Source organism: Pseudomonas sp. G5(2012) (genome assembly GCF_000408945.1).
Taxonomy (GTDB): Bacteria; Pseudomonadota; Gammaproteobacteria; order Pseudomonadales; family Pseudomonadaceae; genus Aquipseudomonas; species Aquipseudomonas umsongensis.
The window spans coordinates 1-47,244 of the sequence record NZ_APIO01000066.1 but is presented as its reverse complement, the minus strand read 5'-3'; the positions used below and the strand labels follow the sequence as shown (position 1 = coordinate 47,244).

33 protein-coding genes and 1 pseudogene are annotated in these 47,244 nt (G+C 61.9%); 27 read left to right on the top strand and 7 right to left on the bottom strand.

Translation table 11 applies throughout. The annotated features are described in order from the left end of the window. Positions 1–191 precede the first annotated feature (191 nt). From PG5_RS21095 to PG5_RS21070, 6 genes are all read left to right on the top strand, one after another. On the top strand, positions 192–1,772 hold the full coding sequence (locus PG5_RS21095) for an aldehyde dehydrogenase (NADP(+)) (protein WP_020799143.1): 1,581 nt from the start codon (positions 192–194) through the stop codon (positions 1,770–1,772). Positions 1,773–1,862: 90 nt separating this feature from the next. Next, complete coding sequence (locus PG5_RS21090) at positions 1,863–3,245, top strand: MFS transporter (RefSeq protein WP_020799142.1); 1,383 nt, start codon at positions 1,863–1,865, stop codon at positions 3,243–3,245. Further along, entirely contained in the window at positions 3,242–3,982 is a 741-nt protein-coding gene (locus tag PG5_RS21085; protein WP_020799141.1) for an SDR family oxidoreductase, read from the top strand. Before PG5_RS21090 ends, PG5_RS21085 begins: the two co-directional genes overlap by 4 nt. Positions 3,983–4,021: 39 nt before the next feature. Next, on the top strand, positions 4,022–4,870 hold the full coding sequence (locus tag PG5_RS21080; RefSeq protein ID WP_020799140.1) for an ureidoglycolate lyase: 849 nt from the start codon (positions 4,022–4,024) through the stop codon (positions 4,868–4,870). A gap of 126 nt (positions 4,871–4,996) precedes the next feature. Continuing rightward, a complete protein-coding gene (locus PG5_RS21075) occupies positions 4,997–5,746 on the top strand; it encodes an electron transfer flavoprotein subunit beta/FixA family protein (RefSeq protein WP_020799139.1) in 750 nt (249 codons plus the stop codon). Next, positions 5,746–6,687, top strand: coding sequence for an electron transfer flavoprotein subunit alpha/FixB family protein (locus PG5_RS21070; protein WP_020799138.1), 942 nt, complete (start codon positions 5,746–5,748; stop codon positions 6,685–6,687). The genes PG5_RS21075 and PG5_RS21070 overlap by 1 nt, the downstream gene beginning before the upstream one ends. 34 nt (positions 6,688–6,721) lie before the next feature. Here the strand turns inward: PG5_RS21070 and PG5_RS21065 are convergent. Further along, a pseudogene (locus PG5_RS21065) lies at positions 6,722–6,904 on the bottom strand (LysR family transcriptional regulator); the annotation flags it as partial. A gap of 131 nt (positions 6,905–7,035) precedes the next feature. On the opposite strand from PG5_RS21065, the gene PG5_RS21060 reads away from it, so the two are divergent. Continuing rightward, complete coding sequence (locus tag PG5_RS21060; RefSeq protein WP_020799136.1) at positions 7,036–8,817, top strand: acyl-CoA dehydrogenase C-terminal domain-containing protein; 1,782 nt, start codon at positions 7,036–7,038, stop codon at positions 8,815–8,817. A 196-nt stretch (positions 8,818–9,013) separates the two neighbouring features. Beyond that, entirely contained in the window at positions 9,014–10,198 is a 1,185-nt protein-coding gene (locus PG5_RS21055; protein ID WP_020799135.1) for an acetyl-CoA C-acyltransferase, read from the top strand. A 48-nt stretch (positions 10,199–10,246) separates the two neighbouring features. On the opposite strand, the gene PG5_RS21050 is transcribed toward PG5_RS21055, so the two are convergent. Further along, positions 10,247–12,943, bottom strand: coding sequence for a LuxR C-terminal-related transcriptional regulator (locus tag PG5_RS21050; RefSeq protein WP_020799133.1), 2,697 nt, complete (start codon positions 12,941–12,943; stop codon positions 10,247–10,249). 222 nt (positions 12,944–13,165) lie between these two features. Here PG5_RS21050 and PG5_RS21045 point away from each other — a divergent pair, with 222 nt between their 5' ends. After that, positions 13,166–13,918, top strand: a complete 753-nt coding sequence (locus tag PG5_RS21045) for an SDR family NAD(P)-dependent oxidoreductase (protein ID WP_020799132.1) — start codon at positions 13,166–13,168, stop codon at positions 13,916–13,918. 329 nt (positions 13,919–14,247) lie between these two features. Here the strand turns inward: PG5_RS21045 and PG5_RS21040 are convergent, their stop codons facing one another. Further along, positions 14,248–15,309: an MBL fold metallo-hydrolase gene (locus tag PG5_RS21040; protein WP_020799131.1), complete on the bottom strand. Its 1,062-nt coding sequence runs from the start codon at positions 15,307–15,309 to the stop codon at positions 14,248–14,250. Between the two features lie 221 nt (positions 15,310–15,530). Here PG5_RS21040 and PG5_RS21035 point away from each other — a divergent pair, with 221 nt between their 5' ends. The 10 genes from PG5_RS21035 to PG5_RS20990 all read left to right on the top strand — a co-directional run bounded on the left by PG5_RS21035 (position 15,531) and on the right by PG5_RS20990 (position 31,192). Further along, entirely contained in the window at positions 15,531–17,225 is a 1,695-nt protein-coding gene (locus PG5_RS21035; protein WP_020799130.1) for a DUF1302 domain-containing protein, read from the top strand. A 99-nt stretch (positions 17,226–17,324) separates the two neighbouring features. Further along, positions 17,325–18,410 (top strand): YCF48-related protein, encoded by a 1,086-nt coding sequence (locus PG5_RS21030; RefSeq protein WP_020799129.1) that lies wholly within the window; start codon positions 17,325–17,327, stop codon positions 18,408–18,410. After that, complete coding sequence (locus PG5_RS21025) at positions 18,410–20,902, top strand: RND family transporter (protein WP_020799128.1); 2,493 nt, start codon at positions 18,410–18,412, stop codon at positions 20,900–20,902. The genes PG5_RS21030 and PG5_RS21025 overlap by 1 nt, the downstream gene beginning before the upstream one ends. A gap of 25 nt (positions 20,903–20,927) precedes the next feature. Then, on the top strand, positions 20,928–22,076 hold the full coding sequence (locus PG5_RS21020; RefSeq protein WP_020799127.1) for an acyl-CoA dehydrogenase family protein: 1,149 nt from the start codon (positions 20,928–20,930) through the stop codon (positions 22,074–22,076). 120 nt (positions 22,077–22,196) lie between these two features. Beyond that, positions 22,197–23,342: an acyl-CoA dehydrogenase family protein gene (locus PG5_RS21015; RefSeq protein ID WP_020799126.1), complete on the top strand. Its 1,146-nt coding sequence runs from the start codon at positions 22,197–22,199 to the stop codon at positions 23,340–23,342. A gap of 67 nt (positions 23,343–23,409) precedes the next feature. After that, positions 23,410–25,380 (top strand): alkyl/aryl-sulfatase, encoded by a 1,971-nt coding sequence (locus PG5_RS21010; protein ID WP_020799125.1) that lies wholly within the window; start codon positions 23,410–23,412, stop codon positions 25,378–25,380. Between the two features lie 252 nt (positions 25,381–25,632). Continuing rightward, the gene (locus PG5_RS21005) at positions 25,633–27,063 is read left to right on the top strand and encodes a hypothetical protein (RefSeq protein WP_020799124.1); all 1,431 of its coding nucleotides are present in this window, start codon (positions 25,633–25,635) and stop codon (positions 27,061–27,063) included. 3 nt (positions 27,064–27,066) lie between these two features. Then, entirely contained in the window at positions 27,067–28,524 is a 1,458-nt protein-coding gene (locus tag PG5_RS21000) for an acyl-CoA reductase (protein ID WP_020799123.1), read from the top strand. Between the two features lie 144 nt (positions 28,525–28,668). Further along, the gene (locus PG5_RS20995; protein ID WP_020799122.1) at positions 28,669–29,730 is read left to right on the top strand and encodes an NAD(P)-dependent alcohol dehydrogenase; all 1,062 of its coding nucleotides are present in this window, start codon (positions 28,669–28,671) and stop codon (positions 29,728–29,730) included. 109 nt (positions 29,731–29,839) lie between these two features. Continuing rightward, positions 29,840–31,192, top strand: a complete 1,353-nt coding sequence (locus PG5_RS20990) for a DUF1214 domain-containing protein (protein ID WP_155943734.1) — start codon at positions 29,840–29,842, stop codon at positions 31,190–31,192. A 279-nt stretch (positions 31,193–31,471) separates the two neighbouring features. Here the strand turns inward: PG5_RS20990 and PG5_RS20985 are convergent, their stop codons facing one another. The 4 genes from PG5_RS20985 to PG5_RS20970 form a co-directional block, all read right to left on the bottom strand. After that, complete coding sequence (locus PG5_RS20985) at positions 31,472–33,043, bottom strand: AMP-binding protein (RefSeq protein WP_141195478.1); 1,572 nt, start codon at positions 33,041–33,043, stop codon at positions 31,472–31,474. Positions 33,044–33,128: 85 nt separating this feature from the next. After that, on the bottom strand, positions 33,129–34,049 hold the full coding sequence (locus PG5_RS20980) for an SDR family NAD(P)-dependent oxidoreductase (RefSeq protein WP_042955605.1): 921 nt from the start codon (positions 34,047–34,049) through the stop codon (positions 33,129–33,131). A gap of 87 nt (positions 34,050–34,136) precedes the next feature. Continuing rightward, complete coding sequence (locus PG5_RS20975) at positions 34,137–35,381, bottom strand: thiolase family protein (protein WP_020799117.1); 1,245 nt, start codon at positions 35,379–35,381, stop codon at positions 34,137–34,139. Between the two features lie 151 nt (positions 35,382–35,532). Then, entirely contained in the window at positions 35,533–36,306 is a 774-nt protein-coding gene (locus PG5_RS20970; RefSeq protein ID WP_020799116.1) for an enoyl-CoA hydratase/isomerase family protein, read from the bottom strand. A 164-nt stretch (positions 36,307–36,470) separates the two neighbouring features. Between PG5_RS20970 and PG5_RS20965 the strand changes: the two genes are divergently transcribed. From PG5_RS20965 to PG5_RS20930, 8 genes are all read left to right on the top strand, one after another. Continuing rightward, positions 36,471–39,182 carry a LuxR C-terminal-related transcriptional regulator gene (locus tag PG5_RS20965; RefSeq protein WP_020799115.1) on the top strand — a complete coding sequence of 904 codons (2,712 nt, stop codon included), beginning with the start codon at positions 36,471–36,473 and terminating at the stop codon, positions 39,180–39,182. A 114-nt stretch (positions 39,183–39,296) separates the two neighbouring features. Continuing rightward, positions 39,297–40,442 carry an acyl-CoA dehydrogenase family protein gene (locus PG5_RS20960; RefSeq protein WP_042955607.1) on the top strand — a complete coding sequence of 382 codons (1,146 nt, stop codon included), beginning with the start codon at positions 39,297–39,299 and terminating at the stop codon, positions 40,440–40,442. A gap of 83 nt (positions 40,443–40,525) precedes the next feature. Beyond that, on the top strand, positions 40,526–41,326 hold the full coding sequence (locus tag PG5_RS20955; RefSeq protein WP_020799113.1) for an enoyl-CoA hydratase/isomerase family protein: 801 nt from the start codon (positions 40,526–40,528) through the stop codon (positions 41,324–41,326). Positions 41,327–41,456: 130 nt separating this feature from the next. Further along, the gene (locus PG5_RS20950; RefSeq protein WP_020799112.1) at positions 41,457–42,644 is read left to right on the top strand and encodes a lipid-transfer protein; all 1,188 of its coding nucleotides are present in this window, start codon (positions 41,457–41,459) and stop codon (positions 42,642–42,644) included. A gap of 13 nt (positions 42,645–42,657) precedes the next feature. Beyond that, on the top strand, positions 42,658–43,854 hold the full coding sequence (locus tag PG5_RS20945; protein ID WP_020799111.1) for an acyl-CoA dehydrogenase family protein: 1,197 nt from the start codon (positions 42,658–42,660) through the stop codon (positions 43,852–43,854). Positions 43,855–43,869: 15 nt separating this feature from the next. Beyond that, positions 43,870–45,009 (top strand): acyl-CoA dehydrogenase family protein, encoded by a 1,140-nt coding sequence (locus PG5_RS20940; protein WP_020799110.1) that lies wholly within the window; start codon positions 43,870–43,872, stop codon positions 45,007–45,009. Positions 45,010–45,045: 36 nt separating this feature from the next. After that, the gene (locus PG5_RS20935) at positions 45,046–45,501 is read left to right on the top strand and encodes a MaoC family dehydratase (RefSeq protein WP_020799109.1); all 456 of its coding nucleotides are present in this window, start codon (positions 45,046–45,048) and stop codon (positions 45,499–45,501) included. Between the two features lie 245 nt (positions 45,502–45,746). Further along, positions 45,747–47,096: a DUF1329 domain-containing protein gene (locus tag PG5_RS20930; RefSeq protein ID WP_371106616.1), complete on the top strand. Its 1,350-nt coding sequence runs from the start codon at positions 45,747–45,749 to the stop codon at positions 47,094–47,096. Positions 47,097–47,244: the final 148 nt, after the last annotated feature.

Sequence of the window (47,244 nt, the reverse complement as noted above, 5' to 3'; positions counted from 1 at the left end):
CGTTACCGCAGCAACGGATACAAACCCGAATAAGGGACCCGCAGCCCCCTACCTAAAGTGAACAGCATCATGGAATTGATGGTTTTTTCGATAACAGATCGTTATCGGTTAATCCGAAAATGCCATTGGGAATGAATCGATTCGCGACAGTAAAGTAGCGCCTGGCTTCCAATCAGGGTTAGGAGACTGTCATGCCCGAACTGTCCGGACACAATTTCATCGCCGGTGGCCGCAGTGCCGCCGGATCGGTCGTGTTGCACAGCGTTGACGCGACGACCGGGCAAGCGCTGCCCACGGCCTTCTTCCAGGCCACGGCCGAGGAAGTGGACGCCGCTGCCAGGGCCGCAGCTTCGGCAGATCCGATCTACCGTAACTTGCCAGCCGCGCGCCGGGCCGAATTTCTTGAAGCGATTGCCAACGAGCTGGATGCACTGGGTGATGATTTTGTAGCCCTGGTCTGCCAGGAGACGGCCCTGCCGTCGGCACGCATCCAAGGTGAACGCTCGCGTACCAGCGGCCAGATGCGGTTGTTTGCCCAGACCCTGCGTCGCGGCGACTTCTACGGGGCGCGCATCGATCTGCCACTGCCTGAACGTCAACCCTTGCCGCGTGTCGATATACGCCAGTGTCGCCTGGGTGTCGGCCCGGTTGCGGTGTTCGGCGCGAGTAACTTTCCGTTGGCATTCTCGACCGCCGGTGGTGATACCGCCGCTGCGCTTGCCGCGGGCTGCCCGGTGGTGTTCAAGGCCCACAGCGGGCACATGGCGACCGCCGAACGGGTGGCCGAAGCCATCATTCGAGCCGCCGAGCAGACCGACATGCCCAAGGGCGTGTTCAACATGATCTTCGGTGCTGGCGTCGGCGAGGCGCTGGTCAAGCATCCGCTGATACAGGCCGTCGGGTTCACCGGTTCACTCAAGGGCGGCAGGGCGCTGTGCGACATGGCGGCTGCACGTGCGCAGCCGATCCCGGTGTTCGCCGAGATGAGCAGCATCAACCCGGTATTGGTGTTGCCTCAAGCGTTGCAGGTTCGCGGCGAGCGTATCGCCAGCGAACTGGCGGCGTCGGTGGTCATGGGGGCGGGGCAGTTTTGCACCAATCCCGGCCTGGTCATCGGCATCCGCTCTGCGGCGTTCAGCGGGTTCGTGCAGACCCTCGCGGCTTTGTTGGCCGATCAATCGCCGCAAACCCTGCTCAATGCCGGTGGCCTGCGCAGTTATGTGCAGGGTTGCGAAGCGTTGCTGGCGCACCCGCAAATCACCCGGCTGGCCGGCCAGGCGCAGCAGGGCAACCAGGCTTGTGCCCAGTTGTTCCAGGCCGATGTCAGCCTGCTGCTGACAGGTAATGAACTGTTGCAGGAAGAAATCTTCGGCCCGGCCACCGTGGTGGTTGAAGTCGCTGATCGAGCTGAGCTGTTGGCGGCCTTGCAAGGGTTGCGCGGTCAGTTGACAGCGACATTGGTGGGTGAGCTCGAGGAGCTTGAAGCATCTACCGACCTGGTCGCGCTGCTTGAGCATAAAGTCGGCCGTGTACTGATCAATGGCTATCCAACGGGTGTGGAAGTCTGCGAGGCCATGGTCCACGGCGGCCCTTGGCCGGCGACGTCGGATGCCCGTGGCACGTCGGTAGGGACTTTGGCCATCGATCGCTTCCTGCGTCCGGTGTGCTATCAGAACTTCCCTGATGCCTTGCTCCCGCAAGCCCTGCAGAACCGCAACCCATTGGGGCTTGCGCGCCTGGTCAATGGAGAAAAAACCACAGCGGCACTCTAGTCATCGTTCCATCGCCGAGTGAACGGTTCGCTCGGCCTGACCCATTCGATAAAAACAATCAGGCATGTCCACATGCCCAGGGGTTACCTCATGCAAACGATATCCGAGCAAATACCTGCGCAGGCGAGCGCTGGCGAGCTCGACTTTGAAGACCGGACCTACCGCAAGGTCATCTGGCGCATCCTGCCCGTCCTGCTCCTGTGCTATATGGCGGCCTACCTGGACCGGGTCAACATCGGCTTTGCCAAGCTCGACATGCTCAACGAGCTGCAATTCAGCAATACCGTCTATGCCTTGGGCGCCAGTATGTTCTTCTGGGGCTACTTCCTCTTTGAAGTGCCGAGCAACCTGTTGCTGCATCGCTACGGTGCACGCTTCTGGATTGCGCGGATCATGTTGACCTGGGCCGTGATCTCCATGGCCGTAGCCTTCACCGTACCGCTGGCGGGTTTTTTCCATATCGAATCGAGCACCATGTTCTACGTGCTGCGTTTCCTGTTGGGGATCTGTGAAGCCGGCTTCTTCCCCGGGGTGATTCTCTACCTCAACTACTGGTTTCCGACCCATCGGCAAAGCCGGGTGATGTCCGGATTCCTGATGGCCATGCCGATCAGCCTGACCTTGGGCGGTATCCTTTCCGGTTGGTTGATGAACAGCATGCAAGGTGTGCATGGTATGTCCGGCTGGCAGTGGATGCTGATCATCGAAGGCATTCCTTCGGTAATCATGGCGTTCGTCGTGATCGTCTGCCTGGCCAATAACATCGACTCCGCCAAATGGCTGTCGGCTGCGGAAAAAGCCTTGCTCAAGGCTAATCTGCAAACCGACAACCAGGGCAAGGCCTCGCGCTTGAGCGAAGTGTTCTTCAACCCGCGGGTGTGGCTGCTGGTGCTGATCCTGCTGACCTTCAACACCGGATTCTACGGCCTGGCGTTCTGGATGCCCTCGATCATCAAGAGCACGGGTATCACCAACAGCCTGCACATTGGCTTGCTGACCGCCATTCCCTATGCCGTGGCAGTCGTGGCAATGCTGCTCAACGCCCGCCACTCCAACCGCACCGGTGAGCGACGCATGCACGCGGCGATTCCGGCATTCATCGGTGGCGTCGGCCTGATCCTCAGCGCTTACTTTGCGAACAACCTGGTGCTGTCGGTGTTCTTCCTCAGTATCGCCGCTTCCGGGATTCTCAGCCTGATGCCGATTTTCTGGACCCTCCCGGGAACCGTGCTGTCGGGTGTCGCTGCGGCAGCCGGCATCGGCATGATCAACGCCTTCGGCAATCTGTCTGGCTTCACCGGTTCGATGATCACTGCCGTGGCGGAGAACCTCACCGGCAATATCAACAACGGTACCTATGTATTGGCGCTGTGCCTGTTCGTCAGCGGCGGGCTGATCCTGGCCATTCCCGCATCGATGCTCGGCAAGACTGCCAAAACCGCAATCACTCCCGCGAAGCTGGAGACGGCATGAACCTGCAGGACAAACGCGTGCTGATCACGGCAGCAGGCCAAGGCATCGGCATGGCCAGCGCCCTGGCCTTTGCCAGGGCCGGTGCCGAGGTGTTTGCCACGGACATCGATATCCAGGGGTTGGCGGGCGTCGAGGGCATCACTGCCCTCAGCCTGGACGTGACGTCAGCCCGTGCCATCGGCGAAACCAGTGAACGTATCGGTGGACTGGACGTACTTTTCAACTGCGCGGGTTATGTGGCCAGTGGCAACATTCTCGAATGTGACGAAGCGTCCTGGGCGCGTTCGATGGACATCAACGTCACCGCCATGTACCGGATGATCCGCACGTTCTTGCCTGGCATGCTGGAGCGTGGTGGCGGTTCGATCATCAACATGTCTTCGGTGGTATCGAGCGTCAAAGGCGTGCCCAACCGATTCGCCTATGCTGCCAGCAAGGCCGCCGTGGTGGGATTGACCAAAGCCGTTGCCGCTGACTTCATTGGCCAGGGCATTCGCTGCAATGCGATTTGCCCGGGCACCGTGGAGTCGCCGTCGCTGCGCCAGCGCATCGCTGTCCAGGCCGAGCAGCAAGGCGTTGACGAAGCGCAAGTCTACCGGCAATTCCTCGACCGCCAGCCCATGGGACGAATCGGCAGCGCCGAAGAGATCGCCCAGTTGGCCTTGTACCTGGGCAGCGATGCGTCTGCCTATACCACGGGCGGTGTGCATGTCATCGATGGCGGCATGAGCATCTGACACCCGCTTTGCACTATTGCGTTCAAGCAGGAGAACCACATGAAACTGTTGCGTTATGGCGAAAAGGGGTCGGAGAAGCCGGGCCTGCTGGATGCCGACAATCAAATCCGCGATCTCTCTGGCCACGTGCAGGATATCACCGGGCAGGTCCTGAGCCCTGAAAGCCTGGCAACGCTTGCTGCGATCGATCCAGCCAGCCTGCCGATCGTTGCCGGGCAGCCGCGTATTGGTGCTTGTGTGGGGCAAGTCGGGAAGTTTATCTGCATCGGGCTGAACTACGCCGACCATGCGGCAGAGTCGAACATGGAAGTGCCCAAGGAGCCAATCATCTTCGGCAAATGGACCAGTGCCATCTGCGGCCCGGACGACAACCTTGAGATTCCGCGGGGCTCGCTCAAGACTGATTGGGAGGTGGAACTTGGCGTGGTCATCGGCAAAGGCGGGCGATACATCGATGAAGCCAACGCCATGGAGCATGTCGCCGGCTACTGCGTGATCAACGATGTCTCTGAGCGTGAATGGCAACTGGAGCGCGGCGGTACCTGGGACAAGGGCAAAGGCTTCGACACGTTCGGCCCGCTCGGCCCGTGGCTGGTCACCCGGGATGAAATTGCCGACCCTCATGCCCTGGACCTGTGGCTGGAGGTTGACGGCCACCGCTACCAGCAAGGCAACACGCGCACGCTGATCTTCAATGTGCCGCAACTGATTGCCTACCTGAGTCGGTGCATGAGCCTGCAACCGGGCGATGTGATTTCCACGGGCACGCCACCGGGCGTCGGGCTGGGCATCAAGCCGCAGCCGGTGTTCCTGCGTGCGGGGCAGACGATTCGCCTGGGCATCGCGGGCTTGGGCGAGCAGCGACAGGTGACCGTGCAAGCGGATTGACCAAGGATAACGACGCCGAAGGAGGGGGGCGTACGGACGTATCACCCACCCATTCAAGGGAGGGTAAGGCATGTCGCCCTTTGGGTAAGCTTCGAATACCCAATCTTTATGCAGGCGACAATTCCAATGAAAGTAATGGCTGCAGTAAAGCGAGTGGTCGACTACAACGTCAAAGTCCGGGTGAAGGCGGACGGTAGTGGCGTCGACCTCTCCAACGTGAAAATGGCAATGAACCCTTTCTGCGAAATCGCCGTGGAAGAAGCGGTTCGCCTCAAGGAACAAGGGGTCGCCAGCGAAGTGGTAGTAGTCACCGTGGGTTCTTCGGGTGCGCAGGAGCAGTTGCGCACCGCACTGGCGCTGGGTGCTGATCGTGCCATTCTCGTCGAAGCGGCAGATGACCTGGGTTCGCTGGCGGTTGCCAGGCTGCTCAAGGCGGTGGTCGACAAGGAACAACCGCAATTGGTGATCCTCGGCAAGCAAGCGATCGACAGTGATAACAACCAGACTGGCCAGATGCTTGCTGCATTGAGCGGCTACGGTCAGGGCACGTTCGCCTCCAAAGTCGAAATCAGCGGCGACAGCGTAGCCGTCACCCGTGAAATCGACGGCGGCGCGCAGACCGTTTCCCTGAAGCTGCCGGCCATCGTCACCACCGACCTGCGTTTGAACGAGCCGCGCTACGCGTCCCTGCCCAATATCATGAAAGCCAAGAAGAAGCCTCTCGAGACGCTGACTCCCGACGCTTTGGGCGTTTCCACTGTCTCCACCAACAAGACCCTGAAAGTCGAGGCCCCGGCGGCACGCAGCGCGGGAATCAAGGTCAAGTCGGTGGCAGAACTGGTCGAGAAACTGAAAAACGAAGCGAAGGTGATCTGATGACTATTTTGGTAATTGCTGAACACGACAACCACACAGTGGCTGCGGCCACACTGAATACCGTGGCTGCCGCTGCCAAAATCGGTGGTGAGGTGCACGTGTTGGTGGCAGGTGCCGGCGTGGCTGCGGTGGCTGAAGCCGCCGCAAGCATCGTGGGTGTGGCCAAGGTTTTGCTGGCCGACAACGTTGCGTACGCCCATCAACTGCCTGAGAACGTTGCGCCGCTGGTGACCGGGCTGGTGCTGGAACAGCGCTCGATCTACAACCACGTCCTGGCCCCGGCGACGTCCAACGGCAAAAATGTCCTGCCCCGGGTTGCCGCCGCGCTGGACGTCGACCAGATTTCCGAGATCATCGCCGTGCAAAGCGCCGACACCTTCCAGCGTCCCATCTACGCCGGTAACGCCATTGCCACCGTGCAATCCAACGCCTCGGTGAAAGTGATCACCGTGCGCGCTACCGGTTTCGATCCGGTGGCCGCTGTTGGCGGCTCGGCAACCGTCGAAGTCGTTGACACGCTTTACGACGCCGGCACTTCCAGCTTCGTTGGCGAAACCCTGGCTAAATCCGACCGCCCCGAGCTGACCGCCGCCAAGGTCATCGTTTCGGGGGGGCGTGGTATGCAGAACGGTGACAACTTCAAGCACCTGTACGCGCTGGCGGACAAACTCGGCGCAGGTGTCGGCGCTTCGCGTGCGGCGGTCGACGCAGGTTTTGTCGCCAACGACATGCAGGTCGGGCAGACCGGCAAGATCGTAGCGCCGCAGCTGTACATTGCCGTCGGTATTTCCGGCGCGATCCAGCACTTGGCGGGGATGAAGGACTCCAAAGTGATCGTGGCGATCAACAAGGACGAAGAAGCACCGATCTTCCAGGTGGCGGATTACGGGCTGGTGGCGGATTTGTTCGAAGCCGTGCCGGAGTTTGAGCGACTGGTTTGATTTTTCACGTGCTGAATTGGAGTTCGCTCATAGAGCGCATGCGCCGCCCAACCCGTACCAACAGCGGGTCATCGAGTTGTTCGCGCAAACGCGCCAGGGCGTTGCTCACGGTTGGCTGGCTGAGCGCCAGGCGCGAGGCAGCGCGGGAGACGTTCTGCTCGCGCAGCAGCACATCGAGGATGCGCAGCAGGTTGAGATCGAAGTTGGTTGTATTCACTTAGCAAATATCACGCATATGAAAATGAAATTTCTCAAATAGTAGGCGGCTGCTTAGGGTGTCGGCAATCCTTGTTTTTCTACTTGGAATATGGGTGTGGGCAAACTTTTTGACGATGTGGAGAGTAGGGCATGAGTTATCAAGCGCCGCTGCGCGATATGCGTTTTGTGCTGCACGAACTGTTTGACGTGAGCGGGCATTGCCAGCAACTGGACAACGGTCTGGACCGCGACACCATCGACGGAGTTCTCGAAGAGGCCGCGCGGTTTGCCGCCGAAGTAGTAGCACCGCTCAACCGCAACAGCGACGAGCAGGGCTGTCGGTTGCAGGATGGCGAGGTGACCACGCCGGATGGTTTTCGCCAGGCTTATAAACAGTTTGTCGAGCAGGGCTGGGCGAGCATGACCGGACCGCTGGAGTTCGGCGGGCAAGGCTTCCCGCAGATGCTGTCGGCGAGTTTCCACGAGATGCTGATGAGTGCCTCGTTGTCGTTTCGCGTCTACTCCGGGCTGACCGAAGGCACGGTCCTGGCCCTGGATCGCCATGGCAGCGCCGAACTCAAGCAGCGATACCTTGCGCAACTGGTCAGCGGCGAGTGGACGGGCACCATGTGCCTCACCGAACCCCAGGCCGGCTCAGACCTGGCACTGCTGCGCACCCGCGCCCAGCCCCAGGTGGATGGCAGCTACCAGCTCAGCGGCAGCAAGATCTTCATCAGCGGCGGCGAACAGGATTTGAGCGACAACATCATTCACCTGGTGCTCGCTCGATTGCCGGATGCACCGCCGGGTATCAAAGGGATCAGCCTGTTCCTGGTACCCAAGTGGCTGCTCGACGCCGATGGATCGCCCGCTGCGCGCAATGCCCTGAGCTGCGGGGCGCTGGAGCACAAGATGGGCATCAAGGGTGCGTCTACCTGCGTGATGAATTTCGACGGCGCCACGGGTTGGTTGGTCGGTCAGCCGAATCAAGGCCTGGCCTGCATGTTCACGATGATGAACGATGCGCGCTTCCAGGTTGGATTGCAGGGCCTGGGCATTGCCGAAGCGGCATTCCAGGGCGGCCTGGCCTATGCGCGCGAACGCTTGCAATCACGCGCCATCAAAGGTCCCGTGGCACTGGACAAGCCTGCCGATCCGATCATCGTTCACCCTGACGTACGGCGCATGCTGCTGATCCAGAAGACCCTCAGTGAAGGCTGCCGGATGCTTGCGGCCTATGCGGCCAGGCAACTGGATCTGGAGCACGGCGCCAGCGATCCGGCGGCACGTGAAGCCGCGGCCCGTCGTGCCGCTTTCCTCATTCCTGTGGTCAAGGCGTTCTTCACCGATTGCGGCCAGGAGGTGGCCAGCCTTGGCGTGCAGCTGTACGGCGGCCATGGGTTTATCCGCGAGTGGGGCATGGAGCAGTTGATGCGCGACAGCCGCATCACCCAGCTTTACGAAGGCACCAACGGCATCCAGGCACTGGACCTGATCCGTCGCAAGTTACTCGGTGATGGCGGCAGCGAACTCAACGCGTTGATCGACGAGTTGGCCACGCAGGTGCATCAGGCGACGGCTCAGCCAGAGATGGCCGAGCGGGTCGGACAGCGCCTTGAAGAGTGGCGAGCGCTGGGCCACTCGGTGCTGCAAGCCTGTCGCCACGATCCCGAGGAAATCGGCGCGGTGTCGGTGGATTTCCTCGCCTACTCGGCGTACGTGATGTTGGCGGCGCTGTGGTTGCAGGCGGCTGTACGTGCCAGCCAGGCATTGGCGGCGGGCAGTGGTGACGCGGCGTTCTACCAGGCCAAGCTGCAATCGGCGGACTTTTATCTGCGCCGGGTCCTGCCACGGGCCGGCGCGCATCGAGAGGCCTTGCTGGCCGGTGCGGGCTGCCTGATGGCCATGCCGGAGCGATCCTTCGCGTTCTGAAAAACCTGGGCTGTAACCTCAAAAGGGGGGGGCGGCCCAGCCAGTGAGCTGGCTACGCTTGCCCCACCCGGATCCTCTCGTTCTCACCTGCCCAACAGATGGACACTCGAACGCCGGAAATCGCCCGGTCCCTATCCCTCACCCCCAGCGGGCGGCACGTTGCCGCCTCTGCGACTGATCGTTGGAGCGCAATACCATGCAAGACGCCGTTATCGTTTCCACTGCCCGCACGCCCATCGCCAAGGCCTTCCGAGGGGCGTTCAACGATTTCAAATCGCCGTCGATGAGCGCGGTGGCGATTCGCGCCGCCGTCGAACGCGCGGCCATCGAGCCGGGCGAAATCGATGACCTGGTGCTGGGCACCGCCATGCAAAGCGGCACTGCAGCAACCAATCTGGCGCGCCTGTCTGCCTTGGCGGCTGGCTTGCCATTGTCGGTCAGCGGCCAGACCATCGATCGCCAATGCGCTTCGGGCCTGATGGCGATTGCCATTGCCGCCAAACAGATCATGGTGGATGGCATGCAGGTGACCATCGGTGCCGGTCAGGAGCAGATCAGCCTGGTACAAAACCCGCACACGCAATTCGCCGCCAATGAGCAGGATGCCAATGTGCAGCGCATGGCCGAGCATGCCTATATGCCGATGCTGCAGACCGCAGAAATCGTTGCCCGGCGCTACAACATCAGTCGCGAAGCCCAGGACGCCTACAGCCTGCAATCCCAGCAACGTACCGCAGCGGCCCAGGCAGCCGGCTTGTTCGCCGACGAGATCATACCGGTCAGCGTGCGCAAGAAAGTCGTCGACAAGCAAAGCGGTGCCATTAGCTACGAAGATGTGCGCCTGACCCTGGACGAAGGCAATCGCCCGCAAACCACCCTGGCCAATCTGCAAGCTCTGGCGCCAGTGCGCGAAGGCGGTTGCATCACCGCGGGCAATGCCAGTCAATTGTCCGATGGCGCCAGCGCGTGTGTGTTGATGAGCGGTGCATTGGCAGCCCGTTCCTCGGTAAGTCCATTGGGCTTGTATCGCGGCATCGCGGTGGCAGGTTTGGCGCCGGAAGAGATGGGCATCGGCCCGGTGCTGGCAATCCCCAAATTGCTCCGTCAGCACGGCCTGCGCGTGGATGATATCGGGCTGTGGGAAATCAACGAGGCCTTTGCCTGTCAGGTGTTGTATAGCGCGCAAACACTGGGCATCGACCCCGCAAAACTGAACGTCAATGGCGGGTCGATCGCCATCGGTCATCCCTACGGCATGAGTGGCGCGCGCATGGTTGGCCACGCGTTACTGGAGGGCAAACGCCGTGGGGTGAAGTACGTGGTGGTGAGCATGTGCGTCGGCGGTGGCATGGGCGCCGCCGGTTTATTCGAAGTGCTCTGATTTTCCCGGGCGCGCCATGTCATCTGGACGGCGCGCAATTGGCAAAAATCAGTCGATCAGCTTGTGATTGCGTGCCCAGACCATGGCGTCGTACCGGCTCGAAACGCCCAGCTTGGCGTAGATGTTGCGCAGGTTCCATTTCACCGTGTCCAGGCTGATGTCCAGCGTGTGGGCGATGCGCTTGCTCGACATGGCCTGGGAAACGAGGCTGAGGATCTCGCGTTCGCGTGGCGTCAATTGCGGCGCTTGCCCGGTGGTCGTGGTCCGCCGCGAACGTGATGTCGGGAGGGGCGGCGCGCAAGGGCCGGTGAGCTTGCCGAGCAGTTCGTCGACGTACTGACGCAGGGGGGTGTCCAGGGGGCTTTGGGATAGACGCGAAAGCAGTTTCTCGCTCAATGCCCCTTCATCCAGCAAGGTACGGACCAGCCCCAGGCGTCGCCCGTTCTCCACGGCCTCACGGAGTCGTGCGAGGGAGTCTTCCGGGCGATCGAGATCATCCAGCACGCCGGCACGCAGCAGGTCGGCGAGCACGCCAAGGCGGTGGCGCTGGAAACTATCGGCGTAGTGTCTTACTTCGTCCAAGGCTTGCAGGGCGGCTTGGGAGTCGACGCTAGTGAGAATCCGCGCCCGCGCCAAAGCGGCAATGGCCGGCAGTTCTGCCCGGCCACCGTGCTCGCTGCTGTGGTCGCGGGCAATCTCTTCGAGGGTTTGCAACAACTCCACGGCCTGATTACGCTGGCCCTTGACCAGGCTCACGCGGATCTGTTCGCCCAATAACTGAGCCACTGGGCGAATTTGTCCGAGGCTGCGCAGGTGGGAAATTTGCTGGCGCAGGAAGGCGAGGGCGGTATCCGGGCCTTTTTGCAACAGGTCCAGGCGGCTGCGGCTGATGTTGGTGCGCACAATGACATCGGGAACGGAGGAGTGCAGTAAGCCAGAGCGGTTGGCGATCAACTCGCGCGCGTCATCGATCCGGTCAAGCTCGTAAAACGCATCGGCCAGCAGGCTGGCACAGAGGTTGGCGCAGATCGATCGATGCCCACCCTCGCGTGTGGAGCGCTCGAGCAGTTCGGATACCAGCGGTTCGGCCACGCCGATTTCGCCGCAAACGATATAGGTGGTCAAGCGTGCCGATTCCGCGACCAATGCCATGTCATTGCCGCGATCCTGCGGGGGTATAGGATGAATGTCGAACAGGCGTCGGGCATCGGCATAGCGTCCCGCCGTGTAATAGGCCACGCACAGTGCCGCCAGCAGCATGTAGCGTAAGAAGGGATTGTCCATAGGTGCATCACGCACAGGTTCCAGCAAGGCAATGGTGCGCTCGCTGTCATCTTCCTGCACGGCGATGGCGGCATGGATCAGCGGTATGCCGCTGGCCAGTTCAGGGTGTTCGCTCAGGCCACTGGCCTGTAGACGCTCTAGCCAGGCTTTTGCACGTTCCGGACGCGAGGTCAGCGAAACCGTGATGCAGGCCAGGAACAGCAGGCGCTGGTGGCGAAACAGCACGTCCTCGGGCAAACGCTCCAACAGGCGTAAGGTCGGAGCGAGATAAGCCAGGCTCCAGGTCTTTGGCGCGCTCTGCTCTATCACCTGAATGGCAAACTCGACGTCGTCGCCCAGGCTGGCGTGGCGAACTGCCTCGGTCAGGCAGCTGTGTCCGGCGAACCAATGGGCTGCGAGGCGGTGCAAGGCACGGATGTCCTTTTTTCGACGCTCCAGGCGTGCGCTGAGGAATTCCCCGAACAGCGGCTGGAAGCGATACCAGGTCATGCGGTCTTCGGAGTCGACCCGATTGATCAGCAGGTTCTCGTCTTCCATGCGCTGAAGCAGTTCACCGGCGTTGGCATGGCCGGTCACGGCAGCGGCCATCGGGGCGTTGAAGCGGCGGAAGATCGACAACGTTTCGGCAACTTCGACCAGTTCTTCGGGCAGGTGCGCCACCACTTCTTCGCTCAGGTAGCTTTGCAGGTCGCTTGAGCGCCAGACCAGATCGTTGAGAATCGAGCGGGTTGAAGGGCGGTTCTTGAGCATGATGACGATCAGTTGCAGGCAAGAGGGCCAGCCGCTGGTCAGTTCCTGGATCAGGCTCAGTTCATCGGCATTGATCTTGTCCGTGCCCAGGTTCTCCTCCACGAAGGTGCGGGTCTCGGCCAGGTCAAACGGCAGTTCGACGCTTTCGATTTCAGCCAGTTGGTCCATGACGCGCAGTCGAGAGAGGCTTAACGGCGGATTGACCCGCGACACGAGCACCAGGTGCAGGTTGCCCGGACTCTGGTCGAGCAGCTTTTGAATCAGCTTGTGGGCAAGAGGGGTTTCCACATGGTGATAGTCGTCGACAATCAGGTAGAGCTCTTTGCTCAACTGGGTCGCAGCCTCGACGATAATCGCGACGCAGGCTTGCAACGCAGGCTCCGTGGTGTCCTCGCGGAGCAGGTCAACGTCCACTTCAATGCCCAACCGCCGCAATCCTTCGAAAAACGCTGAGCAGAAGGCGGTGTAGCCCTTGTCCTCGACCGTCAGCGACACCCAGGCCACTTCCGCGCCGGCCATGAGCCGGTCCTGGCGCCACTGCGCCATCAGGGTCGTTTTACCGTAACCCGCAGCGCCGGTGACCAGCGCCAATTTGCAATGCTGCATGCGCTGAAGCTGAGCGAGCAGCGCGGTGCGAGGCACATGGCGGGTACCGATGCGCGGTGGTGAAAACTTGGTCGAAACCAGATGTCTGGCTGGGGTGTCTGGCAACTTCTTATCCTCGCGCCACGGTCACGGCGACTCACGCGCCGGGCGAAACTAGCCAACCTGTCGATGCAGGTCAAGATTTTACGATAGCTGCAGTTAAGCGCTTGTGGGATCAGGAGGTGCTCCAGTCAGTTCATGTCCTTCCGCAATGGGAGGGACGAGCGGGTGGATTTGTTTTTTAAGATCCGCCAGGTCCCCAATCCGGGTGCCAACGAAGGAATCACAATGAAACTGGATAATAAAGTAGCCGTCGTCACGGGCGCGGCATCAGGGCTTGGCCTGGCCACTTGCAAGGCGCTGGCGGCCGCGGGAGCCCAGGTAGTGGGGTTTGACCTGGATCAACAACGGCTCGATGCCGCGCTGGATGGCATCACCGGTATCACCGGCATCGCGGTCGACGTTGCCGACGAAGCCAGTGTCAGGGCGGGTATCGATACGGTGGTGCAGCGCTTTGGCGGGGTGCATGTGGCGGTGAACTGCGCGGGGATCCTGGGCCCCTGCAAGACGCTATCCAAAGGCCAGCTGTTTCCGACCGAGCTGTGGAACCGGGTGTTGGGGGTCAACCTCACGGGGACTTTCAATATCATCCGCCACGCGGCGTTGGCCATGTCCACGAACACACCCGAAGACAGTGGCGAGCGCGGTGTGATCATCAACACCGCCTCGCGTGCTGCCCGTGAGGGGCAGATGGGGCAGGCGGCCTACAGTGCGAGCAAGGCCGGCATCATAGGCATGACGCTGCCGATTGCCCGCGACCTGGCTGAACACGGCATACGCGTGGTGAGCCTGGCGCCAGGACTGTTCGAGTCCGGGATGTCCGCCAGCATGCCGGAAAAAGTCTCGGAAACCATCGTCAACGGTTTGCTGTTCCCACGCCGCATGGGCCATCCGCAAGAATTCGCCGCGCTGGTGCGACATGTGGTCGAAAACGCCTACCTCAACGCGCTGACCCTGGACATACAGTGCGGCACTCGTTGAGTTGAACACGATCCTTGGCGGTGGCCCGGGTCATTATCGATCGCGTGAGGGCCTGAATCCTCTGTAGGAGCGAGCATGCTCGCGATAAACCCGAGAACGCCGCGGGGTATCAGGCTTGCCGCGTTATCGTTGACTTCCATCGCGAGCATGCTCGCTCCTACGCACACCGCAGCGACAAGGGATTGAGACAGTAGACGACCCTCGCGAGCGAGCGCGTGAGCGGCCTGAGTCTTCTGTAGGAGCGAGCATGCTCGCGATAAACCCGAGAACGCCGCGGGGTATCAGGCTTCCCGCGTTATCGTTGACGACCCTCGCGGGCATGCTCGCTCCTACAGGGGGGCGTACCAGGCTACGCCTTGTTCATCAAGAGAGACACTGACCTCACCGCGCAGCAACAAGTGGTTGAGGCAGGCCAGGGTTTCGCCGGTCGCCAGGGTGAAGCGGGTGGGGTCGTCGTTGCATACGGCGGTGCTGAACAGCAGCGTGAACAGATCGATGGCGCGTGCGGGCTCGTGCAAGCCTGCGCGTAACCGATCCAGCGCTCCCCATGCATCGGCTTGCAGTTGTTCGATGCGTGCATGCAGGCCCCGGAAAGGTTTACCGTGAGACGGCAGCACCAGCACGTCGTCGGGCACACGACGACGCAGGGTGGCCAGGGATTCAAGCCAGTCGCTCAGCGGATCGGCATCCGGCTCGCTGGGCTGCACCGAGACGTTGGACGAGATACGCGGCAGCACCTGGTCGCCGGATATCAGCAGATTGCGGTCGGCGTCATACAGGCAAGCGTGTTCCGGCGAATGGCCGGCGCCCACCACCACTTCCCATGAATGCCCGCCGATGTTCAGCCGCTCGCCGTCGCGTATGCGTCGGTAGCTATCGGGCAAGGGCGAGATCATGCGGCCGAAACTGCCGAAGCGCTGGCGGTATCGCTCCAGGGTCGGCCCGTCCCATCCGGCGCGCCGGTAGAACGCCAGCGTCTCCTCTGGCGCCGTGCGTGCGCTATCGCTGGCCAACAGGCGGCCTTGCAGGTACTCCAGGCGCGTCATCCACAAGCGACTGCCGGTGTGCCGGGTCAGCCAGCCGGCCATTCCGACATGGTCCGGATGAAGATGGGTAGCGATGACCCGGCTCAAGGGGGCCTCGCGTAACGTGCCTTCCAGCAATGGGCGCCATAACGCAACTGTCTGCTCGTCGTAAATGCCGCTATCGACCAGTGTGGTGCCAGCCCCGTCAGCCAGGAGCCAGACGTTGATGGCGCCCAGGGACACCGGCAGCGGTAGCCGCAGCCACTGCACGCCCGGCGCTATCGGTTCGGGTGCTCCGGCGGTGGGCAGCATGGCGAAAGGGTAGCTGATCGGCGCGCCCGCGCTGGCCGGTGTGTCGTGCGTCATGGTGTTCTCCCGTTTGTTGTTACCGCCGCCGCACCCGGTCAGGTGCGCAATCAGCTCGATGGGCCAGACGTTACCGGAGGGGGGGTAGGGGGGGCACCCCCCTTTCAGAAAGGGGGGGGAGGACATCGGGCTGACGCTGGCACCCTTCGGAGCACTCGATCACTGATTGAGTGGCTTGCGAACCTGGATGTCCAGGTTCACCCAGGGGAGGAGGCACCCAGATGAATAACAAGAACAAATCGAATCAAAGTCATCCCGCCAGTTCTCATGCATTGAAGGCTACGGTCGTGGCCATGTGCGCGATTGCCTGCGGCAGCGCCAGTGCTATCGAGATCGATACCGGTAACGAAGACATCCAGCTGCGTTGGGACAACACCCTGCGCTACAACTTGGGTATGCGTACCGAAGGGCAGGACAGGGCGATCCTGGGCAACCCGAACAACGATGACGGCGACCGCAACTTCGACAAGCATCGACTGGTCAACAATCGCCTGGACGTACTCACAGAGTCGGACCTCATCTACAAGGGCAAGTATGGCGCCCGTGTCAGCGCCGCCCTATGGTATGACGCCGCCTATGCCGGAGATCTGGACAACGATAGCGTTGCCACCTCCAACCACCTCAACTCCAGTGGTCGCCCAGCCACCGGTCTAAGCCGCTACACCGACCGCTACTACGAAGGCCCGTCCGGTGAATGGATGGACGCCTTCGTGTTTGGCGAGTACGAAATGGGGGACATGCCGCTCAAGGCGCGCCTGGGTCGGCATACGGTCAACTGGGGTGAGTCGTTGCTCGGGGCTGGCGCCATCCATGGTATCTCCTACGGCCAGGCGCCACTGGATCAGGGCAAGGCATTGGCCTTGCCGGGGATCGAGGCCAAGGAACTGTACCTGCCGCGCAACCAGATTTCCGCGCAGTTGCAAGTCAACCCAGAGTGGTCGTTTGCTGCGCAGTATTTCTTCGAATGGCGGCCTTCGCGCGTGCCTGAGTCCGGCAGTTACCTGGGCTTCGCCGACATCTACCAGCAAGGTGGCGAGTCGTTCATCCTCAGCCCGACCCTGCGCGCCATCCATGGCGACGACATCGAGCCGCGCAACTCCGGTGACTGGGGCGTGATGACGCGTTGGAGCCCGGAATGGCTGGACGGCACCCTGGGGTTCTACGTACGCCAGTTCTCCGACACCCTGCCGCAGGTCATTCTGCTGGCCAACGCCCGCCCGCAGTACTACCTCAACTACGCCGACAAAATCGACATGTACGGCATCAGCCTGTCGAAGGAAATCGGCGGCATCAGCGTCGGTGCCGACCTCAACTACCGACGCAACATGCCGCTGGTGAGTTCGGCGGCGCGGGTCACCTCGACCGCGCAACTGCCGGACGACGGCGACATTCTCGGCGCCCGTGGCGACACCCTGCATGGTGTGCTCAACGCTATCGGCACCGTGAGCCCGACACCGTTCTTCGATGGCGCCAATTGGTCTACCGAGCTGACCTGGAGCCGTTGGATCTCGGTCAACGACGATCCGCTGCACCTGTTCAAGGGCTCGTCTGCCTACAAGGCCGTACCGACCAACATCGACGAAGTGTCCCGCGACGCCTACGGCATCGCGATCAACTTCACGCCCAACTGGTATCAGGTGTTCCCCGGTGGCGACCTGTCGCTGCCGATCAGTTACTCCCAGGGCCTCTCCGGCAACTCGGCGGTGGCGTCCGGCGGTAACAAGGATGCCGGCAGCTACGCGGTGGGCCTGGCGCTCGATCTCTACAGTCGCTACCGCTTCGACCTGAAGTACGTGGACTACTTCGGTGACTACTCGACCAACCCGGTGACCGGCGCGGCCCTGACCCCGAGTGGCAGCCAGGCTTTGCTGGAAGACCGTGGTGCGGTGTTCTTTACCTTCAAGACCACGCTTTGAGCTGCGCTTGACGTAATCGCAAGTCCGCCCACGGCGGTCCCGCCGCGGACCGCCGTTGGTGCAATGCGCGCCCGCGCGCAACTGATGTGAGGTGACAACGTGTTCAAACAACTCTTGCGACCACCGCTGCTGATCCTGACCACGCTTCTGGCGGTGCCGGCGTTCGCCCAGTCGGGCTTTGTCTCGCCCCTCGACACGCCTGCGTTGCAAAGCGCCAAGGCGATCCAGGCACCCATCAACGCGTTGGCCAGGGCCGCAGGAAGGCTGATCGCGGCCGGCCAGCGCGGCCATATTCTTTTTTCAGACAACGCCACCGACTGGGTCCAGGCCCAGGTGCCGGTCAGCTCGGACCTGACGGCACTGGCGTTTCCCACTGCCATCCAGGGCTGGGCCGTTGGCCACGAAGGTGTTGTGTTGCACAGCAGCGACTCGGGAAAAACCTGGACCAAACAGCTCGACGGTCAGCAGATCGCCGCGATCCTGCTCAAGCAATACGGCAACCCCGCCAACCCGGATGATCCCCAGGCGCAGCGCTTGCAACAGGATGCGCAATTGTTCGCCACCCAGGGCGCCGACAAACCGCTGCTGGACGTGTGGTTTGCCGATGAACGCACCGGGTTCGTCACCGGCGCGTTCAATTTGATCCTGCGTACCGAGGATGGTGGCCAGACCTGGACCGCCTGGCAGGACCGAATCGACAACCCGCGCAGCATGCACCTGTATGGCCTGCGCCCGGCAGCCGGCACGCTGTTCATGGTCGCCGAACAAGGCCTGGTGCTGAAACTGGACCGCGCCAGCCAGCGTTTCGTCAAGGTCGAACTGCCCTATGAGGGCACGTTGTTCGGCCTGCTCGGCGACGACCGTCTGGTGCTGGTCTACGGCCTGCGCGGCAATGCCTTGCGCAGTCTCGATGGCGGGGCAAGCTGGAGCACGGTCGACACCGGCATCAAGGAGGGCATCACCAGCGGCCTGATCGCCGAAGACGGCTCGATCCTGCTGGCCAGCCAAACCGGCCAATTGCTGCGCTCCACCGACCGCGGGGCAACGTTCAGCCGAGTCCCACTGGACCACGTGGCACCCAACTTCGCACTGGCACCCGCCGCCAACGGGGCCGTCGCCCTGGCGGGACTGGGTGGCGTGCGCGTGCAAAGCCTGCAACAGAACAAGCAAGTCGGAGAGCTGTGATGGGTATCCACAACGCCAGCGACAACCTGCAGTCCATCAGCAACATTGCTGATTTCAATCACCAGTCAGGCAGTCGTCTGGAGCGGTTGATCTTCAACCATCGGCTGCTGGTCATCCTGCTTTGCAGCGTGGTCACGGTCATCCTCGGCTGGGATTCGTCGCGCCTGACGCTCAATGCCGCGTTTGAGAAAACCATCCCGCTGAACCAGCCGTACATTCGTAACTTCCTGGAAAACCGCGACGAGCTCAAGGGCCTGGGCAATGCCGTGCGGGTGGTGGTGGAGAACCGCAAGGGCGATATTTTCGATCCCGCGTACCTGCAGGCACTCAAGCAAATCAACGATGAGCTGTTCCTGACGCCGGGTGTCGACCGGGCTAACGTCAAGTCCCTGTGGATGCCGGTGGTGCGCTGGAACGAGGTCACCGAAGAGGGCTTCGCCGGGGGACCGGTGATGCCAGACAACTACACCGGCTCCCAGGCCAGTACCGACGCCTTGCGCCAGAACATCGGCCGGGCGCAGTTGCTGGGTAATCTGGTGGGGACCGATTTCCGTTCCAGCATGATTTTCGTGCCGCTGCTGGACAAAGACATCAATACCGGCCAGCCGCTGGATTATTGGGAATTGTCCAAGCGCCTGGAGGGCATCCGCGCGCAGTTCTCCGGTACCCAGGGCAGCGCTGACCTGGACATCCGCATTGTCGGTTTCTCCAAGGTCGTGGGCGATCTGCTCGACGGCTTGCAGCAGATGATCCTGTACTTCGCCGTGGCGGCGGTGATCGCCGCGCTGATCATTTTTGCCTGGACCCGTTGTGTGCGCAGCACCGTGCTGGTGCTGGGCTGTTCCTGCATCGCCGTGTTGTGGCAGCTCGGCCTGATTGCCCGCCTGGGTTACGCGCTGGACCCTTATTCGATTCTCGTGCCGTTCCTGGTGTTCGCCATTGGCGTGTCCCATGGCGCGCAGAAAATGAACGGGATCATGCAGGACGTGGCCCGTGGCACCCATCGGCTGGTCGCCGCCCGCTACACGTTCCGCCGCCTGTTCCTGGCCGGGGTCACGGCGCTGGTGGCCGATGCCGTGGGTTTTGGCGTGTTGATATTGATCGACATCCCGGTGATCCAGGACCTCGCAATCACGGCGTCCATCGGCGTTGCCCTGCTGGTGTTCACCAACCTGATTCTGCTGCCGGTGATGCTGTCCTACACCGGCGTCAGTCCCAAGGCTGCGGCGCGTAGCCTGCGCAAAGAACAGCGTGAAACGAGCGGGGCCTGGCGTCTGCTGGAGCGTTTCACCGAGCGCCGCTGGGCCACGGCACTGCTGCTGGGCTCGGCGTTGCTGACGGTGGCGGGCTTTGTCGTCAGCACCCATCTGCAAATCGGCGATCTGGATGCCGGGGCTTCGGAACTGCGACCCAACTCGCGCTACAACCTGGACAACGCCTATATCAACAGCAAGTACTCGCTGTCTTCCGACCAGTTCGCGGTCATCGTCAAGACCAAGGCCGAGGGCTGCCTGGAATACCAGACACTGGTCGATGCCGACCGACTGGGCTGGGTCCTGCAGCAAGTGCCGGGGGTGCAAAGCACGGTGTCCTTGGCCGATGCGGTGCGCAAGATCACGGCGGGTTCCTACGAGGGCAGTCCCAAGTGGATGTCGATCTCGCCCAACCAGGACGTACTCAACTATGCGGCGCGGACCGCGAGCACCAGCAATCCGGAACTGTTCAACAACGACTGTTCGGTGATGCCGGTGGTGGCCTACCTCTCCGATCATAAGGCGCAGACACTCGATCAAGTGGTGCAGGCCGCGCAAGCCTTTGCCAGCGCGCACAGCACGCCGGACCGCCAGTTCCTGCTGGCCGCCGGCAGCGCCGGGATCGAAGCGGCCACCAACATCGTGGTCAAGAAGGCCAACCTGACCATGTTGATGTACGTGTACGCGGCGGTCATCGTGCTGTGCTTCATCACCTTTCGCAGCTGGCGCGCGGTGGTGGTGGCCGTGGTACCGCTGGTGATCACTTCGATTCTGTGCGAAGCGCTGATGGTGCTGCTGGGCATGGGCGTGAAGGTCGCGACCCTGCCGGTGATCGCACTCGGGGTGGGCATCGGCGTCGACTACGCCCTGTATCTGCTGAGCATCCAGCTGGCCCGTCAACGTGCAGGCGACACCTTGGCCCAGGCCTACCGACATGCCTTGCGGTTCACTGGCAAAGTCGTGGCGCTGGTGGGCGTGACCCTGGCCGCGGGGGTGATCACCTGGGCGTTCTCACCCATCAAGTTCCAGGCCGACATGGGCATCCTGCTGACCTTCATGTTCCTGTGGAACATGCTCGGCGCCCTGGCCCTGATCCCGGCGCTGTCGCACTTCCTGCTCAGGAACGAGCATGTCTGCGGTTCGCCGACGGTCACCCCGGCAACCACAGACACATCCACCGTCATTGCATCCAAGGTCCGGACTGTACAGCGTGTACAGGCCGATCCGAACCCTGTCTGACCCCCTGAATTCATAAGGAATCACCATGAGCGATACAAACGCAGCGTTCCTCGGCGAACAGGAACTCATGATCCGCGATTCGGCGCGCAAGGTTGCCGCCGAAGTGGTTGCCCCCACGGCTGCCGAACGTGATCGCAGTGCCGCCTGGCCTCGCAATGAGCTGCAAGCCGTTGCCGAACTGGGCTTCCTCGGCATGCTGATCCCTGAAGAGTACGGCGGTGCCGGTGCCAGCTTTGTCGAGTACTGCCTGGCCATCGAGGAGTTCGCCGCCGCTGACACCGGCTTCGCCACCCTGATTCACGTCCACAATTCAGTCGGACTGGCCGTGGCGCGACTGGGTAACGAACAACAGAAGCGCAAATACCTGCCGGACCTGGCCTGCGGTAAACGCATCGGTGCCTTTTTGCTCAGCGAGCCGCACGCCGGCTCCGACACGGCAGCGTTCCGCACTCAGGCACGGCGCGAAGGCGAGCACTACGTCATCAATGGCAGCAAGCAATTCATCTCCAACGGCAACGAAGCGGGCCTGGGCCTGGTGCTGGCCGTCACTGACAAGGCTGCCGGCAAGAAGGGCAGCAGCCTGCTGATGGTCGACCCGCAGGAAAGTCCCGGTTACGTCGTGGCTCGCGTCGAGCACAAGATGGGCCAGCGCTCGGCCCATGTCGCGCAGATCCAGCTGGACCAATGCCGGGTACCGGTGGCCAACCTGCTGGGCGAAGAAGGAGCGGGCTATCGCAACGTGATGGGTTCGTTGTCGGAAGGACGGGTGGCGATTGCCGCCGTCGCCACCGGCACCGCACGCGCTGCGCTGGATTCGGCGGTGGGCTATGCCAAGGAACGCGAAGCCTACGGCGAGCCAATCATCAAACTGCAAGGGGTAGCGTTCGACCTTGCCGACATGGCCGCGCAAGTGGATGTCGCCCACCACTACATGGTTCATGCCGCGCGATTGTGTGAAGCCCACGTGCCCTGCGCCAAGGAAGCCTCGGTGGCCAAGCTGTTCGCCAGCGAAATGGCAGAGAAGGTGTGCTCCGACGCGCTGCAGATCCATGGAGGCTATGGCTACCTCAATGATTTCCCGGTGGAGCGTTACTGCCGGGATGTACGGGTGACCAAAATCTATGAAGGCACCAGCCATATCCAGAAATTGATCATCGCGCGCAGCCTGGCCTGACATGTGTGTAGCCCCCCTCTACTTGGAGGGGGTGACCGGACAGCTATCGGGCATAACCTGTTGTTCAAAGCGGGCTCGAATACGCCGGTGGATTCGCGACGATTGGCAGGGAACCAGACCATGCAGATACAGAACTCGACCGATGCACAGCGTCATGCAGTGGACAGCTTCCGTATCTTCCTTGCGACGGAGGTGGCGCCGGTCGCCAGTGCGTTCCGGGGTGGGCCGATTCCCCGGGAGAGAATGCGCGAAATCACCCAGGGCATCGCCGAATTCGGCCTGCCCGGCGCCAGTATTGCGCCGCACCTGGGTGGCATGGGTTTATCGGTGGTCACCGAAGCCATGCTTCTTGCAGAGTTGTGCGTGGTTTCCAGCGAAATCGCCCACTGCGTCATCGTCAACATGCTCGTCGCCAGCGTCCTGGTCGAATTGCCTGAAGCGCAGCAACCGCTGCGCGAACGCTACCTGCCGGACTTGCTCGCCGGTCGCCGCTTCGGCGGCTATTACCTGCATCAGGCCGATGCTCAGGCAACGCTAACAGAAGGGGGCGTCAACGCCTGGACCACGGCGCACGGTTGGGTCATCAACGGTGCCCACGAGCGGGTGTGCAACGGCCATTACTCGGACATCCTCATTACCGGGATGCTGACCGAGGAGGGCGTGTCATGTCATGTGCTGGTGGACCGTGAGCAGCAGGGTTACTCCTCGCGCATCATCGACAGATCGACCCCGACCGGCACGTTCAATACCCGGGTGTCCTTCAACAATGTGCGCGTGCCGGCCGGCCATACGATCTGGCAAGAACAGGAAGGCCAGGCCGGGCTGCTGGAAAAGATCGACGCCGGCGCAGCCTTGCTGTCGATCGGCCTGGCCCGGTCGGTTCTGGAGGCGTGCATCAACAACGCGCGAAATCCTGACGATTGCGGCAGGGCGGCGGCATCGCAGCCGTTGGTGGCACTCAGGATTGCCGAGATGGCGACCCGAATCGAAGCGGCGAAACTCATGTGCTTTCAGGCCTATTCGCTGATCGATAACGACACTCCCTGCCAGATTCAGGCGTGCATGGCTCGCTGGCTGGCCAGTGAAACGCTGCTCAAGGCTTGCCAGGACGCGCTGCAGCTGCCCGGTGGCAAGGGGGTGAGCGCCGCATTGGACCTTGAGCGCATGGTGCGAGAGTCCATCGTGCTACCGGCGCCCAACGGCCTGACCGACCGGCAAAAATTGTCCATCGCCAAGGCGCTCACGGGCATCAGTACCGCGGGCTGACGGCTGTATTGACGGCGGCCACCCCGGCACGCCTGACTTATCACTCTGAACCATTCAAGGATTTTGTATGCGCTATTGCCTTGTTGCACTGTCTGTTGCCTTCGCCCTGTCCAGCAGCTTGTCATGGGCCGAGGACGCCCCGATCACGCCCGCAAAAGCTGCCAGCCCGACAACGGCAGCTGTCAACCAGGCGGTGCTCAAACAATTGCCGTTTCAGGATCGCGCCGACTATGAAGCCGCGCGGCGCGGGTTGGTCGCCGCCTTTGAGGGCGAAATCAAGGATGCCAATGGCAAGACCGTGTGGAATTCCCACCAGTACGACTTCCTCAAGCAAGAGCAGGCCCCGGACACGGTGAACCCCAGCCTGTGGCGTTTGGCGCAGCTCAATGCCAATGCCGGCTTGTTCCAGGTCACCGACAGAATCTACCAGGTGCGTGGTATCGACCTGGCTAACATGACCATCATCGAAGGTGACGATGGCCTGATCATCATCGACCCGCTCTACGTCACCGAAACCGCGAAGGCCGGCCTTGAAATGTACTACCGCAATCGCCCGCGCAAACCGGTGGTGGCGGTGATCTATAGCCACAGCCATGTCGATCATTTCGGCGGTGTGCGTGGGGTGGTCGACGAAGCAGACGTCAAGGCCGGCAAGGTTCGCATCTATGCGCCAGGCGGTTTCATGGAACACGCCATCCAGGAAAACGTCCTGGCGGGTACCGCCATGTTTCGTCGCGGCATGTTCCAGAGTGGCGGCGCGGTGGCCGGTAGCGAGCGGGGGCAGGTGGATTCGGGGATTGGCAAAGGTGTGCCGGTGGGCGGCACGATCAGCCTGATCGCACCGAGCGACCTGATCGTAAAACCGGAGGAAACCCACGATATTTCCGGTGTGCAGGTGGTATTCCAACTCACCCCGGGAACCGAGGCCCCCTCGGAGATGAACCTGTACCTGCCGCAAATGCAGGCGCTCTGTATTTCCGAGAACGCCGTGCGCTCGATGCACAACCTGCTCACGCCCCGTGGTGCCGAAGTGCGTGACGGTAAAGCCTGGGCGCATTTTCTCGACGACGCGCTAGTGCGCTATGGCGACAAGGCACAGGTGATGTTCGCTCAACACAACTGGCCGACCTGGGGCGGGGACAATATCCGCAACATGCTGGCCGATGAGCGTGACATGTACGCCTTTATCAACAATCGGACCCTGAACTTGCTCAACCAGGGCATGAATCCGCTGGAAATTGCCGACGCGGTGAAGAAGTTGCCCGGCGACCTCGATCAGAAGTGGTATGCCAGGGGCTACTACGGCACGCTGAGTTTCAACACCCGCGCGGTGTACCAGCGCTATCTGGGCTTCTACGACGGCAATCCGTCGACGCTTGACCCACTGCCTCCGGTCGAAGCCGGCAAACACTACGTGCAAGCCATGGGCGGTGCTGACAAGGTATTGGCGCAGATGCGCGCGGCAATGGACAGCGGCGATTACCGCTGGGCAGCCCAGTTGGGCAATCATCTGGTGTTCGCCGAGCCCGAGAACAAGGCGGCACGCGAAGCCCAGGCCGATGCGCTGGAACAATTGGGTTACCGCAGCGAATCGGCGATCTGGCGCAACATGTACCTCACCGGCGTGCAAGAGTTGCGTCAGATCAAGCCGCAGCAGGGCGCCCGTGCCACGGCCGACCTGATCCGGGCGGCGACGCCGACCATGTTCATGGACCTGCTGGCCGTGCGCATGGATTCGGACAAAGCCCAAGGCCACGACATGACCCTGAACTGGAACTTCGATGATCTTGACCAGCATTTTGCCTTGACCCTGCGCAATGGAGTGCTGACCTACCGCGAACAGGCCAGCCATGCCAAGGCCGATGTGTCGGTCACGATGAGCAAGGCCGTGCTGGACCGGATCAGCCTGCGCCAGCTCGACTTCCCGACGGCGCTCAAACAGGGGGATATCAAGCTTGCAGGGGACGCAGACCGTTTCAAGGCGATGCTCGGCATGCTGACCAGCTTCCAGCCAATGTTCAACGTCGTGACGCCCTGAGCGGTGGCACGTTGAGGCTCGTTGGTTGACGCACAAGCCATGCGCTGCTTTCCAGGGAAGACCCGGAACAACCCGGCGCATGGTTCATCAAAATAGAAAAAAATCCATGTATAACAGAGTGTTGAGGTGACTTTACCGATACCGGAATACGGAAATGATTTTGCCTGGCGCGCCCTTAAACTGGGTCCGCCATCAAGGCCGTTACGCATCGACGGCCAAGGCACGACCCCGTGAATCCCCGGAGACAGTCCCGTGACAAGAACAATAGAAGAACAGGTCGATCTACTGCTGAGCGATCCGGCGGCCCTGGTCGGGCATAGCCTGCAAAACTGGAAGCAAATGCCTGCCGAACAGATCAATGCGCTGCAGCTGGCCGGGCTGAAACGGCGTTTCGGCGAAATGCGCGACCGTATCGCGGTGTTGAAGAAACTGGCGGACGCCGAGGGCATCGAGCGAATCGAACAACTGGACGACGTGGTGCCCCTGCTGTTCGAGCACACCCTGTTCAAGTCCTACCCGCCATCGCTACTGGAAAAAAACAACTTCGCCGCGATCAACAAATGGTTGGGCAAGCTGGTGGTTCCGGAACTGGCCGAGAAGATTGCCGCCGTCGACGTCACTGCGTGCAAAGGACTGGACGACTGGTTTGAAACCATGGACAGCGCCATTCCCGAGCTGTGCCTGAGCCATACGTCGGGCACTTCCGGGACGCTGTCGTTTTTGCCGTGCAGTGCCCGTGAGTTCGAAAAAGCTTCCCAGGTGCGCAAACTCTACGCCTGGAACATGACCGGCGCGGACACGCCGGACCCGGACCTGCACACGGCGTATCCGTACTACCGCAAAGGCTACCTCAGCCACCTGCGCGGCATGGGCTCGCTGGTGCGGGTACTGCTGCCCGATCTCTCACACTTCCACCCGGCCTATCCCTCGACCCTGTCCAGCGACGTACTGCGCCTGGGCGCCAGGCTGCGGGCCGCCCACGCCAATGGCACGCTGGATCGCCTGGTGGTGGCGCCTGAGCTGCTGGCCAAGAAAAAAGCCTTCGACCAGCAGCAGGCCGAGATGCCGCAGCACCTGGCGGCCTTTTTCGATGACATCGCGACCCGTCTCAAGGGCAAGCGCGTGTACATCGGCGGTACCTGGAACCTGCTGCACAACATGGCCGTGGCCGGCCTGGAGCGTGGCCTGGAAGGGGTGTTCCATCCCGATTCCTACATCATCACCACCGGCGGCGCCAAAGGCGTGGTGCCGCCCGAGAACTGGCGCGAAGACGTGATGCGCTTCCTGGGGGTGAAGACGCTGAACGAGTCCTATGCCATGTCGGAGGTGGTCAGTGGTTCGCACCTCAAATGCGAACAGGGCAACTACCACTTCTCGCACACCGCGATTCCCTTCCTGCTCGACCCCGAAACCAGCAAGCCGCTGCCGCGCCACGGCCGCCAGACCGGGCGCGCGGCGTTCTTCGACCTTGGCGCTGATATCCACTGGGGCGGCTTCATCACGGGCGACGAAGTCACCATCGAGTGGGATCAACCCTGCACCTGCGGGCGCCATAGCCGCTACGTGGTTGGGGCGATCCAGCGCTACAGCGAAAAGAACGGCGGCGACGACAAGATCACCTGCGCCGCATCCGAGCAGTCCCATCGCGAAGCGATGGATTTCCTCAACACCCTGGAAGGCTGAGCCATGTCCCATCCCATTGCTCCGATGATCATTCGTGGTCAAGTCATCACCGATAACCTGATCGAAGTGGGCGGTCGCGGCGGCGACCTGAGTTTTCTCACCCCCGACGCCAGCAAGTACATCGACCAGTTGCCCCTGGGCAATCCGGCGAAGCTCGCCGACCTGTACCGCTTGAGTTTCGACGACATTCTCGATTACGCCGTCGAACTCGGTGCGCGCCTGGACCTGGACAAGAACCAGTACCTGCAGGAAGCCTGTGAACTGTCGTTCCTCACGGCGCCGACCACCCCGACCATCGTCAAGGGCTCCTACATGGGCCTCAAGCACTTGCTGTCCCGTGAGTTCATCACCGAGATGGCAGAAAGCACGGTGGGTATCAAATACCTGGAAGGCTGGGTTCCGCAGACACTGCTCGACGGCACCGAACTGGAAGTGCGCTGCTTTGGCGCCCGGACCTTGCACATCGTCGCCGGCAACGCAGTGTCCCTGTCGTTGTGGACCATCATCCGCAACATGGTGCTGCGCAGCGACGCGATCATCAAGGCGCCGTCCAACGACCCGTTCACGGCGCTGGCCATCGCCCGCACCATGGTCGACATGGCGCCGGATCATCCGCTGACCAAACACCTTTCGGTGGCTTACTGGAAGGGCGGCGACGAGGCGTTCGAGCAGCGCCTTTACCAACCGCAGAACCTGGAAAAAATCGTCGCCTGGGGCGGTTTCGCCTCGATGAAGCACGTGACCAAATACATCCAGCCCGGCCTTGAACTGATTTCCCTGGACCCCAAGCGCAGCGCCAGCATCATTGGCCAGGAGGCCTTCTACAACGAAGAGAACATGCGCGAAGCGGCGGTGCGCCTGGCGGCCGACATCGGTGCAATCAACCAGAAGGGCTGTGTCTGCGCGCGTGTGGTGTATGTGCAGAGCGGCACGGACGAGCAGGGCCTGGAGCGGCTCAACACCTTTGGCCAGTATGTCTATGAAGCCATGCTGGGCTTGCCCAATACCCTGAGCACCGCGCCCAAGCGTTACGACCAGGGCCTGAAGGCCCACGTCGACGCGCTGCGCCTGGATGACGAGTGGTACAAGGTCATCGGTGGCAAGGAAGGCGAGGGCGCGATTATCTGCTCGCAATTGCCGGAACCGGTGTCCTTCGCCGCCAGCCTCGATGACCGGACTGCCAACCTGGTGCCGGTCGACGACTTGAGCGAAATGATGGCGGCGGTTGACGCCTACACCCAAACCGTCGGCGTCTATCCCGAAAGCATCAAGGATCAACTCAAGGATGTGCTGCCGCTGTATGGCGCTCAACGCATCGTTTCCCTGGGCTACGCCGCTGCCATGAAGTTTGCCGCGCCCCAGGATTCCATCGAGCCGATGCGTCGCATGGGCAAGTGGATTTCCAACCAGATCGCCGCACCAGAAACCAGTGCCGCGCCCTGGTTGCGGCCTTCGATCTGACACCATTCCCTGTAGGAGCGAGCCTGCTCGCGAAAAACGTCCAGGCAACGCGGGCATTCAGACACCCCGCGTCATCGATAGCGACCATCGCGAGCACGCTCGCTCCTACAGGGGAGCGCTCATTCAATCTGTGGAGAAATGAACATGACCACCTGCATCGGCTATGGCGTCCATGAAGCCAACGCTCCCCTCGAACCCCTGCGCTTCGAACGCCGTGAGCTGCGCGCCGACGATGTCGCCATCGATATCGACTACTGCGGCGTCTGCCATTCCGACCTGCATTACGTGCATAACGACTGGAAAAGCACGCGGTTTCCCTGTGTGCCGGGCCATGAAATCGTCGGTCGGGTCACTGCCGTGGGGCCTGCTGTCAATCGTTATCGTCCCGGTGATCGGGTGGCTGTCGGTTGCATGGTCGACAGCTGCCAGCAATGTGCGGCCTGCGAGCAACATCAGGAGCCGCATTGCACCCAGGGCATGACACCCACCTATAACGGCCTGGACCGCATCAGCGGCGAGGTGACCCGCGGCGGTTACGCCCAACACATCGTGGTACGCGAGCGTTTCGTGTTGCGGGTACCGCCGGCGCTGGATCCGCGCTTCACCGGTCCGTTGCTGTGTGCCGGCATCACTGTCTGGACGCCGATGCGCGAGCATGACGTCAAGACCGGTACGCGCCTGGCGGTCATCGGGCTGGGCGGACTGGGCCACATGGCGGTCAAGCTCGGCGTTGCGTTGGGCGCCGAGGTCACCGTGATCACCACTTCACCCGGCAAGGCCGAGGACGCCCTGGCGCTTGGCGCGCATCATGTACTGTTGTCGTCCGACCCGCAGGCCATGAAAACCGCCGCCAGCAGCTTCGACCTGATTCTGGACACCATCCCGCGCGGCCACAACGTCAACCCTTACCTGATGCTGCTGGGCCGCAATGGCAAACTTGTGCTGGTTGGCGCCCTGGAACCGCTGGAGCCGATTCACGGTGCATTGCTGGCGATCAACAACCGTTCGATCACCGGCGCGTTGATCGGTGGACTGGAGCAGACCCAGGAGTTGCTGGACTTCTGCGCCGAGCATCAAGTGCTGCCAAGTTGCGAAATGATCGACATCCAGGACATCAACCAGGCGTTCACCCGCATGCAGAACAATGACGTGAAGTATCGATTCGTGATCGACATGGCGTCGCTCAAGGATGTCGACGTGGCCTGACATCGGTTCTCCCCTCGGCTAGCATCCTCATACCTCCCTTAACGAGAGGGGCGGTATGGGGCTGGCAGAGGCATAACGGTTCGTTCATGGACCACGATGGAGAACAACAATGTCCGTTAGATCGCACCTTATGCGCTGCAGTGGCGCTTTTGCCGCTTCCGTCCTCGCGTTGGCCATCCAGGCCGGAGCAGCCTGCGCAGACGAAGCACCTCCCGCCTCGCCACCTGCCTTCACCGATCAACAAGTCAGCGATGCCTATATCTACCTGCTCGGGCGCTTGCTGGTCATGCGCCAGCAGCAGCTGGACTTTCAGGACGGCATGACCTGGAACCAGTTGGTGCACCGTAAACCCGGTGCGGTTGACTGGCCCAATCCCAATCTCGACGTCGCCTATTCGGAAGCCTGGATCGCCGTCGATGAACGCAGTTGTACCCAGGTAAGCGTGCCGAAGGTCACCAATCGCTATTACACGGTGCAATTTCTCAATGGCTGGGGGGAAACCCTGGCCAACATAAATGAACGTGTGTTCGCCGACCATCCGTATGGTGAGTTCGCGGTGTGCCTCAGAGGTGCAAAAGTGGATCTGCCGGCCAATACCCGGCGAATCGACCTGCCCGTACGCACGGCCCGGGTGCTGTCGCGGGTCGAGTTGGGGGCCGATCGGCAGGTGGCCGAGCAACTGCAGCATCAGTTCACAATGCGCGCGACGGGCTCGCCAGAGCTGCCGTCGACACCGCACGGGCCGGTATTCGAGCTGTACAGGTTGCCGACGGTGGAGGCCTTCGATGCCGCTGCGGCGGCACTTGAGGAGCCCGATCTCAATCCAGGCATGCAGACGCTGCAAGCGCAAGTGCGTGCCATTGCCGAACAGATCAAGCAACCTGGCGAACGTGCGCGCATCGACCAGCAAATCAAGACCCGTACCTTTGCGGCCCTTGCCAGCGCAGCGGCCACCATCGGTCCGGGTACCGTGCGCAACGGTTGGGTGCGCCCGGCGGTTTCCGGGGCTTATGGCGAGGATTACCTGACCCGGACGCTGATCGATCTGGGCGGCATCTGGGCCAACACCAGCGCGGAGGTCAACTATTACCGTGGCGCGCGGGATGCTGATGGTCAGGTCCTTGATGGCGGGAAAAGCTACTCGCTGACATTCCCGCGTGAACAATTGCCTTCCGGGTTCGCACGGTACTTCTGGTCCGTCACGGCCACTAACAGCAAAACCTTCCGGGTGTTGCCCAACGCGCTTGACCGCTTTTTGCTGAACAACCAATCCGACCTTCACTACAACGCCGATGGCTCCCTCACGCTGTATTTCGGACCGCAATTGCCCCAGGGCGCGGCCGAAAACAATTGGCTGCCGACGGTGGCAGGCGAGCCGTTCCGACTGATGCTGCGCTACTACGGCGGCAAGGGCCCGGTGGCCAGCGGCGAATACTTCCCCCCGGCGCTGGTGCGGCTATGAGGCGCTGACCTGCAGGAGCGGGCTTGCCCTCAACCATAGAATCTCCCACAGGTTGAACGCGGTCCTTGTGGGAGCGGGCTTGCCCGCGATGGTCGTTAACGATAATACGGGCTGCCTGGACGAACGCGTTTTCGCGAGCAGGCTTGCTCCCACAACGGCCGGGCCCGCCAACCCAGGCCAGCCTGACGAAAAAAAGCCCTGATGTCCCCAGCCTGACCAAGGGCGGTAGGGGACATCAGGGCGAAAACGAAGGGGTAAACGTTCAGAACAAACAGAGGTTCAGGACACGCAACGCGCCTTGTCTTTCCAGTACTTTTCACGCACCTGACGGCGCAGCACCTTGCCCACCACACTGAGCGGCAGGGCCTCGACGAACTGGATGGACTTGGGCGCCTTGAAGCGGCCCAGGCGACCCTTAACGTGTTCGATCAGCGCGTCGACCGACACGACCTGGCCATTCTTGAGGATCACTTCGGCGTGCACCGCCTCACCCCATTCCTCATGGGGAATGCCCACGACGGCCGAGTTCAGCACCGCGGGGTGAGCATTGAGCGCCGCTTCCACCTCGATGGCATACACGTTGAAACCACCGGTGATGATCATGTCCTTCTTGCGGTCGACCAGGTACAGGAAACCCTCCTGATCGATGTAGCCCAGGTCGCCGGATTTCCAGTAACCATTGTGGAACTCCTGCGCGGTGCCTTGCGGGTTGTTGAAGTAACCCGAAATGGTGCCCCGGGACCGCACCCACAGCTCACCCGTGGTGCCCAGCGGAACTTCCTGGCCATTGTCATCGACGATCAGGATCTCGGCGCCGACGGCGATGCGCCCGGCCGAGGACAGCTGCTTCTCGTTCTGGGTCAAGTGGTCGGCCTTGCCCAGCAACGCTACGGCGTGCAAACACTCAGTGGCGCCATAAATCTGCATGAAAATATTGCCGAAGCGCTCCTGGGCCTGGCGCAGTTTCGCCGGGCTCATTGGTGCGGCCCCATAGGCCATGGTCTGCAGTGAGGACAGGTCAAACTCGCGCGCCTCGGGCAATTCCAGCAGGCGATAGATCATGGTTGGCACGAGCAGGGTCATGGTGACCTTTTCCGCTTCGATATTGCGGCACAGGCGAGCCAGGTCCGGGATGTTCTGGGTCAGGGTGCAGCCGCCGCGAAACAGCGTCGGCAGCAGGCCCAGCCCGGAGCCGTGGCTGATCGGCGCCATGTGCAGGAAGCGGGTATCCGGCTGATAGGGTTGCTCGGCTTCCAGATACATCGAATCGCGCAGCGCCATCCAGTTTTCGATGGTGTAGGCAACACACTTGCTCTGGCCGGTGGTGCCCCCGGTGAAGCGATAGACCAGGGTGTCCTTTTGTGTGTCGTTGTCGACGCCCGGATTGTGATCCGGCACGCCTTCGAGCAGGTCCCAGAAGTACAGCAACCCGTCACGCGGGTGTTCGGGAGGATCCATGCAGACGACGGTGATGCCTTGATCGTGAAGCGCATCAAAGTAACGATCGATCAACGCGTTTTCGATGAACACCACTTTTGGGCGCAGGAACTCTATTTGCCAGCGGTGCTCCTCGAACGCGTCGCGATAGTTCGCGTAGGCCGCGGCGGCGTCGCCCTTGAGCGCCGTCCAGGCATGGAACAGCGAGATGTTGTCGTTTTCCAGGATGCAGAGGTAGACATCCCCGCGGCACAGCCCAAGTCGCCCACGCAACATGTTGACGATGCGATTGGTCAGCGAATGGAATTCACGGAAGTTGTAGCGGCGATTGCGCTCGATGTTGACCAGGGCTTCCCGATCGCCGAACCGCACGGCCAGGTTACCGACCGTGTGTGCGAAGTTCATTATTGTCATTATTCATTCTCCGTCCGGGCGTGTGGCTGCACGCCCGTTGCGATCATCGTCGCGAGTTTAACCCGGGGCATGGCCCCGGGAATACTCAGGCCTGTTGAGCCTTGATAGCCGCCATGGCCGTGTCAATGAACACCTTGACCTGCTGGTTGGCGTCGAAGCGTTCGACGGCAGTGCCCCAGTCGGTGATACGCGCGATGTTCGCCTCGATGGCTTCGGGTGTCAGGTCTTCGTTGCCGATGAATACCGGAGTGGTCTCTTCCATGCGCACGGCCGAGAACACACCGGCGCCGGCACCCAGGATCAGCTTGGTCGGTGCGTTTTCGCTGACCAGGAACAGCGCGCCCGGGGTTACCTGCTCAGGTCGGCTGGCCGCCAGCAGTTCGGCCGGCATTACGTCTTCGGTCATGCGCGTGGCCGCCATCGGCGCCAGGGTGTTGACCAGGATGTTGTTCTTGCGACCTTCGATGGCGAGCATGTTCATCAGGCCTACTACCGCCATCTTCGCCGCGCCGTAGTTGGCCTGGCCGAAGTTGCCGAACAGGCCGGCGGCAGAAGTGGTCATCAGCACGCGACCGTAGTTTTGCTCGCGCATCAGGTCCCACACTGCCTTGGTGCAATTGATCGAGCCCATCAGGTGAACATTGATCACCGCATGGATATCGGCCATTTCCATCTTGGCGAACGACTTGTCGCGCAGGATCCCGGCGTTGTTGATCAGGATGTCGACGCGACCGAAGGCTTCGACCGTTTGCTTGACCATGGCCTGGACTTGTTCGTAGTCGGCCACGTTAGCGCCGTTGGCAATGGCAACACCGCCGGCCTGGCGGATTTCCTCGACCACGGCCAGGGCCGCATCGGACGAACTGCCGGAACCGTCACGGCTACCGCCGAAATCATTGATCACAACCTTCGCGCCGCGCGCAGCCAGGTTCAACGCATGAACGCGCCCAAGGCCATTGCCGGCGCCGGTGACGATAGCGACGCGATCATCAAAACGAATGGTCATCATGTTTTCCTCTGGTGAAATAATAGTAGGTGGAGTGCGGCGCAGGAAATGCGTGGTTTCCTCGAAGACGCCGACCTCCATAAACGATCAGGCGCGGCCGAAAATGCCGACGTGCTCGGTGGACTCTTCGACGCGCCACAGGCCGCCGCCGTTGCCTTGCAAGGCGATACGCGCGCCTTCGACCTGACGCGGACCGCAGTTGCCGCGCAGTTGCTCGACCAGTTCAAAGATCTGGCCGATGCCGGTGGCACCAATCGGATGCCCCTTGGATTCCAGGCCGCCAGACGGGTTGACCGGCAACCGGCCGCCCAGGGCGCTGTCGCCATTTTCCGCCATCACACCGCTCATGCCCGGCTCGCACAGGCCCAGGGCCTCGATCGCCAGCAGTTCGCCGACGGCGGTGGCGTCATGCACTTCAGCCACATCGACATCTTGCGGGCTGATGCCGGCCTGCTCGAAGGCCGCCTTGCCGGCCAGGTGGGTGCATCCCTTGTCGAAGTCGTCGGCGGCACGGGCCGAGGCCGAGCGCACCACGCTGGCCAGGACCTTGATGGCCCGGTTCCTGTTGAAGCCGTATTTCTTCATGGCCGATTCAGTGCACAGGATCGCGGCAGCCGCGCCGTCGGAAATCGGCGAGCACATCGGCAGGGTGATCGGGTAGGTGATCGGCGGGGCGGCGAGGATTTCCTCGATGCTCATGGCATTACGGTACTGGGAGCGCTCGTTGTGCACTGAGTGGCCGTGGTTCTTCGAGGATACGGCGGCCAGTTGACGCTGGGTAATGCCGTAGCGCTCCATCAGGCCGCCACGGCCCAGGGCGGCGTAGACGTCCATGAACGGGCTGTAGGGTTTTTCGGATTGCGAACCGGCAGGCGGCACGATGCCCTTGCCCATGCTCGCCAGGTAGTTCTTGTTTTCCTCGAAGGTTTCGATGTCCCAGGCAGACTCGAAGGCCGAGAACATCTTCGATTTGTCGCTGTAGAACATCTTTTCGGCGCCTACTGCCAATGCCACTTCGGCAGCGCCGGCCTGCAACTGGGTCACGGCCAGGTTAAAGGCATGGCTCGACGAGGCGCAGGCCCCTTCGATGTTGAAGATCGGGATGCCGTCCAGGCCCAGCGGCAGCAGCGCCACTTGTCCACGGATCATGTGCTGGCCATCGAAGTGGCCCTGGGTGCAGTTGCCGAAGAAACCGACCTGAATCCACTTTCGGTCGCAGTCGGCATCTTTAAGGGCGTCTTCCACTGCCCAGGCGGTCAGTTGCTTGATGGTCTTGTCGGTGTGACGGCCGAAGGCGGTCATGCCGACGCCGACGATGTATACGTTTTCCATCGTTACCTCGAATAGTCAGAAAAGGCAGGCGCAGGCCTCTGTAGGAGCGGGCATGCTCGCAATGGAGGTCATCGATCACGCGGGCTGTCTGTTTGCCCGCGCTGGCATGACGTTTTTCGCGAGCATGCTCGCTCCTGCAGGGGAGGCGTAATCAGTAACCCTTGAAATCAGGTTTGCGTTTCTCGGCGAAGGCGCGCACGCCTTCGGCCATGTCGTAGGAGCGCTGGTGGTCGCGCAGTTCCAGCAGCTCCTGGCGCAATGCATCGGCGCGGGATTTGTCGCCGGCTTCGTCGGCGACTTTCTTCATCTTGCGCAGCACCAGCGGGCTTTTCCCGGCGAGCTTGTCGCCCAGGGCCTGGACGCGTTCGACCAGTTCGCCGTCGGCCACCACTTCGCTGACCAGGCCATAGTTCTTCATGTCCTGGGCGGGCAGGGCGTCACCGGTGAACAACATGTACTTGGCAACGTTCTCGGGGATCTTGCGTGGCAATACCGCGGCACCGCCGCCGCCCGGGAACACACCGAAGTTTGAATGGGCATCACCAAAACGTGCGCTTTGCGCGGCGATTACCAGGTCGCAGCACAATACGGCTTCCAGGCCACCGGCCAGGGCGAGCCCGTTGACCGCGGCAATCACCGGTTTGGGGAATGCGCGCAGCGCGTCGAAGAAGGTGACGATGGTGTCCAGCAGGTCTTTTTCGCCGGGCTGCGGGGTTCCGCCAGCCTTGAGGTCGGCGCCGGCGCAAAACGCCGCACCGGTGGCGGTCAGGGCGATCACCCGCACCTGATCGTCGTGTTCCCAGGCGTTCAGGCGGGCGGTCATGGCCTCCAGCATTTCACGGTTGAGGGCATTCATGGCTTTTGGACGGGTCAGGGTGATCCAGCCCACCTGGCCCTTGATGTCAAAAGAAACGGACTCGCTCATCTCCAATCCTCGATCTCATGCAATTGACGTTTCTGTCTGGATTGAAAATTACGCGACTCCCGAGAGCGCTATCCCCCCCCCTTGCGGACGGGGCGAGCGCCGCTTCGTCTGTTGCAGGATAGGCGTCACATCCAGGCAACATGCCAAGGGCGGAGAAGTCAATAATGCAGACAAATGTCATCAACGCCGGCGATCTACTGGTCGCCACCAAGTTCGCGCCGCCGCGCCTGAGCGCCCGGCACATTCCCCGTGCACACCTGCTGAACCGCTTGCGCGAATCGCAACACTGCAGTGCAACCCTGATTACTGGCGGCGCCGGGTTCGGTAAAACCATTTTGCTCGCCCAATGGCGCCTGGAACTGATGAAGGCCGGGCTGGACGTGGCCTGGGTATCGTTCAGCCTCGATGACCGCCAGTTCGCCAGCTTCCTGTCCTATCTGCTGGCCGCCTTGCAACGCCTGGGCATTGCAATGGATCAGGACTGGCTCAACAGCGACGGCAGCGAACAGTCGATCAACGCCTTGATCGCCCTGATCACCCACGCCGTACAAGACCTCGAAAGAGAGTTGCACCTGCTGCTCGACGATTTTCAACACGTCGAATCACCGAGCGCGCACCGCTTGATGCAGAAATTGCTCGATCATTGCCCAGGCAACCTGCACATCACCATTGCCTCGAGGACCACGCCGCCACTGAGCCTGGGCCGCTTGCGCATGCAAGGGCATGTCGCCGAGATCGACACCGTCGAATTGCCGTTCGATGTCGATGAAACCCAGGCATTCTTCAAGCAAAACCTCAGCGTTTTGCCACTCACCGCCGACGAGGAACGCCTGATCCATGACCTGACCAGCGGCTGGCCGGCCAGCCTGCAGCCCATCGCCACCATGCTGCGGGTGCGGCCAACGCGGCGTTCGCAACTGCGTTCGATCCTGCGCAACTCGGCGGACCTGCAGGCTTACCTGACCGAGGACGTGGTGGCCTGCCTGCCGCCGCAGCTGCTGGAATTCATGGAAAAGGTCTCGATCCTGCGGCGCTTCAACGCTGAGGTCGGCGAATTTGTCAGTGGCTGTCCCCATGCGCAGGACATGATCAAGCGCGCCGAGGATGAGAATCTGCTGATCCAGCGCATCGAATCAGACGACAGTACGCCCTGGTATCGCTTCCATCCTCTGTTCGGCGAGTTTCTCAACCAGCGCCTGGCGGCCCGTGGCGAGGTGGTGGTGCAGGCGCTTCATCGGCACGCCAGCCAGTGGTTTGCCGAGCATGATTATCTGGTGGAGGCGGTGCGCCACGCCAATCTGGGCGGCGATCGCGATTACGCGGTCAAGGCCATGGAGCAAGCGGCGTCCAGTATCTGGAGCATGGCCTACACCAGCCCGATGCTGCATTTGCTCGAACGCCTGCCCCAGGACACGCTGTTCGCTCATCCGCAACTGTTCATCATGGGCTGCCTGACCTATGCCTTCACCGCCCGGCCGGAAAAAGCCGAGCGCTGGGTGGAGCAGATCCGCCGCAGCGAAGCCTCACGCAACCCCGCGATCTCCTCGAAACTGGTGCTGGCCGACGCCGCGATTGCCCTGACACTGGATCAGCCGCTACGGGTCATCGGCCTGCTGGAACCGACCTTGCAGACGCCATTGGAAAACCGCTCGTTGCGCTACATCAGTCTCTCGGGACTGGCCACTGCCTATTTGTCGGTGGGGCGTGTAGATGACGCGCGCAAGCTCCATGAGCAGCACCCGATAGACCTGCAGTATCGCGACAACGACATGGCCATGGTCTTCGAATCCACCCGGGCGCTGACCAGCCTGCGCGAAGGCAATGCACGCCAGGCGCAAAGCATCGGGGCCAGCGTGACCGAGCGTGCCGAGCAAGCCTATGGACGCGATTCGGTTTCCGCCAATCTGTGCGCCGCCACACTCTGCGACGCTTATTACGAACTGGACCAGCTGGACGAGGCGTTGCGGGTCCTGGCCAACCGCAGCGGGATCCTGCGCTCATCCATGCCCGAAGTGATGGGCCGGGCCTCACTGTGTCGTGCGCGCATCACCTTGCAGCGCGAATCGGCCCAGGCGGCCTTGAGTTTCCTCGAAACCCAGGGCGCGCACTTTCACGTGCTGGGCCTGGACCGGTTGCTGGCAATGATGCTGGCCGAGCAAGTCCGGGTGCTGATTGAGCAGGGTGAAAGTCGTCGCGCCGGCGAACTGGTGACGCGACTGGCTGCGCTGGAGGCGGCCCAGCGGCCAAATGCCGAAACCCGCGGGGAAATCAGTTGCCAGGTGGCGATGTCCAGGGTGCGACTGGCACTGGCCGGGCGTGACCCTGGCCTTGCGCTGGAACAGTTGCAGGCCGTCAGCGTCTATGCCGAGCAGTCGGCGCGGGGACGCACGCGGGTTCGCCTGCTTCTGCTCAGTGCCCTGGCGCACGACATGCTCGGCCAGCCAGAGCAGGCGTTGACGTACTTGCAACAGGCCATGCAAGCGAGTGCCCGGATGGGGTTAGTGCGCACACTGCTCGATGAAGGCCCGGCGGTGCTCGCATTGCTGAATCAATGGCAAGGCGAAATCGCCCGGGACATTTCTGTCGCCGAGTATCTGGACGCGCTGCTCAACCGCGAAAACTTGCACGAGGTACCCGTGCAGGTAGCCGTTGCCCCCAGGAAGATGAACGACGGGCCACGAGCCACCCTGACCCCACGTGAGCTGGAAATCCTCGGTTTGGTCGCCCAGGCGATGTCGAACAAGCGCATCGCCCTGACGCTCAACATCACCTTCGGCACCGTGAAGTGGAACGTGAAAAACATCCTCGCCAAGCTCGGTGTGTCGAGCCGCTACGCGGCGATCTCCCTGGCTCGCCAGCAAGGCCTGCTCAAGTAACCGGATGCGGGCGTCAGCCCGCGCACCCTCCCGAGACGGGAGGCGCATGCGATGTCGGCCACCGCGCATGCTCAGGTCAGCATCGATTACCCGACCCGGTACAAGAGGAAGACCATGAGTGATACATCCGCAGCATTCCTGAGTGAGCAGGAAATCATGATTCGCGACGCTGCCCGCAAGGTGGCGCAAGAAGTAGTGGGCGCCACCGCCGCCGAACGCGACCGCACGGGTGCCTGGCCCCATGCTGAGCTCAAGGCCGTGGCCGACCTGGGCTTCCTGGGCATGCAGATTCCCGAGGAGGCGGGCGGAGCGGGCATGTCCTTTCCGGAATACTGCCTGTGCATCGAGGAGTTTGCCGCCGCCGATGCCGGTTTTGCGACCATTTTGCATGTTCATAATGGTATGACCGACATGCTGCATCGCTTCGGCACCGAGTTGCAGAAGCAGAAATACCTAGCCGGGATGATTAGCGGCGAGCTGATTGCCGCCGGCCTGCTGACCGAACCCCAGGCCGGTTCCGACACCGCCGCGTTTCGCACCACGGCGCGCCGCGATGGCGACCATTACGTGCTCAACGGCAGCAAGCAGTTCATCTCCAATGGCAGCGAAGCAGGCATCGCCTTTGCCATCGCCGCCACCACCGAAACCACCGAAGGCCGCAAGGGCCCGAGCATGTTCATCATCGACCCGCGTGAGCCCGGTTACATCGTCACGCGCGTGGAAAGCAAGATGGGCCAGCGCTCGGCGCATGTAGCGGCCATTCAACTGGATAACTGCCGCGTGCCGGCCCATAACCTGCTGGCGGAGGAGGGCACCGCTTACAAACGCTTGATGGCGACCCTGTCCGAAGGCCGTATCGGCATCGCCGCCGTGGCCGTGGGCGCCGCCCGCGCCGCGCTGGAAGCGGCGGTGAAGTATGCCAACGAGCGTGAAGCCTACGGTGCGCCGATCATCAAGTTGCAAGGCGTGGCGTTCGACCTGGCGGACATGGCCACCCAGTTCGAAGTCGCCCAGCACTACATGCTGCACGCCTCGCGCCTGCACTACGCCGGCGTGCCCTGCGCCAAGGAAGCGTCCATCGCCAAGCTGTTCGCCAGCGAAATGGCCGAGAAAGTCTGCTCCGAAGCGCTGCAAATTCATGGCGGCTACGGCTACCTCAGCGATTTTCCGGTGGAGCGCTATTGCCGTGACGTGCGGGTGACCAAGATCTACGAGGGCACCAGCCACATCCAGAAGGTGATCATCGCCCGCAATTTGTAACGGGCGGCGTTCGTGTTCCTGACCATCGCACCCTGGGCACGGCCGGCATGCACCGGCCGGTGTCGCATCAGGAGGAGTTGAATGTGACTGACAGTGCAGTGCTGTACGAAAAAATCGGCAAGACAGCGTTGATCACCCTGAATCGTCCGCACAAACGCAACGCGTTCGAAGCAGCCATCAATGAAGCCTTGCCCGTAGCCCTGATGACGGCGCGGGACGATCGTTCGATTCGTTCCATCGTCCTGACTGGCGCTGGCGGGGCCTTTTGCTCGGGCTTTGACCTGGGTAGCCTGGAGGAGGGTGACGACCCCGCGTTTGCCGGACGCCAGCTGGTGCTGGGTTTTCATGAATGGTTCGCCAGCCTGGTCGACTTGGGCAAACCAGTGATCGCGGCAGTCGATGGCGCGGCCGTAGGGGCGGGGTTCTCGCTGGCGCTGGCCGCGGACTTCATGTTCGTTACGCCGCGTGCCCGGCTGCTGCCAACCTTCCTGAGCCTGGGGCTGGTGCCAGACCTGTCGATGCTGTACGTGCTGCCCAGGGTGGTGGGGTTGGCCAAGGCCAAGGAACTGATATTTTGCGCCCGGCCGCTCGATGCACAGCAGGCACTGGCGCTGGGCCTGGCCCAGGCGGTCATTGACCAGGAGCAGTTGCTGGACAGCGCCTTGCAGTTCGCTCGCCAGTTCGATGACGCACCGCCCGATGCGTTAGGATTGGCCAAGACCCTGCTCAACCGCTCGTTCGAGACCGACCGCCACGCGATGACCCAGTTCGAAGCCAGCGCCCAGTCATTGTGCGGGGCCAGTCGATACCATGTCGAAGCCGTGAACCGCTTCCTTGGCAAGCAAGGGTTGCCTTATCCCGGTGCGGTGCTGCCACAGCCATGAAGCCCCAAAGAGGGAGGGGCAACCGGCCATGGGGCCTGCCTATCCTTGAGACTCAAGACCTGCCGAGCGCCATTGCCCGGCGCAGAACGCCCAGGGCGCCGGCAGGGTTTTCAATACTGAGGAGTAAGACATGATGCAGAAAGTCGTCGTCGCGGGTGTAGGTATGATCCCCTTCGTCAAGCCTGGCCAGAGCGAGACCTATGCGGTCATGGGCGAGCAGGCCGTGCGGTTGGCACTGGCGGATGCCGGCGTAGGTTACGAGTCGGTCCAGCAGGCATATGCCAGCTACGTCTTCGGTGATTCCACCAGCGGCCAGCGTGTGCTGTATAACGTCGGCATGACCGGTATCCCGGTGATCAACGTCAACAACAATTGTGCCAGCGGCTCAACGGCGCTGTTCCTGGCCAACCAGGCGATCGCCAGCGGCATGGTGGATATCGTCCTGGCCTTCGGTTTCGAACAGATGGTGCCCGGTGCCATTCCCAGCTCCTTCCCGGACCGTCCGAGCCCGTTGGAGCCGTTCCTCGATCAGTGCGATGAAGCGATTCCCGGTGCGGCGCAGATTCCGGCAGCACTGCGTATCTTCGGCAGCGCGGGCGTGGAGCACATGAATCGTTTCGGCACGCCGCTGGAAACCTTCGCTAAAATTCGCGCCAAGGCCAGCCGTCACGCGGCGAACAATCCCAAAGCCGTATTCCGTAAAGTGGTGACTACCGAAGAGGTCATGGCCGATCAAGTGGTGTGGCCGGGCGTCATGACGCGCCTGATGGCCTGCCCGCCGACCTGCGGCGCCGCCGCGGTGGTGTTGTGCAGCGAATCCTATGCGAAAAAGCACGGCCTGGATCGCAGCGTATCGATTGCCGGTCAAGCCCTCACCACCGATGGCGCGGAGACATTCAAGTCGGGCGACATGCGTGATGTTGCCGGTTATTCGATGTCCCGCGCGGCGGCGCGCAAGGCTTACGAAATGGCCGGCATCGGTGTCGAGGACGTGCACGTCGTCGAGCTCCACGACTGTTTCGCCCAGAATGAGTTGCTGACTTACGAATCGTTGGGCCTGTGCCCGGAAGGTGGGGCGCAGAAGTTTGTCGACGATGGCGACAACACCTACGGCGGACGCTACGTGGTCAACCCGTCTGGCGGCCTGCTTTCCAAGGGCCATCCGATTGGCGCGACGGGCCTGGCGCAATGCACCGAGCTGGTTCAGCAACTGCGTGGTCGCGCGGAGCAGCGCCAGGTCGAGGGCGCACGCATTGCCTTGCAACACAACGTTGGCATCGGTGGCGCCTGCGTCGTCACCCTGTACCGCAAAGACTGACAGGGGAACCGCGATGGATTTTCAACCTGATGCCAGCCTCGAAGCATTCCGCGAGCAAGTGCGCGGCTTCCTTCGCGACCAGGTCCCGGCGGACCTGAAAGGGCAACAGCGCTGCACGCGCTCGCCGCGAGAGCAGATCACACGCTGGCAAAAGCTCCTCACCGAACGCGGCTGGGGTGCGCCTTACTGGCCCAAGGAGCACGGTGGCACAGGTTGGTCGGTGCCGCAGATCCTGGTGTTCGATGACGAGTGCAGCGCGGCGGGCACGCCCACCCTGGATGGCTTCGTGCACAAGATGCTTGGCCCGGTGCTCAATAGCTTCGCCACGCCTGAGCAAAAGGCCGAACACCTGCCTCCGGTGTTCAATGGCGAGCGCCTGTGGTGCCAGGGCTTTTCGGAGCCGGGCGCAGGTTCCGACCTGGCATCGCTGCGCACCCGTGCCGAGCGCGATGGCGACCATTATGTGGTCAATGGCCAGAAAATCTGGACCAGTTATGCCCATGACGCGGACTGGATCTTCCTGCTGGTGCGCACTAACATGGATGTGAAGAAGCAGGCCGGGATCAGCTTTTTGCTGGTGGACATGCGCACGCCCGGCATCACCGTGCGCCCGATCCGCAGCATCGATGATGCGCATCACTTGAATGAAACCTTTTTCGACAATGTACGGGTGCCGGTAGCCAACCTGATCGGTGGCGAAGGGCAGGGTTGGAGCATCACCAAGTTTTTGCTCAACAACGAACATGCCACCGTTGCCGACCTGCCCGAGCTCAAGCGCTACATGCGCGAGCTGCGGCTGATCGGCAGCACGCTGCAAGTGGATGACCAGCCACTTTTCGAGCAGCCCGGGTTTGCCCTGAAGCTGGCACGCCTGGATGCCGAACTGCAGGCCATCGAAATGCTGGTGCAACGGGTGGCACGCCTGGAACAACAGCACAATCCGGCGTCGCACACCTTGGGCTCGATCCTCAAGATCCGCGCCACCGAACTGCAGCAGCGCATGACCGAAGCGCAAATTGAGGCGCTGGCTGACTACGGTGCGATTGCCTATCCGCATCCCCACGAGGCGGACCCGCAACAGCCGTTCCCGCAACAGGCACTGGCACGAGGCATCAGCCATGACATGTTCCTGCGCCGTGCCTCGACCATTTACGGCGGCACCAGTGAAGTGCAGCGGGGCATTATCGCCAAGATGCTGTTCCAACTCTGATATCAGGAAACCGCTATGGATTTCGAATTCACTTCGGAACAACGACTGTTGCAGGACAGCCTGCGACGCTATGTAGACAAGGCCTACAGTTTCGAGGCACGCACCGCCTTGCTCAAGGCGGGCAAGGACGGGAGTGCGGACAACTGGGGCCTGTTCGCCGCCAACGGCTGGTTGATGGCCGCGTTGCCGGAAGAATACGGCGGCCTTGGCGGCACGCTGGTGGACACGGTGATCATCGCCCAGGAACTGGGGCGTGGATTGGTACTGGAACCCTTCATGGCTTGTGCTGTGCTGGCGGCCCAGACGCTGTTGGCAACAGGCAGCGAGGCGCAAAAAGCGCGACTTGTACCGCAACTCGCCGACGGGACCTACCGCATTGCGCTGGCCTATGGCGAGGCTGGTTCACGGGGCATGCCATTGCCGGTGACCCTTCAGGCGGAACCGGTGCATGACGGATTTCGCCTGTCCGGGCGCAAGAGCCTGGTGCTCGGTGCCGTGGGAGCCAAGGCGTTTATCGTCTCGGCGCAAATCCCCCAGGCACCGGGCATCAGCCTGCTGTTGGTCGATGCCGATCGTCCGGGCCTGACCTGCCAGACGCTGCCTTTGCACGACGGCACCTGGGCGCAGGCGTTGCACTTCGATGGTGTCGAGGTTGGCGCCGATGCCTTGTTAGGCGAAGCGGGGCAGGGTTTGTCGGGGTTACGCCAAGGCCTGGCCAACGGCATCGTTGCTCTGTGCGCAGAGCTGGTCGGCGGGATGGAAAAAACCATTGAAGTCACAGCCGATTACCTCAAGGTGCGCCAGCAATTCGGTGTGCCCATCGGTTCATTCCAGGCATTGCAGCACCGGATGGCGGATATGGCGGCGGAGCTGGAACTGGCACGTTCAAGCCTGCACGCGGCCCTGGATGCCATGGCCAATGATGACGCGGTCACTCGTGACAGGACGGTGTCGGCCAGCAAGATGCTCATTTGTCGCGCGGCCAAGTCGGTTTGCGGCCAGGGCATCCAGTTGCACGGCGGCATCGGCATGACCGAGGAGTACCTGGTCGGCCATTACTACAAACGGGCCGTCGTCGCCGATTTGCTCCTGGGCAGCAGCGACAGCCACGAAGCCGCTTGCGCGGCCGCACTGCAGGCGCAACTGCGCGCCTGATCCGCCATTGAACAGATTATCGAGAGCACAACAACAATGAAAAGCTACGAAACCCTGGCCGAACTGCAAGGCCTCGTCGGCGAAGTCGTGGGCACTAGTGACTGGGTGGCCATCGACCAAGATCGAATCAATACCTTTGCGCAAGCCACCGGGGATCACCAGTGGATTCATACCGACCCCGAACGCGCCGCCCAAGGGCCATTCGGCAAGACGATCGCCCATGGCTTCCTGACCCTGAGCCTGCTACCCACCTTCATGACCAACGCGTTCGAACTGCGCAACGTGAAGATGGGCGTGAACTACGGCATGAACAAGGTACGCTTCGTCCAGCCGGTGCCAGTGGACAGTCGGTTACGCGGGCACTTCAAGGTGCTGTCCTTCGAGCCGCTGGAAGGTAACGGTGCCCAAGTGACCTACGAGATGATCGTGGAGATCGAGGGCGCCGCCAAACCCGCGTGTGTGGCCGAGACCATCCTTCGGGTATTCGCCTGAGCCATAACGCCTGCAACGCCGTTTTGACAAAACGCCACGCGCATTCCCATGCCGCGTGGCGTTTGCGTTTTTCAGCCTGACAAAAAGTCTGCCCCTCCCTTTGTGCGCCAATAAGGGGGGGGCGAAGACAGGGGGCGGTTGGTTAAAAAAACACTGCCGGGACGGGACGTTATTCCGCAGTTCCTTGAAGGGCAGGGCGTGCTTGGAAAGACGCTCAAACCATCATCCTAGAGGTTGGAGACATGATTAAACTCACAAGAACCCTGATTGCGCTTGGCCTGTTGGCTGCGCATGCAGGCGTGCTCCATGCAGCAGTATCAGAGCAAGAAGCCAAGCAATTGGGCACCAGCTTGACCCCCGTGGGTGCCGAGATGGCCGGTAATGCCGATGGCACCATTCCGGCCTATAACGGCGGGCTGAAAACCGCGCCCGCGGGCTTCGACAAAGCCTCGGGCATTCGTCCCGACCCCTTTGCCAATGAAAAGCCGCAGTTCTCGATCACAGCCAGCAACGTGGACACCTACGCCGATAAGCTCACGGAAGGAACCAAGGCACTGATCAAGAAACTGCCGGGTTTTCGCGTCGACGTTTATCCGACGCATCGCACCGTAGGCTACCCGCAGTTCGTGCTGGACAACACGTTGAAGAACGCCACCAGCGCCGCGCTGACCAATAATAACGAAACGCTGCAAGGCGCCCATGCCGGTGTACCGTTCCCGATTCCCAAGACCGGCATCGAAGTGATGTTCAACCACCTCGCGCGCTACCAGGGCCTGGCCTGGATCGCGCCCAAGTACGGCGCCTACAACGTCGATGCGGCGGGCAAACTGGTCACGTCTACGTTGGGCCGCTGGACCTACGAGATGCCTTACTACGATACGTCGAAAAGTGGCGACGACATTCTGCTTACCCGCGCCCGTGCCAATTACAGTGGCCCTGCACGCCGCGCGGGTGAGGCAGTGATGACATTCGACTACACCGCGACCGAGCGGGGGCGCAAGGCCTACCAGTATCTGCCTGGACAACGCCGTGTGCGCCTGGCCCCCGACCTGGCCTACGACACGCCGAACGCCAGTACCTCAGGGATGTCCACCATCGACGACATCAACCTGTTCAACGGCCGGATGGACCGTTTCGACTGGAAGCTGACAGGCAAGAAGGAGATGTACGTTCCGTACAACGCCTATCGCTTCGCCTACGCCGAGAATCCTGAGCAGGTGTTTGGCTCCAAATTCATCAATCCAGACCTGGTGCGCTGGGAGCGGCACCGCGTCTGGGTGGTAGAGGCGACCCTCAAGCCTGGCATGCGCCACATTTACTCCAAGCGCACCTTCTACATTGACGAAGACAGCTGGACCGCCGTGGCGGTGGACCAATACGACGGTCGCGGTCAACTGTGGCGGCCTGGCTTCAACTACCTCCATCAGATGTATGACGCCGTTGCCGTCAACAGCACCGCCGGACACTACGACCTGATTGCGGGCACCTATTACATCAACGTCTGGCCGGGCAAGGCCGGCGTACAGGTCATGGACAAGCTCAGCCCGGACAATGGCTGGAGCTCCGATAGCCTGGCGGGGGCCGGGGTTCGCTGATCACTGCTGGACTGTCCATTGTGGTGGAACGGGACCGACTTGCGCGGTTCCGTTTTTTTTTGGCTCGTAGAAACAGGAGTGCATAACCATTGTGCATGGCTCAGGTCATGCGTCGTCAGTGGAACGCGGAGCGTCCCTGGCGGCATTC

Coding starts and splice junctions, on each gene's coding strand:
- PG5_RS21095 (WP_020799143.1), top strand. CDS start 192: ATGCCCGAACTGTCCGGACACAATTTCATCGCCGGTGGCCGCAGTGCC.
- PG5_RS21090 (WP_020799142.1), top strand. CDS start 1,863: ATGCAAACGATATCCGAGCAAATACCTGCGCAGGCGAGCGCTGGCGAG.
- PG5_RS21085 (WP_020799141.1), top strand. CDS start 3,242: ATGAACCTGCAGGACAAACGCGTGCTGATCACGGCAGCAGGCCAAGGC.
- PG5_RS21080 (WP_020799140.1), top strand. CDS start 4,022: ATGAAACTGTTGCGTTATGGCGAAAAGGGGTCGGAGAAGCCGGGCCTG.
- PG5_RS21075 (WP_020799139.1), top strand. CDS start 4,997: ATGAAAGTAATGGCTGCAGTAAAGCGAGTGGTCGACTACAACGTCAAA.
- PG5_RS21070 (WP_020799138.1), top strand. CDS start 5,746: ATGACTATTTTGGTAATTGCTGAACACGACAACCACACAGTGGCTGCG.
- PG5_RS21060 (WP_020799136.1), top strand. CDS start 7,036: ATGAGTTATCAAGCGCCGCTGCGCGATATGCGTTTTGTGCTGCACGAA.
- PG5_RS21055 (WP_020799135.1), top strand. CDS start 9,014: ATGCAAGACGCCGTTATCGTTTCCACTGCCCGCACGCCCATCGCCAAG.
- PG5_RS21045 (WP_020799132.1), top strand. CDS start 13,166: ATGAAACTGGATAATAAAGTAGCCGTCGTCACGGGCGCGGCATCAGGG.
- PG5_RS21040 (WP_020799131.1), bottom strand. CDS start 15,309: ATGACGCACGACACACCGGCCAGCGCGGGCGCGCCGATCAGCTACCCT.
- PG5_RS21035 (WP_020799130.1), top strand. CDS start 15,531: ATGAATAACAAGAACAAATCGAATCAAAGTCATCCCGCCAGTTCTCAT.
- PG5_RS21025 (WP_020799128.1), top strand. CDS start 18,410: ATGGGTATCCACAACGCCAGCGACAACCTGCAGTCCATCAGCAACATT.
- PG5_RS21020 (WP_020799127.1), top strand. CDS start 20,928: ATGAGCGATACAAACGCAGCGTTCCTCGGCGAACAGGAACTCATGATC.
- PG5_RS21015 (WP_020799126.1), top strand. CDS start 22,197: ATGCAGATACAGAACTCGACCGATGCACAGCGTCATGCAGTGGACAGC.
- PG5_RS21010 (WP_020799125.1), top strand. CDS start 23,410: ATGCGCTATTGCCTTGTTGCACTGTCTGTTGCCTTCGCCCTGTCCAGC.
- PG5_RS21000 (WP_020799123.1), top strand. CDS start 27,067: ATGTCCCATCCCATTGCTCCGATGATCATTCGTGGTCAAGTCATCACC.
- PG5_RS20995 (WP_020799122.1), top strand. CDS start 28,669: ATGACCACCTGCATCGGCTATGGCGTCCATGAAGCCAACGCTCCCCTC.
- PG5_RS20990 (WP_155943734.1), top strand. CDS start 29,840: ATGTCCGTTAGATCGCACCTTATGCGCTGCAGTGGCGCTTTTGCCGCT.
- PG5_RS20985 (WP_141195478.1), bottom strand. CDS start 33,043: ATGACAATAATGAACTTCGCACACACGGTCGGTAACCTGGCCGTGCGG.
- PG5_RS20980 (WP_042955605.1), bottom strand. CDS start 34,049: ATGACCATTCGTTTTGATGATCGCGTCGCTATCGTCACCGGCGCCGGC.
- PG5_RS20975 (WP_020799117.1), bottom strand. CDS start 35,381: ATGGAAAACGTATACATCGTCGGCGTCGGCATGACCGCCTTCGGCCGT.
- PG5_RS20970 (WP_020799116.1), bottom strand. CDS start 36,306: ATGAGCGAGTCCGTTTCTTTTGACATCAAGGGCCAGGTGGGCTGGATC.
- PG5_RS20965 (WP_020799115.1), top strand. CDS start 36,471: ATGCAGACAAATGTCATCAACGCCGGCGATCTACTGGTCGCCACCAAG.
- PG5_RS20960 (WP_042955607.1), top strand. CDS start 39,297: ATGAGTGATACATCCGCAGCATTCCTGAGTGAGCAGGAAATCATGATT.
- PG5_RS20950 (WP_020799112.1), top strand. CDS start 41,457: ATGATGCAGAAAGTCGTCGTCGCGGGTGTAGGTATGATCCCCTTCGTC.
- PG5_RS20945 (WP_020799111.1), top strand. CDS start 42,658: ATGGATTTTCAACCTGATGCCAGCCTCGAAGCATTCCGCGAGCAAGTG.
- PG5_RS20940 (WP_020799110.1), top strand. CDS start 43,870: ATGGATTTCGAATTCACTTCGGAACAACGACTGTTGCAGGACAGCCTG.
- PG5_RS20935 (WP_020799109.1), top strand. CDS start 45,046: ATGAAAAGCTACGAAACCCTGGCCGAACTGCAAGGCCTCGTCGGCGAA.